The sequence below is a fragment of the Amycolatopsis umgeniensis genome (genome assembly GCF_014205155.1).
Lineage (GTDB): Bacteria > Actinomycetota > Actinomycetes > Mycobacteriales > Pseudonocardiaceae > Amycolatopsis > Amycolatopsis umgeniensis.
The window spans coordinates 3,202,128-3,258,076 of sequence record NZ_JACHMX010000001.1 but is presented as its reverse complement, the minus strand read 5'-3'; the positions used below and the strand labels follow the sequence as shown (position 1 = coordinate 3,258,076).

The window sequence follows — 55,949 nt, the reverse complement described above, 5'->3', positions numbered from 1 at the left end:
GTGCGGGATTCGCCGGTCGCGAGTTCGACGGGCACGTTCTCCACGGTGCTGAACGACATCGCCAGCCAGGTCGAGCACATCCTCGCGCAGCAGTTCGCCGCGCGGGGCTACGACGAGAAGCTGGCCGCGCTGTACGCGCAGGCGCTCGTCGGGATGGTCGCCTTGACCGGGCAATGGTGGCTCGACGCCCGGAAACCGAAGCGCGACGAGGTCGCCGCGCATCTGGTCAACCTGGCCTGGAACGGTCTGTCCAATTTGGAACACAAGCCGAAGCTGCGGCTGCGCTGAGATCTGCGTCGCGTGGCAGTAACGTTTCCCGGCCGGTGAGCGCTAGGTCCCCCATAGAGATCATCAAGCTGGGGGAACACCATGGAAAACTACCCTGCGCCCGCCGTGGAACAGATCGCTCCGCAGAAGAAGAGAACGTGGCTGAAGCCGGTCATCCGGCTGGGCATCTTCGCCGTCGTCGCGGTGATCGCGTTCTTCGTCGCGAATCCGTTCACGGCTTCGAGCACCGAGGTCGGCGCCTGCCTCAAGGGCAACATCGACAACGCGGACAGCGTCAAGAACGCCGACTGCGGGACACCCGACGCGAACTTCAAGGTCGTCGGAAAACAGGAGAACAAGTCAGAAATCGGACTCAAGCTCTCGGGTGGAACCGAATGCGACGACTACCCGACGACCGACGCGTACTTCTTCCAGGGAAAGAAGGGCGCCAATGACGGCACCCTGCTCTGCCTGGAAGACCTGAAGAACCCGGGCGAGCGGGCGCCGGCCGTCGGCGACTGCCTCCCCGACGGCGTGGTCGACGCGAAGAAGCTCACGAAGGAGGACTGCGCGACAGCGCGGTACAAGGTCCTCGCCATCGAAAAGAGCGCGACCTTCCTGGTCGACGGCAGCACGGTGTGCACCCAGGTGCCGTCGACCGACGAGAAGATCCAGTGGCAGCGTTCGGGCGGAACACTCCCGCAGTCGCGGGTGCTGTGCCTGGACGACCTCAAGAAGTAGTCGTCAGCGCAGGAGGCCGGTCTCCCGCAGGTGGTCGAAGATGATCTTGCCAGCCGTGGAGACCCGGTCCCTGTCTACGTGACCGAGCCAGGCGATCTCGTCGATTTCGCTGCTGGCCGTGAGCGTCCCGGTGTACTCGGCGGTGTAGGCGGTCGTCCGGACCAGCACATCCTGCGCGTGCCCGTCGGCCTGCGCTTCGAAGGTCCCGGCGGGCCGGGCGCTCGCCGGGGCGATCTCGACGGCCAGTTCCTCGCGAATTTCGCGGACGAGGGTCTCCGTGTCGGTTTCGCCGGGTTCTCGTTTGCCGCCGGGTAGGTAGAACAGGGACTTGCCGCGCGAGCGGGCGCACAGGACCCGGCCGTCGACCAGGTGGAGCCACGCGATCTTGTCGATCATGGTTCAGCCCAGCGCCGCGGCGGTCTCGGCGGTCGTGAGGACTTCACCCAGCCTCGGGAACACCTTCGTGATCGCCGATTCGTGGGAGATCGCGGCGATCCCGGCCATCGCGTCCGAAACGGCGATGGTCTCGTAGCCGTGGTCGGTCGCGGCACGCAGTGTCGATTCGACGCCGTACTCCGTGGCGATCCCGCCGAGCACCAGCGTCTTCACGCCCAGCCCGCGCAGGAGTTCGTCGAGTCCGGTGGCGTAGAACGCGCCGATCGTGTGCTTGGTGATCAGATGCTCGCCCTCGCGAGGCGTCAGTTCGGCGACCAGTTCACTGCCGGGCGGCTGCTCCTTGACGTACGGCCGGTGTGCCCGCACGTGGATGACCGGCGAGCCGGCCGCGCTGAAGGCGTCACGCAGCAGAACGGCGTTCGAAACGACTTCGGTGCCTTCGAGCGGGACAGTCTCCAACGCGACGATCCGCGTCTGGAGGTCGATCAAGACGAGCGCTGTCGTCGCCGGGTCGATCTTCGTCATGCCGGGAGCTTAGTTGTCCCTATGCTGGAGGCATGGGGACACAGAGAGAAGTCGTGATCACCGGTGGTGGAACGGGAATCGGCTACGCGGTCGCGGCGGCGTTCGCCGCGCTGGGCGAGCGGGTGACGATCACCGGCCGCCGCGAGCAGGTCCTCGGCGAGGCCGCCACGTTGCTCGGCGCGAACCCGGTCCCGTTCGACGCGGCCGACCCGGACGCGGTGGAACGGGCGCTGGCCGAGCTGCCGGAGCGCGTCGACGTCCTGGTCAACAACGCGGGCGGGAACACCGATTTCCGCAACGGGCCCGCCGGAGACCTGAAGGCCTTCGCCGCGAACTGGCAGGCCAATCTGGACGCGAACGTGTTCAGTGCCGTCCTGGTCACCCGCGCCTTGCGGGACAGGCTCGCCGACGGCGCGCGGATCGTCACCATCGGCTCCATCGCCGCGCACTCCGGAGCCGGTTCCTACGGTGCCGCCAAGGCCGCGCTGGAAGCGTGGAACGTCGATGTGGCAAGGGAATTCGGGCCGCGGGGGATCACCGCGAACGTCGTCGCGCCCGGACTGGTCGGGGACACCGAGTTCTTCAACGGCAAGCTCAGCGACGAGCGCAGGGCCTGGCTCGTCGACAACACGCTGACGAAACGCGCCGGTGCACCCGAGGACGTCGCCGAAGTGGTGGCGTTCTTGGCGAGTCCGGCCGCGCGGCACGTCACCGGCCAGGTCGTCCACGTCAACGGCGGCGCGTACTTCGGGAGCTAGGTACCGGGGGTGACGCGCAGCAGTTTGTCGTCCTCGCCTTCCGATGTCGTGACGTAGAGGGCGCCGTCCGGTGCGCTGCGGACGGCGCGCAGCCTGCCGAACTTGTCGTCGAACTCCGGGGGCAGGGTCACTTCGGTGACCTTGCCCGCTTCGTCGAGGCGGAACAGCAGCAACTTCTGCCCCTTCAACGCCGTCACGGCGAGGGAGCCTTCGAGCGCGCCCCACTGCGATCCGGTGAGGAACTCGGCGCCACAGATCGCTTCGGTGATCTCGCCGGTCGTCCACAAAGGACTGACGGCGTCCGGGAACCGTTGCGTGTCGGTCATCGGGACGCCTTCGTCGTACTGGGTTTCGGTACCGCCCTTGGACGGATCCCAGCCGTAGTTGCTTCCGGCGCGTTCCAGGTTGACCTCGTCGTCGATGGTCGGACCGTGCTCGGCGGTGAACACCTGCCCGGTGCCCGGCCGGACCGTGACGCCCTGGACGTTGCGGTGCCCGTAGGTGAACACGCGCTGTTCGTTCGGGTCCGCCGACGAGATGAACGGGTTGTCCGGCAACGGGTTCCCGGTCTTCGCGTCGACGCGCAGCACCTTGCCGCCCAGACTCTTGCGGTCCTGCGGGTGCTGCGGGCGGGCGGTGTCGCCGGTGCCGACGAGCAGCGCGCCGTCCGCGCCGAACGCGGGACGGCATCCTGAGTGCCTGCCGCTGGAGTTGACCGGCAATCCGGTCAGCAGGTCCTTGACCTTCGAGGCGCTCGCGCCGTCCTCGGAAAGCCGCCAGGTGACCAGCCGGATGTCGACGGCCTTGTCGCCTTCTTTGTGGGTCTGGCAGGTGATGAACTCGCGCGAAGTCGCGAAGTCCTTGCTGATCACCATCCCCATCAAGCCGCCCTCGCCGCGCACGTGGACGTCGGAGAAGTCGGCCGTGACGTCGCGTTTCGTGCCGCCCTCGACCAGGGCCAGCTTCCCGGGGCGCTGGGTGACGAGGATCTTCCCGTCCGGCAGGAAGCCGACGTCCCAGCCGTGTTCGAGCCCGGCTGTCACCTGCTCGACCTTCAGTTTCGTCACAGAGGGCTTCGAGGTGACCGGCGGCGCGCTCTGCACCGTTTCGCTCGACGCCCCCGAACAGGCTGTGACCAGCAAGAACAGTGAGGCGAACGCGGCGACGGTGGTAGTGCGCATGGCATCAGCATGCCATCGTCGCCAATCGCCCGCGAGGAACGAACCGGTCATCCGGTGAGGATCGCGGCGGTTTCGGCGTCGGCGGGCAGGAACGTCTCCAGTTTCAGTTCCGACACCGTCACGTCGGCGGCGGTCGCGAACGTCGTGATGGCCGTGATCAACCGCAGTTCGCCCGCCGAAGTGGACAGCCGCATCGGGACGGCGAACCCGAGATGGTCCGGGCCGGGCGGCCCCGGCTCCGGAACGTAACTTTCGAGTTCGGCCAGCAATGCGGTGAGCCGCTCGTCGGGCGCGTGCGCGATCTCCTGCGTCAGCCGTTCCAGGATGTGCCGTGCCCAGTCCGCGAGGTTCCGTACGCGCGGCGCCATCCCCTTCGGATGCAGGGCGAGCCGCAGGGTGTTGACCGGTTCTTCCAGCAGTTCCGGTGCGACGTCCTCGAAGAGCAGGTCGAGCGCGTCGTTGCGGGCGACGAGCACGCCGTAGCGGTCGACCACGATGGCCGGATACGGCCGATGGCCGTCGAGCAACCGCCTCATGCCGTCGAGGACCGGCAGCAGCCGGGGGTCGTCCAGCGCCGTTTCGGGGAAGCCCGGGGCGAACCCGGCCGCCAGCAGCAGGCCGTTGCGTTCCCGCAGGGGGAGTTCGAGCGATTCGGCGACGCGCAGCACCAGACCGCGGCCGGGGATCGACCGGCCGCCTTCCAGGAAACTCACGTGCCGTTGCGTGGTTCCGGCCCGTAATGCCAGTTCCAGCTGGGACAGCCGCCGCCGCTCGCGCCAGCCCCGCAGCGCGGGGCCGAATCCGGAAACCATGGTCGTCATCTTGGCCGAGGCGCCGGTGACACCGCTATTCCCTCGAAGGAATTGAGACGATTCCCCGGCGCGGAGATGCTCGTGGCATGAAATTCGGTCTGGTCGTCCCCACTTATCGGTCCATCCTCGACGCCGGGCGCACCGCGCCGGAAATGGTCGCCGTCGCGGTCGAAGCCGAACGCCTCGGCCTCGATTCGGTCTGGGTCGGCGACACCCTCGCGAAGGCGCCCATCGACCCCTTGACGTTGCTCGGCGCTTTCGCCGCCAGAACCGAACGGGTCACCCTCGGCACCGCCGCGCTGCTCCCGGCACTGCGGGATCCGCTCCTTTCCGCGAACACGATCCTTTCGCTCGACCTGCTCAGCCAGGGCCGGATCACGCTCGGCGTCGGTGCGGGATTCGCGGGCCGCAGCGAACCCGAATTCGCCTTCACCCGTGTCCCCTGGGAACGCCGCCGCGCCCGGCTCGACGACATCGTCGCGCTGTGGCGGCACGTGTGGAGCGGGAAGAGCGGCCCGTTCCACGGCGAAGTGCTGGATTACGACACCCTTCCGGAGTACCCGGAGCCGCACACTCCCGGTGGTCCGCCGGTGTGGCTGGCCGCGTTCACGCCGGGAGCGCTGGAGCGCGCCGGACGGCTTTACGACGGTTGGCTGCCGTATCCGCCCGACGTCTCGGACTACGCCGATGGCCTCGCGAAGATCCGCGAAGCAGCCGTACGCCCTGTGACGCCCGCGTTGTTCGCGACAGTGCTCATCGAGGACGACCCGATCCGGGCACGCGAGCGGCTGGAGGACTACGCGCAGCGCAATTACGGAGTTCCGCTGGACTTCGTCGAGAAGATCCAAGTGCAGATCGCGGGCAGTCGTGAAGAGGTCGCGGCGAGGCTTCGCGAATACGAGGACGCGGGCGCCGAACACGTCCTGATCCGGATCGCGACGCAGGAACCGGCGGAGTTCGACGAGCAGCTTCCGAAGGTGGTCGAAGCCCTGCCCAGGTAATCGCGCGGCGGACTGTCGGTGCCCCCACGTAGGCTGGGACGGTGACAAACGCTCCATTGTCCGGACTCCTTCATTCCATCCTTCCCGATCCGGCCCTTCGCGGGGTCGTCGAGCGGGCCGGTGCCCCGGTGCTCGAACTGCAGGGCGCGATCGCCACCCGCCAGCTGGTCGCCGGTGCCCTCGCCGCAAACGAGGGCGCCGGCCGCCCCGTGCTCGCGGTGACCGCCACCGGCCGCGAGGCCGACGAGCTGACAGCTTCGCTGAAGTCGTTCCTCGGCGAAGACGCCGTCGTCGACTTCCCGTCCTGGGAGACGCTGCCGCACGAGCGGCTGTCGCCTCGGGCGGACACGGTCGGAAGACGGCTGGAGGTGCTGCATCGCCTCAAGACCGGAGCGGACGGCCTGCGCGTCGTCGTCGCGACCGTCCGCAGCCTCATCCAGCCGATGGCTCCGGGGCTCGGTTCGCTCGCGCCGATCGACCTGGTCGTCGGCGAGGAACAGAGCTTCGAAGGGCTGTTGGAGCAGCTGGTCGAGCTCGCGTACACGCGGGTGGACATGGTCGAGAAGCGCGGCGAGTTCGCCGTGCGCGGCGGCATCCTCGACCTGTTCGGCCCGACGGCGCAGCATCCGGTGCGGGTCGAGTTCTGGGGCGACGAGGTCAGCGAGATCCGCGCGTTCGCGGTGTCCGACCAGCGGTCGCTGCCGGGGGAGATCCAGCACGTCAGCGCGCCGCCGTGCCGCGAGCTGCTGCTCACCGAGCCGGTGCGCGCGAAGGCCGCCGAGCTGGCGACGACGTACGAGGCGGACGCGCAGCTCACCGAGATGCTCACCAAGCTCTCCGGCGGGATCCCCGTCGAGGGTATGGAGGCGCTCATCCCCGTGTTGTGCGAGGGCGAGCTGGACCTGCTGACCGACGCGATGCCGCAGGGCACGCACGTGCTGCTGGCCGATCCGGAGAAGATCCGTGCCCGCGCGGCCGACCTGGTCCGCACCGGGCAGGAGTTCCTCGAAGCGTCCTGGACCACGGCCGCCGCGGGCGGTCAGGCGCCGATCGACCTCGGCGCGTCCGCGTACCGAGACCTCGCGGAGATCGCGAAGCACGCTCAGGAGACGAAGCGTCCTTGGTGGACGCTGACGCAGCTGGCCAGCGACGATCCCGACGTCTACCGCGTCTCGGTCGAGGCCGCGCCGAACTATCGCGGTGAGGTCGAGCGCGCGACGACCGATCTGCGCGCGCATACGGCCGCGGGCGGGACGGCCGTGCTCGTCGTCGCCGGGCACGGCACCGCGGCCCGCGCCGTCGAGCAGCTGTCGGCGGGAGACGTGCCCGCGTCACTGGCGGAAGGTCTCACCGGTCCGCTGACGGCAGGCGTCGTCACGGTGACGTGCGGCGGCCTTTCGGACGGTTTCGTCTCGCCGGAGCGCGCGCTCGTCGTGCTGTCCGAGTCGGACCTGACCGGCCGGGGTTCCGGCGCCGGAACGTCCACAAAGGACTTCAGTACCAAGATGCCGTCGCGGCGCCGCAACGCCGTCGACCCGCTCGCCCTCAAGGCGGGTGACTACGTCGTGCACGACCAGCACGGCATCGGGCGGTTCGTCGAGATGGTGCAGCGCACGGTGGCCGGCGCGACCCGCGAGTACCTGCTGCTGGAGTACGCCTCCTCCAAACGCGGGCACCCCGGCGACCGGCTGTTCGTCCCGACCGATCAGCTCGACGAGGTCTCCCGCTATGTCGGCGGCGAGCTGCCGACGCTGAACAAGCTCGGCGGGTCGGACTGGAAGAACACCAAGGCCAAGGCGAAGAAGGCGGTCAAGGAGATCGCCGCCGAACTGGTGCAGCTCTACGCCGCGCGGCAGGCCGCGCCCGGGCACGCGTTCGGGCAGGACACCCCCTGGCAGGGCGAACTCGAAGACGCCTTCCCGTTCACCGAGACCAACGATCAGCTCGCCGCGATCGACGAGGTCAAGTCGGATATGGAACGCGGTGTCCCGATGGACCGCGTCATCTGCGGCGACGTCGGCTACGGCAAGACCGAGATCGCGGTGCGCGCGGCGTTCAAGGCGGTGCAGGACGGCAAGCAGGTCGCGGTGCTGGTGCCCACGACGCTGCTCGCGCAGCAGCACCTCAACACCTTCACCGAACGGATGAGCTCGTTCCCGGTGAAGATCAAGGGCCTCTCACGGTTCACGAACAAGACCGAGTCCGACGCGATCCTCGAACAGCTTTCCTCGGGTGACGTCGACATCGTGATCGGCACGCACCGCTTGCTGCAGACAGGGATCCGGTACAAGGACCTCGGCCTGGTGATCGTCGACGAGGAGCAGCGGTTCGGCGTAGAGCACAAGGAGCACATCAAGGCGCTGCGGACGCACGTCGACGTCCTGACGATGTCGGCGACGCCGATTCCCCGGACGCTGGAGATGTCGCTCGCCGGGATCCGCGAGATGTCGACGATCCTGACCCCGCCCGAGGACAGGCACCCGATCCTGACCTATGTCGGCGCGTACGACGACAAGCAGGTCGGCGCCGCGATCCGGCGCGAACTGCTGCGCGACGGCCAGGTCTTCTACGTGCACAACAGGGTTTCCTCGATCGAGAAGGCCGCGAAGCGCATTCGCGAGATGGTGCCGGAGGCGCGCGTCGTCACCGCGCACGGGCAGATGAACGAGGAGAAGCTCGAAAAGATCATCCAGGGGTTCTGGGAGAACGAGTACGACGTGCTCGTCTGCACGACGATCGTCGAGACCGGTCTGGACATCTCGAACGCCAACACGCTGCTGGTGGAACGCGGCGATCTGCTGGGCCTGGCGCAGCTGCACCAGCTGCGTGGCCGGGTCGGACGCGGTCGTGAGCGCGGGTACGCGTACTTCCTGTACCCGCCGGAAGCTCCGCTCACCGAAACGGCGCACGACCGGTTGGCGACCATCGCGCAGAACACCGAACTGGGCGCGGGTATGGCCGTGGCGATGAAGGACCTGGAGATCCGCGGCGCGGGCAACATCCTCGGCGCGGAACAGTCCGGGCACATCGCCGGTGTCGGTTTCGACCTGTACGTACGGCTCGTCGGCGAAGCTGTCGACGCGTTCCGGCGGCACGCGGGCGCGGACACGGCGGAGGAGGAAGAACTCGCCGACGTCCGGGTCGACCTCCCGGTGGACGCGCATATCCCGCACGACTACGTGCCGGGTGAGCGGCTGCGGCTGGAGGCGTACCGCAAGATCGCGGCCGCGCCCGACCAGACCGGTCTCGACGCCGTGCGCGAGGAACTGATCGACCGCTACGGCCAGCCGCCCGCCCCCGTGCGAAGGCTGCTCGCCGTCGCCGCGTTCCGGCACACGTGCCGGGCGGCGGGCGTCACCGAGGTCGCCGTCCAGGGCTCGTCGATCCGGTTCGCGCCGTTGCCGCTGGCGGATTCGCAGATGGTGCGGCTGAAGCGCTTGTATCCCAAGGCTCTCTACAAGGCGGTGACGAACACGGTTTCCGTGCCGAAGCCGACAGAGGGGCCGGCGGGCGGCCGGATCGGCGCTCCGGTGCTGCGGGACGAGGAACTGCTGGATTGGTGCGCGAAGCTGCTGACGAATCTGATGAAGTCGCCGGCGCCTGTCGCGTGAGCGAATCGCGACTTACGACCTGGTTCTCACGGCAGAGCCGGTGTGAGAGGGTAGGCGCTGTGATGCGGATCATGGGGCGCCGTCGCGCGCTGGTCGGGGTTCTTGCCGGTTCTCTCCTTCTCGCCGGATGCAACGCCGGACCAGGACAGGTCGGTGCGGCGGTGATCGTCGGCGGCAAGTCCGTTTCGGTCGATCGCGTGCAGCAGTTGATCGACAAGGCCGTCCGTGAGCATCCGTACGGGCAGCAGCTCGCGAAGGAGCACAAGCTCGATCTCGTCGGCCGAGAGATCGTGCGCCAGGAGATCCTTCACGACCTCACCGAGCGTGCCGCTCAGCGCGAAGGCGTCCGGGTCGACGAGTCCCTCGTCGTGGCCGCGTTGCAGAACGATCCGCTGGCGACGCCGATGGAGGCCAAGCAGCAGAACGATCCCGCGATCAGCGTGCAGCAGCTCGTCGCGCGCGTGCGGGACCACCGTGAGTCACTGGTCGACGCGGCGCTGCAGACCCAGCTCGCGATGAAGTACCTGGACAAGCTCACCGTCACTTTCGATTTCAGCTCGGTCTCCTCGACCGACGCCACCGGTTCCGACGCGGACAAGCTGCGTGATGAGGCGATCGAGAAGGCCCGGAAGTTCGCCGCCTCGCCGAACGCGGCCGCCGAGCTGATCGCGCAGGACCAGCAGACGTCGGACACACAGGCAGGCACCGGCCAGAAGCTGCCGGCGATGCAGTCGCCCGCGACCGCGGCCACCGTTCTGTTCGGCCTCGAACCCAACACGGTCGCCGCGTTCCAGCCGACGCCGCAGCAGCCGTTGTGGGTCGTCGTCGTGGTGCGTGAGAGGGCCGCCGACAAGCCCGTCGCGTCGGATCAGGCCGCCCAGCCCAGCGCCCAGCAGCTGGCCAACGTCGGCATCCGGCTCCTCCAGCCGTACCTCGACCAGGTCGACCTCAAGGTCAACCCGCGCTACGGCGTGTGGGATGTTGTGGGCATGGACCTCGCGCCCAACGAAGCTTCGAAAAAGGGCATCGTGCTGCCTGTGCACGGCGCCACCCCGCAAAACCCGTGACCGCTGCCGTCGTCGTGATCGCCCGCGGGGCGACACTGCCCGCCGCGGCACTGCCGATCTTGCGAACCAGCGATGCCGTGTACGCGGCTTCGGACGTCGATCCCGGCGTTTTCGGTGTCCCCGCGCTCGGTGACGCACAGGTGCGCGCTCTCGTGCTCATCGCGGGTTCGCGCCGGGAACCGAAGGCCGCGGCGCTGATCAGGTCGGGTGCGCGGGTGTTCGAAGCGCCCGTTCCGCCGCTGGTCGAGGCCGCCGAGGTGATGGACCGCCTCCGCTCGCCGGGCGGATGCCCGTGGGACGCCGTCCAGACCCACGAGTCGCTGCGCCAGTACCTGGTCGAGGAGACCTACGAGCTGCTCGACGCGATCGAGGAAGGCGACCGGGAAGCCCTGCGCGAGGAGCTCGGTGACGTCCTGCTCCAGGTGCTGTTCCACGCGCGTGTCACCGTCGAGGACGAGGCCGATCCGTTCGGGATCGACGAGGTCGCGTCCGATCTGGTCACGAAGCTCGTCGGGCGGCACCCCCACGTCTTCACCGACGCTCCGCGCGTCGAGACCGTCGACCACCAGAACCTCAAGTGGGAAGAACTGAAACAGGCCGAGAAGAGTCGCCAGTCCATTGTGGATGGCGTCGCGCTCGGCCAGCCCGCCGTGGCGCTGGCCGGGAAGCTCGGACAGCGCAGCGGCCGGGCCGGGATCCCGCTCGACCTGTTCCCGGAAGGTTCCGAAGCGGCGGCTCAGTTGTTCCGGGTCGCCGCGACCGCTCGCCGGGCCGGAGTCGACCCCGAAGGTGAGCTCCGTGCCGTCGCGAAGCAGTTCGCGCGAGACATCCGCGATGCCGAACAGGCCGCCCGAGACGCCGGCCTCGAGCCGAGGACACTCGAGGCCGACGGCTGGCGCAAGTTCTGGCCGAACTAGATCGTCAGCACGAGCTTGCCCTGGACGCGTCCTGATTCGCTCAGTTCGTGCGCCTTCGCCGCCTGTTCGAGCGGGAGGACTTCGGCGATCGAGACCCGCAGTGAACCGGCGTCGGCCAAAGTCGCGATTTCCGCCAGGTCCGTTCCGGACGGGGCGACGTAGAACTCGGCGAATCGGAGACCGAGTTCTTCGGCCTTCCGCCGGACCTCCGTCCGGTCCGGGCCGTGCCCGACGATGTCGATCAGGGAACCGCCCGGTTTGAGCGTGTCCAGTGACCGAGGGCCGTACTCGCCGGAGACCGGGTCCAGTACGACGTCGATGACCTGCGATTTCGCGAAATCGCAGGTCGTGTAGTCGATGAGTTCGTCAGCGCCGAGGTCCCGGAGGAAGTCGTGCTTGGCCTCGCGCGCGGTGCCGATGACGTACGCGCCCTTGGCCTTGGCGATCTGCACGGCGAGATGTCCGACCCCGCCCGCCGCGGCGTGGACGAGCACCCGGTGGCCGGGGCCGACCGGGAACACCTCGGTGAACGGTTGCCACGCTGTCAGCGCCGCGATCGGGAGCGCGGCGGCGTGGACGTGATCGAGACTTTTCGGTTTCAGCGCGAGCGCGCCCTCGCTGACCGCGACGTACTCGGCGTACGAGCCGTTCGGCGGGAACGTGACGCCGTAGATCTCGTCTCCAGGCTGGAACCGCGTTCCGGCCGAGTCGACCACGCCCGAGAAATCGAGTCCCACGGTCAGCGGCAGGTCGCCGCCGACCAGCCCGTTCCGGATCTTCCAATCCGCCGGATTCACCCCGGCGGCGTGGACGCGCACGAGGACCTGACCCTCGCCCGGAACGGGCTTTTCCGATTCGGCGAGGTGGAGAACGTCGGGTCCGCCGAAGAAGACTTGCTGGATCTTTCGCATGGAAACGAGCATGTCGGTGCTCGGTACCCGTTGTGAAGTAGGCACTGCACTGGTATCTAGGTACCTCATGGGTACCTTCGATGAGCGGCGGATATTCGAGGAATGGGTGGCGGTCCACGGCCGCGACTGCCCGTCCAGGACGGTCATCGAGGTGCTCGCGAACAAGTGGGCCCTCTACGTCCTCGGTGCGATCCGGCGCTACGAGCGGCCGATGCGGTTCAGCGAACTTCGCCGTTTGCTCGACGGGATCACGCAGAAGATGCTGACCCAGACACTCCGCGCCCTGGAACGGGACGGGTTGATCCGGAGGGACGTCTATCCGACCGTCCCGCCGCGGGTCGAGTACGGGCTCACGCCGCTCGGTGTCGACGTCGGCAAGCTGACGAACGCCGTCGCCGAATGGGCCGTCGAAAACGTCGACCAGATCTTCGCCGCGCGCTCCGCGTTCGACGACAAAGCGGCCGAGGCCGCGCAGCCGCTGTGACGCGGGACACAATCGGGTGAGAACCGTTTCCGTGATCTCGACGTCTTGCCGGGTGTGAAGGGAACGGAACCGGACGAAGAGCAGCTCGTCCGCCGCACGGCCAAAGGTGACCGCGCGGCGTTCGAGGAGCTCTACCGCCGCACGTCGCCGTGGCTGGCCGTACGCCTGCGCCGTCGCTGCGCCGACGAGCAGATCGTCGCCGAGGTGATGCAGGAGACCTATCTCGCGGTTTGGCGCGCGGCCGGGGCGTTCGCCGGTTCGGCCGTCGGTGGGAGCGCCGTCGGCTGGCTGTGGACGATCGCCGCGAGGCGGCTCGTCGACGCTTTCCGCCGCCGGGCGAAGCACGCGCTGCCACTGCCGGTCGCGGAGGCGGCCGTCGCGCCCGCCGCCGAAGACGAGGCGCTGGCCGGTGCGGTCGGCGACCACGTCGGCGACGCGCTGCGACGGCTCGCTCCCGAACTACGTCAGGTCTTGCAGGCCATGGTGCTCGACGGGCTGACCGTCCGGGAGACCGCGGTCCTGCTCGGCGTGCCGGAAGGAACCGTCAAAACCCGCGCCAGGCGGGCTCGGATCGCGATGCGGGAGGCGCTGTCGTGAACAAGGAACACGTGTCCGGACAGCTTCTCGCCGGTTACGTCCGCGGGGACGGATTGGCAGGCGACGAGGTCTGGGCGATCGAAGCCCATCTCGAGTCCTGCGCGGAATGCCGGGGGAGGCTGTCCGCGATCAGCCTGCCGACGGTGTCGGCGCTGGTGGACGACGTCTGGGCGGGGCTGGGCCCGAAACTGGCCGAAGCGGGGCCGGGGCGGTCGCGAAGCCGGTGGGCCGGGCGGCTGCACACCTGGGTGACACCGGTGATGCTGCCTTGGCTGGTGATGATCATCCTGATCCCGGCGATCGGCTTCCTGCTGGACGGGGTCGGCTTCGTCTGGAGCGGGCGCTACTCGTTCGTCCAGCTCTTCTCACCGGTCCTGCCGGTGCTCGGGGTCGCGGTGTCCTGGTCCAAGGGCCTCGATCCCGCTTACGAACTCGTCACTTCCGCGCCGAGGGGCGGGTTCTACCTGGTGCTGCGCCGCACGACGGCGGTCCTCGCCGTCGTGCTGCCGATACAGGCTCTCGCGAGCTGGGCCGCGAGCGGCGGATTCGGGCTCGCTCTCTTGCCGAGCCTGGCTTTCACCACCGGGACGCTCGCGCTCGGCGGGCTGATCGGCGTGACCCGGGCGGCGTATGTCCTGGCAGGCGTCTGGATGGCGGTGGTCCTGGCGCCCGCGGTGGCTTCGCAAGGGCAGGCCACCGCACTCGATCCCCACTTGCTTCCGGTGTGGGGCGTGATCTTCGCGCTGACCGCGGTCGTGGTGGTGCTCCGGCGGAGCTCCTTCGGCCTGCTCAGCGGAACCGAACGATAGAACGAAGGGGAGAACATGATGCGAGCTGTCGGGGCCGCGGAGGTCGCGCCGACGACCTACGCGTGGCAGATCAAAGCGGAGGGCCTGAAAGTCCGGGTCGGCAAACGCAAGTTCGCCGTGAACGGGCTGGATCTGGAACTCGGCACGGGGGTGCACGGTCTGCTCGGCCCGAACGGGGCGGGGAAGACCACGTTGATCCGGGCACTGGCGACGGTGCTCCGGCCAGCGGAGGGGAGGCTGGCGCTGCTCGGTGAGTCCGTCGGAGGGCTCACCGATCAGCGCCGCCTGCGCCGCCGTATCGGCTATCTGCCGCAGAACTTCGGCTACTACAAGCGTTTCACCGTCCGCGAATTCGTCGAGTACATCGCGTGGCTCAAGGAAATGTCCAAAGAGGACATCCCGGGAGCGGTGCAGCGCTCGATCGAACGGGTCGGCCTCGCCGACCGCGCGGACGACAAGATGAAGACGCTCTCCGGTGGGATGGTGCGGCGGGTCGGGATCGCGCAGGCGATCGTGAACGATCCGGACGTCCTCCTGCTGGACGAGCCGACCGCCGGACTCGACCCGGCGCAGCGCGTGCGTTTCCGGGAGCTCATGCAGGAAATGGGGCGTGACGCCTGCGTCGTCGTCTCGACGCACCTCGTCGAGGACGTCGCCACCGCGTGCACTGACGTCGTCCTTTTCGAAAGCGGCAAACTCGTCTTCCAAGGGACCCCGGATGAAATGGCCGCCGCCGGGACCGCGGAGTACGTCGGCGACAGCCCGATCGAGCGCGGCTATTCGGCGCTGCTCGGGCACGAGCCGGGGAAGGGGAACTGGTGAACACGCGGATTCTGCGGATCGAACTCCGCCGTTCCATCGCCCCTTGGGCCATGCTCGCAATCCTGGTCGTCGCGTTCGGCTTCCTGTACTCGTTCAGTGGTCCGTGGACACGGACACCGCTCGCCTGGGACGAGCACTGGGGGCTCGCCGCGCAGTGGAGCCGGTTCCTGCTCGTGTTCCTGTGGCCGATCGCGGTCGGAGCCGGTGTCATCCAGGGCATGCGGGACAGCCGGTCCGGTACGGCCGAACTCATGACCACCATGCCGCGCCCCGGATGGCAGCGGGCGGCGAAACTGGCCGGCGCGCTGGGCGGCCTGCTGGTGCTGGGCTATCTGCTGGTTTTCGCCGCCGGTGCCGTCCAGGCCGTCTTCAACGACGGGTTCTTCAGCTTCGGCTGGCTGCCGATCGTCGTGGTCGGCGTGCTCGCGATGCTCGCGGGTGCCTGGCTCGGGCTCGGCATCGGCCGGTTGCTGCCGCATCCGCTGACGGCGCCCGCGGTGGCCGTTGCCGCCCTCGTGGTCATGATCGTGGCCCAGATCAGCGGGTCGGAGGGCAGCGTGATCTCCGGGGTCGTCCCGTTCCGGGCCACCTTGCTCGCTCCCGCGATGGACGTCGTCGACGATCCGTTCAGGACAACCTCGGGCTGGATGGATCTCGGCCAAGGGGTCTGGCTCGCCGGACTGGCGGCGACCGGCTTCCTCCTGCTGGCGGTGCGGTCCGCGCGGGCGAAGGCACTCGCCGTCGTCCCCGCGCTGGTGGCGATCGCGATCGCCTTGCCTGTTCTTCCCGGCAGCACAGCCGAAGCCAAGGTCGCCGACCCGAGCGCGACGGCGATGGTCTGCGACGGCCCGGTCTGTGTCCCCCGTGCGATGGAGTACGAACTTCCCCGGTTCGCCGGGCCCGGTAAGGAAGCTTTGCGGCTGCTGGGAACGTTGCCGGACGCGCCGGTCAAGGTCGCGGTGCAGGACCGGCGGCTGGGCTACGACGAGGTGCCGCCGCGTGCCGCCGACACCGTCTCCGTGGATCTGCTGGATTGGTCGGTCCGTTCGCTCTTGAACCCGGACGATCGGACGCGAGCACTGGTCGCCGGCGCCGGGACGCCGACCTGCTACTCCCTCCACGGCGTCGACAAGTCCTTTATGGACGAACTCACCGCGCGATCGATCACGTCGAGCTGGTTCCTCGGTGAGTGGAAGGTGCTCAACGGTTACTGGCTCGACGAGGTGAAGAACGAGGTTTTCCGGAAACAGGAGGTATTCCGCGCCCTTCCGGCCGAAGTGCAGCGAGAGCGGATCATCGCGGTGCGGCAGGCGGGCCTGACCTGCCGGGGTAACCAGCTGGACATCCTGCTCGGCGGTGCGCGATGAGATGGGCGGTGCTGTACGCCCGCTCGCGTGCCTTGCCCGCGTCGTCCGCGGCGCTGGCGGTGAGCATGGCGGTGATCTGGTTCCTGGCACGGGACCGCTGGTCGATGATCCCGGTCTCCCTGGCGCTTCTGGTGGCGATCGCGGTGACCGCCATCGGCCTCAGCGGGCAGGACGTCGATCTCGACCGGACCGCCGCGATCCGCTGGGTGCCTCGTCGCGGCCTGCATCTCCTGCTGATCGGCGGCCTCGCCGTCGGTGCCGTGCTGCTGCCGCGGCTGTGGGAGGCGGATCGGGTCCCGGTGGAGATCATCCTGCGGAACGCGGGCGGCCTGCTCGGTCTCGTCGGGATCGCCGCGGTCCTGTTCGGCGGGGCCTTCGGGTGGACGTTGCCGCTGTTCGTGTTCGTCTTCTCGTTCGTGGTGTGGGCCACCACGTCGGGCACGGACACCACGCACCTGGTGATCACCTGGCTCTTCCAGCCCACCGACGTGGCCGCGGCCACGTGGACCGCCGTGGTGCTCGGCGTGGCGGGCCTCGGGACCTACGCGGTCTTCGGTAACCGTCGCTGACCGTGTCGCGACGAAAGGGGCGTTCCCGGGAATCGGGAACGCCCCTTTCACCGTCAGACGTTCCGGTTGTGCGGAACGAGATCGAGCGGGTCGTGGTCCGGGTCGTCGACGCCGAGGCTGATGATCCGCGAAGGGTGGATCCGGATCACCGCGCCGTCGAGATGGCCGTCCGGCGTGCGGGCGCCGGTCAGCGCCTCGGCCCGGCCCCGGATCTCGAGGCAGCGGATCCTCGGCGGGTCGTACGACGGCATGTCGTCCACCACGAACGCGGCCTGCCCGTTGGCGGCCACGTTCCGGAACTTCTTGCTCTTCGCCAGTTCGTAGCCGGTGATGTCGATCGTCTTGGTCTCGGTGTTGTAGGCGTAGCCGACCGGGCTGACCTGTAGCGTCCCGTCCGGCTGAGCCGTCGCGAGCCGCCCGAGTCCTTGGGTGGCGAGGTAGTCGAGTTCCGCTTCACTGAACATGGGACCAGTCTGCGACCTCGACTTAACTAGAGGTCAAGAGTCTGGAAAACCGTTGGGGGTCAACGTTGTGCCGGCGTGTGTTTCTTGAGTGAGGTCTTCGTCCGGTGTCGGATCGGGCGGCCCGACGGTTCCCTGCGTTGCGAAAGCCACTTTCGCAACGGTGAAGGTTGTGAAAGTGGCTTTCGCAACGTCTGCCTGTGGCTTCGCGTGTCGGGTCGAGGTGGTCGTGAGTGGTAAGTCGCGTCCCGCTTCACCATCACCCCGGTGTCGCGAAAGCCACTTTCGCGACATCAGACGTCCCGAAAGTGGCTTTCGCGACACCGACACCGACGTCCCGACACCGACACCGAGTGTCGAGCCCGCTCCCACCTTCGCGTGACTGGAGGTCAAGCGAACAGGCCCTCGCCCCAGAATCCGCCTTCGCGTACGCCCGGTGGCACGGCGAAATGGGCGGATCCGGTGTGCTGCAGGTACTCCATCATCGCGTCCTTCGACGACAGCGCCTGCTGCATCGGCACGAACTGCTTGCGCGTGTCCCGGTTGAACGCGAGGAAGAACAGCCCCGCGTCGAGGTGCCCGACACCGTCGGAACCGTCGACGAAGTTGTAGCCGCGCCGCAGGATCCGCGCCCCGTTCAGGTTCTCGTGCGAGGCGAGCCGGACGTGCGAGTCCTCCGGGATCAGCTTCTCGCCGCCGGCGCCGCCGACGTGGAAATCGGGTTCGTCGAACTCGGCGGCCTGGCCGAGCGGCGCGCCCGCGCCCTTCGACCGGCCGACGATGCCTTCCTGACCCTGCAACGATTCCCTGTCCCAGGTCTCGATGTGCATCCGGATCCGGCGGGCCACCAGGAACGATCCGCCCGCCATCCACGGCTGCCCGTCTTCGGCCGTCGCCCACACCTGATCGCGCAGGACGTCGGCCTCCTCGGCCTTGACGTTGCGCGTCCCGTCCTTGAACCCGAACAGGTTCCGCGGCGTGGACTGCGCCCGCGACGTCGACGAACTGCGGCCGAACCCGAGTTGCGACCAGCGCACCGCGGTGACACCGAAGCCCAGCCGCACCAGGTTCCGGATCGCGTGCACCGCGACCTGCGGATCGTCGGCGCAAGCCTGGATACAGATGTCGCCGCCGCCGCGCGCCGGGTCGAGTTTGTCCGCCGGGAACAGGGGGAGATCGATCAGCGCGGCCGGGCGTTTCGAGGCGAGCCCGAACCGGTCGTCGAACAGCGAGGGACCGAAACCGATGGTCAGCGTCAGCGACGACGCCGCCAGGTCGAGCGCCTCGCCGGTGTCGCTCGGCGGGGCGGCGGCGGCGCCACCGACGGCGCCGCCCGTGCCGACCTCCTGGCCCGCGGTCATCCGCCGGGCCGCGTCCGTCCACGTGCGCAGCAGCTTGACCAGTTTTTCGCGATCCTTCGTCGTGACGTCCAGCGAGACGAAGTGCAGGTTCTCCTGCACCGGTGTCACGATCCCGGCCTGGTGCTCGCCGTGGAACTCGACGACGTTTTGCGCGGCCTGCGCCGGGCTGTCCCCGCCGAGCAGCCGGTTCGCGCCGATCCCGGCCGCGGCGCCGGTTCCTACGAGAGCGGCACCCGCTCCCGCCATGCCGAACAGCTTCCGGCGGGAGACTGGGGTGTGCTCCGTCCCGGTCATTGCGACGCGACCTCCGCGACCTTGCTCAGCGGTTCGCTCAGCGCGTCCACCGCCGACGCGAATTCCTTGATCTGGTCCTGGCTCAGCGTGGTGTACAGCTTGAAGCCGTCGCCTTCGCGCTGCTTGTCCAGCAGTGCCTGAACGTTGCCGAACTCCTTGTCCAAAGTGGACACCAGCGCTGGGTCCTTCGCCTGCAGCAGCGGGCGCAGCGAGGCGATCGCTGCCTTCGAACCGTCGAGGTTGCCCTGGAAGTCCGAGAGGTCGGTGTGCGAGAACGCCTCTTCCTCGCCGGTGATCTTGCCGGTGGCGATCTCGTCGAGCAGTTCCTTGGCGCCGTTGGCCAGATCGAGTGCGTTCAGCTCGATCGCGGCCGACTTGGTGACCAGTTCCTTGACGTCGGCGAGCAGCTGGTCGGCGATCTGGGGCGCGTCGGGCTGGAGCCCGGTCACCCAGAGGTCCTTCTCCAGCCGGTGGAACCCGGTGAACTTCTGGCCGGGTTCGAGATCGGCCTCGCGCGCGTCGATCTTCGGGTCGAGGTCGCCGAACTTCTCGGCCACCGGCTCGATCCGCTCGAAGTAGACGCGAGTGCGGGCGTACGCGGCCTTCGCCTCGTCGACCTTGTTCGCCTTCACCAGCGCGACGAACTTGGTGGTCTCCTCGTCGAGCGCCTTGGTGTTGTTCGCGACGTACTCCGCGTAGCTCTTGACCGCCTGGGCCTTCTGCGAGTTCGGGTCGGTCTGCTTCGCTCCGCCGCCGGTGACGGTGAAGTCGCCCCGGATGCCCGCGCCGGTCATCCCCGGCTTGCACGCCGTCTGATACTTGCCCGCTTCGGCGACCTCGACGATGAGACGCCGGTTCAGCCCGGGCGCGATGTTCTCGACCTCGCCCATGATCCGGTCGCCCTCGGCGTAGAGGTAGAACTCGGTGACCTTGCTGCCCTTGTTGGTGATCTCGAAGGTCACGTTGCCCGCGTTCGCGTTGGTCACCGAAACGGCGCACGCGCTGTCCGAGGCTTCGACCTTGATCGGGCCGCCTGCCGCGGCGGGGGTTTCTTCGCCACCACCGCAGGCGGTGAGCACCAGGGCGCCGACGCCGGCGAGAGCGGCGAGCGGGAATCGACGGGACACGGTGGTCACTCCTTGATCGCGGCCGCGACGGGAGCCGTCACGACCTTCTTCTTGGGCCTGAGGAACAGCGGCAGCACGATCGCCACGTACGCGACCCACGCGACGGCCTGCAGGACCGTCGTCTGCTGCGAATAGTTGAAGATCCCCTTGAGCAGCGCGCCGTACCAGCTGGTCTCGGGCAGCACGGCCGACGCGTCGAACGCGAGCGTGGTCAAACCGGGCAGGAAGGCGGCTTCCTGCAGGTCGTGCAGGCCGTAGCCGAGTACGCCCGCCGCGACGAACACCAGCAGGACACCGGTGATCGTGAAGAACTTGCCGAGGTCGAACCGGACGGCGCCGCGGTAGATCAGGTACGCCAGCACGATCGCGGTGAGAATGCCCGCGGTGAAACCGATCAGCGGTTCGGTCGTGCCGCCCTGGGCGGTCTGCACGGTGGAGTAGAAGAACACCGCCGTCTCCAGGCCTTCGCGGCCGACGGCGAAGAAAGACAGGACGAGGACGGCGACAGGGCCCACGTCGAGCGCTTCGTCCAGCTTCCCGCGCAGCTCGGCAGCGATCGTCCTCGACGCCTTGCGCATCCAGAAGATCATCGCCGTCACGAATCCGACCGCGACGATCGACAGGGTGCCGCCGAGCAGTTCCTGCTGCTCGAAGGACAACTGGGCGGTGGAGTAGGTGAGGATCGCGCCGACCCCGACCGACAGCAGGACCGCGACACCGACACCGAGCCACACCCAGCGCAGCGCGTGCCGTCGTTCGGTCTTGACCAGGAACGCGACGAGGATGCTGACGACGAGTGCCGCTTCGAGGCCTTCACGCAGGCCGATGAGCGCACTCGCGAACCACACGTCGTTCTCCCTGGTCGTCCTGACTGAACCTCATGGTTTTAGGTAAGCCTTGCCTGAAAGTCCAGCTCAGCGGGGTGGCGGCGAATGCGGACGAAACACTTGAACAGACCTTGATCGGACGGGCGCCCGGAGAGCATCCGCAGGTCAGCGCGCACTACGCAGATCACATAACGAATCAGCGCCACGCTCGCCGATTTACCGTCTGCTGGCCTGCTCATCCGAATGGGTCATCCCCCGACAGCGTGGCGAAGTAACCTGACCGGGTGGCCGAAACCACCCAGTCGAGCATCGACGCCCCGGAGCATCCAGCGCGCCCTCTGCCGCCGTACGTCCCCAGGCTCGCTTTCGCGGGCGGGCTCGTGCTCACCGGCGTGGTGCTGATCATGACCGTCGGTGTGCACCGGCCGGGCGGGGAGGAGCCGCCACCGCCCGCGGAACCGCAGGCCGCGCTCCCGGTTCCCGATCAGAAGCCGCAGCCGGGGGTGGCGACGCCGCGAGCGGGGCTTGCCGCGCCGCCCGACCGGCCCACCGTTTCCGACGCGGCCGAACTCGAGACCTGGGCGCACCGGGTGGCCGGGAAGACCCGGCTCGCCGCCACCGATCTGTCCGCCTACGGCCGGGCCGAGATGTGGCTCCGGCGGCAGAAGCCGGGCTGTCACCTCTCGTGGGCGACGCTCGCCGGCATCGCCCATGTCGAAGCGGCGCAGGGCAGGCCCGGCCCGATCACGCTCCCGCCCGACGTGTGGGCCAAGCAGGCCGTCCGGGCCAGAAGCGACGGGAAGCAGCCGGATCCGAAGGACCTCGACGACGCCGCTTTCGCCACCGCGCGTTACCTGTGCGCCGCTGGTGACGACGTCGCCACCCCGGCGGGCTGGTGGAAGTCGATCCGGACGTTCGACCCCGCCGTTCCCTACGCCCAGGAAGTCTTCAGCGCGGCCGACGCCTACGCGGACGCCAGCGTCGCGCCCTGATCCTCGAGCACCAGATCGAAGTTGAGCGCCGACGCCATCCGGTAGGCGTCGCCGGCCGCGACGACCAGTTGCGCCATCGGATCGACGACGTTGCCCGCCGCCCATACCCCGTCCACGTCCGTCCTGCCCTGCGCATCCACCGCGACGAAACCGTCTTCGGTGCGCGAACAGCCGATCTGGGTGAGAAGCCTGTCGTGCGGGACGAACTTCGGGCCGACGAACACGACGTCGCGTTCGACGAGTTCGCCGTCCACGAGCCGGACCCCGGTCAGACGGTCGTCTTCGACGGCGAGTTCGGACACCTTCCCGTCGACGATCCGGATGCCCAGCCCGGTCAGCTTCTCCCGGTCCTCGGCCGAGATCTGCTGTGTGTGCGTGAAGAACGTCAGGTCCTTGCTCCACTGCCAGACGATCAGCGCCTGGTGGACCGACTTCTCGGAGGTGGCGAGCACGCCGAAGCGCTGATCGCGCACTTCCCAGCCGTGGCAGTACGGGCAGTGCAGCACGTCGGCGCCGAAACGCTCCGCGACGCCGGGGACGTCGGGCAGTTCGTCGGCCAGCCCGGTGGTCATCACGATCCGGCGCCCGCTGACGACCCGGCCGCTCGCCAGTTCCACCGCTTTGTCGTGCCGCAGCCGGTGGACGACGTCCTCGATGATCTCCACGCCGTATCCGCGCACCTCGTCACGGCCTATCGCCAAGAGTTCTCGGGGCGGGATGCCGTCCCTGGTCAGGAAACCCTGCGCGTGCGCGGCCGGGGCGTTGCGCGGCGTGCCACCGTCGATCACAGCGACCTTGCGCCGCGCCCTGCCCAGTACCAACGCCGCGCTCAGGCCCGCGACACCACCGCCGATGATCACCACGTCGAATTCGCTGTTCATACGGCCGAGCATCCGTCTCCGGCCGAGATCTGGCAAAGTTCATTGCCGGTTTGGCAAACTGGAGACATGGAGGACATCGAACGGCGGCTCGCCGAGGTCGGCCCGAGGCTCAAGCAGCTCCGCAAGGAACGCGGCACCACCCTCTCCGCGCTCTCGGAGGCGACGGGGATCTCCGCCAGTACGCTCTCGCGGCTCGAATCGGGCACCCGGAAGGCCACGCTGGAGCTGCTGCTGACGCTGTCGGAGGCACACAAGGTCCCGCTCGACGAACTGGTCGGCGAACCCGAGCCGTCCGATCCCCGGATCCGGATGAAACCGCGGAAGTTCGGCAGGTTCACCGCCTGGTCGCTGAGCGCGCAGCCGGGTCAGCCGCAGGCGTTCAAACTGCTGATCCCCGTCGAGAACATCGAACCGGTGCAACGGACGCACGAGGGCTACGAGTGGATGTACGTCCTCAGTGGACGGTTGCGGGCGGTGCTCGGCGATCGCGACTTCACGATGGGGCCCGGCGAGGCGGCCGAGTTCGACACGCGGGTGCCGCATTGGTTCGGGAGCGCGGGGCCGGGGCCGGTGGAGCTGCTGGTGCTGTTCGGCAAACAGGGCGAGCGGGCCCACCTGCGGGCCAAGTCCACCTGAGGCCCCGGGGTCAGTCGCGCAACGCGATCCGCGCGCTGACCTCGCTGATCGCTTCCAGGTATTCCGGGATCGGATGCATCGCCGACGCGATCCGCATCTGCGCGAGCGCCTCGGTCAGCCGTCCGAGGCGCTGGAGGGTGCGCCCGAGTACGAACCGCGCGTAATGATCGGTGGGGTCCAGTTCCAGCACCCGGGTGAAGGCCCGCTCGGCCCGCCGCAACTGTGCGGAGTGGAAGTACGCGCGGCCCGCCAGCAACTGCACGCTCGGCTTGTCGGTTTCCTCCTCCAGCAACGGCTGGAGGGCCTTGAGGGCGTCGAGCGGCCTGCGGCTTTCGACCAGGGCCTCCGCCTGTCGGAAGGCACGGAACCGCGATTCGCCGGACGAGTCCGGACCGGGTTCTGGGGCGGGTTCGGCATCCATCATGGTCCGCTCCACGATACCCCTGGGCAGGGCCGTCCACGAGGAGCTGAAACGGTCATGGTGGACTGTCTTGCCATGAGCAGTGCCGAAGAGGACAGGCCCGAATACCTCGGTCTCGCGCCGTACCTCTACTACGCCGACGCGACCGAAGCGGTCGCGTGGCTGGTCAGAGTGTTCGGGTTCACCGAGGAGGTACGGTTCGCCGACGCCTCCGGCGAGGTGTTCCAGGCCACGTTGTGCGCGGGCCCGGCGAAGATCCAGCTGGCCGGGGTCGGTCCCGAATACTGGGCGGCCAAGGGCGTCGACGGCCCTGTCGGCCAGCTGAACATCGTTTACGTCCCCGACGCCGACGCGCAGTACGAGCGGGTGCGCGCCGCCCTGGGCGAAGACGCCGACCTCGACGCGCCGCAGGATCAGCCCTACGGCGCCCGCGTGTTCACCGTCTCCGACATCGGCGGCAACAGCTGGACTTTCTGGCAGCAGTTCTCCGACACCGTCGAGCTCCCGTCGGGCTGGCGGGAAGTCCGCGCAGGTGAACCACCCACCGAATAGGTACTGGCGCCGTGCGATGTGGCGCGTGCCTCCAACGGGTGAACGACGCCGACGGCTAGGCTGGGCCCGGTCACCGCAGGCACAACCCACATGAGGAGCATGGCGTGGCGCTCATCGAGCAGGTAGGCGCTCGCGAGATTCTGGACTCGCGAGGCAACCCGACGGTCGAAGTGGAGGTGGCTCTCGACGACGGCACGCTGGCGCGGGCCGCGGTCCCCTCGGGTGCGTCCACCGGCGAACACGAAGCCGTCGAGCTGCGTGACGGCGACACCGGCCGGTACAACGGCAAGGGTGTCGAGCGCGCGGTCGCGGCCGTCCTGGACGAGATCGGCCCGGATCTGGTCGGCACCGACGCCGTCGACCAGCGCATCGTCGACCAGAAGCTGGTCGACCTCGACGGCACCCCGGACAAGGGCCGCCTCGGCGCGAACGCCATCCTCGGCGTTTCGCTCGCCGTCGCGAAGGCGGCCGCCGACTCCGCCGAACTGGAGCTGTTCCGCTACCTCGGCGGGCCGAACGCGCACGTGCTGCCGGTGCCGATGCTGAACATCCTCAACGGTGGCGCGCACGCCGACACCGATGTGGACATCCAGGAATTCATGATCGCGCCGATCGGCGCCGAGTCGTTCCGCGAGGCCCTGCGCTGGGGCACCGAGGTCTACCACTCGCTGAAGTCGGTCCTGAAGGGCCGCGGCCTGGCGACCGGCCTCGGCGACGAAGGCGGCTTCGCGCCCAGCCTGAAGAACAACCGCGAGGCACTCGACCTGATCCTTCAGGCGATCGAGAAGGCCGGATACGCCCCGGGCCGCGACGTCGCGCTCGCGCTCGACGTCGCCGCGACGGAGTTCTACTCCGACGGCGCGTACACCTTCGAAGGCGCGAAGAAGAGCGCGGAGCAGATGTCGGCCTACTACGCCGAGCTGCTGCGCGACTACCCGCTCGTGTCCATCGAGGACCCGCTGAGCGAGGACGACTGGGACGGCTGGGTCCAGCTGACCGCCGAGGTCGGCGAGAAGGTCCAGATCGTCGGCGACGACCTGTTCGTCACGAACCCGGATCGCCTCGAGGAGGGCATCACCCGCCGCGCCGCCAACGCGCTGCTGGTGAAGGTCAACCAGATCGGCACGCTGTCGGAGACCCTCGACGCGATCTCGCTGGCCACCTCGTACGGCTACAAGTCGATGATGAGCCACCGGTCCGGCGAGACCGAGGACACCTTCATCGCCGACCTGGCCGTCGCGACCGGCGTCGGCCAGATCAAGACCGGCGCCCCGGCGCGCGGCGAGCGGATCGCCAAGTACAACCAGCTGCTCCGGATCGAGGAGACCCTCGCCGACGCGGCACGCTACGCCGGCGACCTGGCATTTCCCCGGTTCAGCGCCGAGGGATAACCAGCGATGGCGGACCGGGGGAGGGCGCGGACCCGTCGTAACGGGCGCGCGGACGGAGGTGGCTCCGGCAGGGGCCGCCGTCCCGAGCGCGCCCGTCGCACGACGACGACGGAGGTCCGCGCCCGAACCCGGCTGCGCCGCAGCCTGGCGGCGAAACGGGCATCGGGTGCCGCGAAGGTGCTCGGCATGTCCACCACCCGCCGGGCCGCTGTGGTGGCGATCGTGGTGTGCGCGCTCGCGTTCACCATCGCCGTCCCGCTGCGCACGTACCTCAGCCAGAAGTCCGAGGTGACCGAGCAGCAGCAGTTGCAGTCCGAGCTGCAGCGGGGCGTCGCCCAGCTGGAAGGCCGCAAGGCCGAGCTGAGCGACCCCGCGCAGATCGAGGCGGAGGCGCGTAAACGCTTCGGTTTCGTCAAGCCCGGCGAGACGCCGTACATCGTGCAGCTGCCCGAGGACAAGGCGCCCGAGCAGGGAGAGCCGCAAGGTCAGCAGCCGGTGCCCGCGGGCTCCTGGTACGAGAAGCTGTGGGATCAGGTCGCGGGCGGCTGAAGGGGACCATCGCCGCATGCGACGCGGTGAAGGGAGCTTTCACCACGTCCTATGCGAGGAAAGCTCCCTTCGGCCCCCCGTTAACCTTGTGGGCGTGAACAGCACGGAAAAGTCTTCATACGAGCCTGTGACCGACGCCGACCGCGAGATCATCGCGGAACAGCTCGGCCGGGCACCCCGTGCGCTGCGCGCCGTCGCCGCGCGCTGCCCGAGCGGCCACCCGTCGGTCGTGCAGACCAGCCCCCGCCTCGACGACGGCACCCCCTTCCCGACGCTCTACTACTTGACCTGCCCGAAGCTGACCTCGATGGTCGGCACGCTCGAGGCGTCCGGGCTGATGAAGGAGATGACCGACCGGCTCGCGGAGGACCCCGAGCTGGCGGCCACCTACCAGCGGACCCACGAGAGCTACCTCGCCGAACGCGACGCCATCGACTCGCTCGGCCACGAGGTCAGCGCGGGCGGGATGCCCGGACGCGTCAAATGCCTGCACGTCCACTTGGCGCATACGCTCGCCGTCGGCCCCGGGGTGAACCCGTTCGGGGACGAGACCCTCGCGCTGCTCAAGTCGAACGGGTGGCCCTCGGGCGACTGCCAGGGGTAACACCCGCCCCCGGTGTACAGATAGTTCCTCCAGGTGGGTTAATTCACCCGTTGTCGACCAACTGGTCCTCCCCTATGGGGTGAAACCGGTCACCGCATGCGGCAGGCTGGGCACCAGTTGTGGTCGTCGGGGTGGGCAAGTACCGGATCGCCGGATCGCGATCCGCCGGGGAGGGTTCTGAGGTATGCGCGTGAGGCACGTGCCAGGCGCGGTGACCGGTCATGTCCGGAGACTCTGTCTCCGGCACCGCACGATCGCCGCGGTGACCGGAGGTGTCCTCGCCATCGTTCCGGCCGGTGCCGCGGTCGTCGGTGCCGGCAGCTGGGCCGCGACGGCGAGCACGATCCATTCCGACAACGTCGCCCTCGTCGGCGGGTATGACCCGAAGAACCCCCTGGTCCGGCAGATCGGCGTCGACGGCAGCCTGCCGGACGCGCCGACCCCGCTCCCGCTCCCCGCGGACGAACTCCCCAACGGACCGCTCGGCATCCCGGTCACCGCGCTCGCCGCGTACCGCAACGCCGCCGACATCCTCATCGCCGAACAGCCCGGCTGTCACATCGACTGGGCGCTGATCGCGAGCATCGGCCGCATCGAGTCCAACCACGCGCGCGGCGGCTACGTCGACGCCAAGGGCAACACGCTCGAACCGATCCTCGGCCCGCAGCTCAACGGCGCCGGCCCGTTCGCGGCCATCCCGGACACCGACGGCGGCAAGTACGACGGCGACACGGTGTGGGACCGCGCCGTCGGCCCGACGCAGTTCATCCCGTCGACCTGGGCGGGCTACGCCTCCGACGGAAACGGCGACGGCGAGTCCAATCCGAACAACATCTTCGACGCGGCGCTGGGTACCGGCCGGTACCTGTGCTCCGGCGGGCTCGATCTGTCCAAACCGGACCAGTTGCGCGCGGCCGTCTTCCGCTACAACAACTCCGACACGTACGTGAACACCGTGCTGATCTGGGCCGAGGCCTACCGCACGGGGGTGCTGCCGACACCGGACAGCAGGGTGCCCATCGGCGCGCCGAACGCCGGGGCCGCCCCGCCGCCCGCCTCGGTGCCGCCGCCTCCGGTGCCGTCGACGCCGCCCGGTTCGGTGACGCCGCCTTCGACGCCTTTGCCGGGGACGAGCACTTCGTCGTCTTCGTCGACGCCGCCGACGAGCACGCCGTTGCCGCGCTGTCCGACGGTCACCGTGACGGAGACGACCCCGAGTCCGACAACGAGCCCGACGACCACGACTCCGACTCCGTCGCCGCCGACGACCTGTTCCTCACCGACGACGACCACGACGACCACGACGGTGTCATCGACGAGCAACAGCACTAAACCCACCTGATCGGCATTGTCTATCCATCCATGCCCCCGCCACCGCCCTCAACGGAGAAGCTTCGCTCCGCTGTAATCTCCGGGGTATGCCTCGTGTTGCCGCGATCGACTGTGGGACCAACTCCATCCGTCTGCTCGTCGCCGAGCTGACCCCCCGCCACGACGGGACGGTCGACCTGCGCGACCTGCACCGCGAGATGCGGATCGTCCGGCTCGGCCAGGGTGTGGACGCCACCGGCAAGCTCGCCCCCGAGGCGCTCGAGCGCACCCGCAAGGCGCTGGCCGACTACACGATCGCCGCGCGGCGCAAGGGTGTGGAGAAGGTCCGCATGGTCGCGACTTCGGCGACCCGCGACGCGAGCAACCGCGACGAGTTCTTCGCGATGACGCGCGAGGTGCTCGGGACAGAGGCCGAAGTGATCAGCGGTGACGAAGAGGCCCGGCTCTCCTTCACCGGCGCCGTCGGCGAGCAGGATCCCGAAGACGGCCCCTTCGTGGTGGTCGACGTCGGCGGCGGCTCGACCGAACTCGTGGTCGGCACCTGGGACGGCCGCAAGGCCGAGGTCATCGCGGCCAAGTCGGTCGACATCGGCTGCGTGCGGATCACCGAACGCGCGCTGAAATCCGACCCGCCGACAGCCGACGAGATCGCCGAAGCCCGTGAGCTGGCCGCCAAGGTGCTCACCGAGGCCTTCGACGTCGTGGACGTGTCCACCGCCAAGACCTGGATCGGTGTCGCGGGGACGGTCACGACCCTGACGGCCGTGGCGCAGGGGCTTTCGGAGTACGACTCGGAGCGCACCCACCTCTCCAAGCTCTCCCGCGCGGACATCGACAGCGTCGCGCAGTCGCTCCTCACGGCCGACCACGCGACCCGCGCCGCGAACCCGGTGATCCACCCCGGCCGGGTCGACGTGATCGGCGGCGGCTCGGTGATCGTGCAGGTGCTGGCCGAGCAGTTCGCCACGCGCTGTGGTCCCGGCGAACTGGTGATCTCCGAGCACGACATCCTCGACGGGATTGCCCTGTCTCTCGCCTGATCGCCGGGTTTTCTCTTACGTGAAGCCATTTCTTTCGGTGATCAAGTGGTGACCTCCAGTCCGGATTAGACCATTCGGCCCAGGGCCGTTCCTACCAAGGTTGTGCTCTAACCGGGTGGTCCGGGAGACCGTCACACATTTGCAACACCAACGCACTGTGATCGGCTTCACCTGTCCCATAGCGTCGTCTCACCTTCTGGGCGGTGGGGCGCGACCAGCGCTCGCCGGACTATCCGACGACGAGAGTTGGAGGGGACATGCGGGCTTCACGCGGGTTCTGGGGAGCGACGGCGGTGGTGGCCACGGCGGCCCTGCTGCTGACGGCCTGTGGAGGTGGTGGGTCCAAGGAAGACAAGGGATCCGGCGCCGCCGACGCCAACGCGGCGGTTTCGGTCTACGGCACCGAGCCGGAGAACACGCTGATTCCCGCCAACACCAACGAACTCGGTGGGTCCAAGGCTCTGAAGCCGGTTTTCTCGGCGCTGATCGGCTACAAATCCGACACCGCCGAGCCGTACAACCTGATGGCCGAATCGATCACCACGACCGATTCGAAGGTCTTCGACATCAAGATCAAAAAGGGCTGGAAGTTCCACGACGGGACCGAGGTCAAGGCCAAGAACTTCGTCGACGCGTGGAACTACAGCGCGAACGGCAAGAACGGCATGCAGAACGCGTCCTTCTTCGAGCAGATCCAGGGCTACGACGAGATCAGCGTGAAGGAACCGGCCGTCAAGGAGATGTCCGGGCTCAAGGTCGTGGGCGACCACGAGTTCCAGGTGACCCTGAAGGGCCCGTTCTCGGTGTTCGCCACCAAGATCGGCTACCTCGCCTTCGCGCCGCTGCCGGACAAGTTCTTCGCCGACCCGGAGGCCTTCGCCAAGGCCCCGATCGGAAACGGACCGCTGAAGTTCGTTTCGCGCACGCCGAACCAGAACATGAAGCTCACGCGGTACGACGAGTACCAGGGCGAGGACAAGGTCAAGTTCAAGGACCTGGAAGTCCGCATCTACACCAGCCAGGAAACCGCGTACCAGGACCTGTTGAGCAACCGCCTCGACTTCATGGAGGCGCTCCCGCCCGCGGCGAAGGCCGGCGGGAAGTACAAGACCGACCTCGGTGAGCGTCTGGTCGAAGGGAACCTGCTCGGCATCAGCGCGCTCGCCATCCCGTACTACGTCCCGGGTTACAACAACCTGGACCTGCGCAAGGCGATCTCGCTGGCCATCGACCGCGAGCAGATCGTCAAGACGGTCATGAACGACACCTACTCGCCCGCCGACGGCTACGTGTCGCGCGGGATCGAGGGCTACCGGCCCGGCGTCTGCGAGTTCTGCAAGTTCGATCCGGTGAAGGCCAAGGAGTTCTGGGCGAAGTCCGGCTACACCGGCAAGCTGACCATCGCGTCGAACGCCGACGGCGGCCGTAAGGAACCGCTGGTCGCGGCGTGCAACAGTATCAAGAACGCGCTCGGCGTCGAATGCGACTTCGTGCCGGCGACCGACTTCGGCCAGTGGCGCAGCATCGTCAACGGCAGGCAGCTGACCGGGATGGGCCGCTCCGACTGGTCGGCCGACTACCCGTCGATCGAGAACTACCTGAACCCGCGCTACAAGAGCACCGGTTCGTCGAACGACTCGACGTACAACAGCCCCGCCGTCGACGCGCTCCTGCAGCAGGCGGACCAGACCGCCGACAAGGCGGCCGCGATCAAGCTGTACCAGCAGGCGGAGGACCTGATCGCGAAGGATCTGCCGCAGATCCCCGTGTGGGAAGAGAAGGGTGTCGGTGGCAAGTCGAACCGGCTGAAGGTCGCGAAGCTCGACTTCGGCCGTCTCGCGGACTACTCGTCCATCGAGGTCGCCGCGAAGTAACCGCGTGGTCGTGCCTGCCGGGAGTGGCGGATCACCACTCCCGGCGGGCCGAATCCCCAGCTCCCACCACGCGATCCCCAGGACGGCACGCCCATGTCCCAGTACATCCTCCGACGACTGCTCCAGCTCATCCCGGTCTTCTTCGGCACCACTTTCCTCATCTACGCCCTCGTGTGGGCGGTGCCCGGCGACCCGTTCGCGGGCAAATGCGGTCAGGTCGCCTGCCCGCCCGCCTACGTCGAGATGATGACCGCGAAGTTCAACCTCGACGATTCGATCTTCGTCCAGTACTTCAAATACCTCGGGAACCTGTTCACCGGCGACTGGGGCGAGACCTTCAACGGTGTCTCGGTCGGCGAGCTGATCGGGAACGCCTATCCGGTGACCGTCCGGCTCGCGCTCATCGCGGTGGCCATCGAGGCGATCATCGGGTTGTCCGCCGGCATCCTGACCGGCCTGCGCGGCAAGGGTTTCCTCGACAACCTCGTGCTGATGTCCACCACGTTCCTGATCTCGGTCCCGGTGTTCGTCACCGCGATCGTGCTGCAGATCATCCTGGGTTCGGAACTGGGCATCATCGACGCGAGCGTCTCCGAGGACGCCACGGTCGGCGAACTCATCGTGCCCGGAATCGCGCTGGGAAGCCTGTCCATGGCGTACATCGCCCGGCTGACCAGGACGAGTATCGCGGAGAACCGGCACGCCGACTACGTCCGCACGGCCGTCGCGAAAGGACAGCCACGCAGCCGCGTCGTCGGCGTCCACCTGCTCCGGAACTCGGTGATCCCGGTGCTGACCTTCATCGGCACCGACATCGGCGCGCTCATGGGCGGGGCCATCGTCACCGAAGGCGTGTTCAACATCAACGGCATCGGCGGGCTCATCTTCCGCGGTATCCAGAACCGGGAGGGCGCCACCGTCACCGGCGTCGTCGTCCTGCTGGTGATGGTCTACCTGCTGGTGAGTCTCACCGTCGACCTGCTCTATGCCGTTCTCGACCCGAGGATCCGTTATGACTGACCCGAACGTGGCCGGTGGTGTGTCCTCTGTGGACGTCGCGGCCGCAGGCGTCGCCGATGATTCCGCGGTGGCGCACAAGCCGCGCAGTCTCGGCGGCGACGCCTGGCGGACGTTGCGCCGCAGGCCATCCTTCCTCATTTCCGCCGTCATCATCGTGTTCGTGGTGCTCGTCGCGATCGCGCCCGACCTGTTCAGCTCCCGTCCGGCCGGGTTCAGCGATCTGACCCACGCCAACGAAGGACCGTCCGCGGACGCCTGGTTCGGTTACGACAACCAGGGTTACGACGTCTACGCGCGGACCATCCACGGCGCGCGGGCGTCGCTGCTCGTCGGTGTCTTCGCGACGGTGCTGACGATCCTGATCGGCTCGATCGTCGGGATCATCGCCGGGTACTACGGCCGCCTCGTCGACAGCCTGTTCTCCCGGATCGGCGACATCTTCGCGGCACTGCCGTTCGTGCTCGGCGCCATCGTCATCCTGACGACGTTCAACGCCCCCGGTACGAACCCCGGCGCGGTCACCATCATCGTGCAGGTGGTCGTTTCGATCGCGGCGCTGAGCTGGCCGGTGGCGATGCGCATCATGCGGTCGGCGACGCTGGTGGCCAAGCAGCTCGACTACGTCAAGGCCGCGCGCGGGCTCGGCGCCAGCACCCCGCGCATCGTGTTCCGGCACCTGCTGCCCAACACGGTCGCCCCGGTGCTGGTCTACGGGACCATCGCGCTCGGCGCGTTCATCGGCGCGGAGGCGACGTTGGCCTACCTCGGCGTCGGCGTGCGGCCACCGGTCGTTTCGTGGGGCGTGATGATCAGCGACGCACGGGACTACTTCCGGGTGAATCCGCACATGCTGTTGTTCCCGGCCGGGTTCGTCACCATCACCGTGCTCGCGTTCGTCATGCTCGGTGACGGGATCCGCGACGCCCTCGACCCGAAGGCCCGGTGATCGCCGTGACCGACGAACTACTGCTGGAAGTGGAAGACCTCCACGTCGAGTTCCGGACCTCGGACGGTGTCGCGACCGTGCTCAACGGGGTCGACTACTCCGTGCACGCCGGGGAAACCCTTGCCGTGCTGGGAGAATCGGGCTCGGGCAAGAGCGTGACCGCCCAGACGGTGATGGGAATCCTCGACAGTCCGCCCGCCGTCGTCACCGGTGGCGCCGTCCGCTACCGCGGCGAGGATCTGCTCACCGCCACCGAGGAACGGCGGCGGGAGGTGCGGGGCGGGGAGATCGCGATGATCTTCCAGGACGCGCTCTCCGCGCTGAATCCCGTTTTCACCGTGGGGTTCCAGATCGAGGAGCAGCTGCGGGTCCGGCTCGGTATGTCCAAAAAGGATGCTCGTAAACGGGCGATCGAACTGCTCGACATCGTGCGTATCCCGGCCGCCGCCCGGCGGATCCGCGAGTACCCGCACCAGTTCTCCGGCGGGATGCGGCAGCGCGCGATGATCGCCATGTCGCTCGCGCTCGACCCGGATCTGCTGATCGCCGACGAGCCGACGACCGCGCTCGACGTCACCGTGCAGGCCCAGATCATGGACCTGCTGGCGGAGATCCAGGCCGAGCGGCGGATGGGGCTGATCCTGATCACCCATGATCTCGCGGTGGTCGCCGAGGTCGCCGACCGGATCGCGGTGATGTACGCGGGCCGGATCGTCGAACAGGCCGACGTCGCCGAGTTGTTCCGCTCGCCGGGGCATCCCTACACCGAGGCGCTGATGGCCTCGCTGCCGCGGCTCGACCTCAAGGGGCAGACGCTGGAGACCATCAAGGGCCTGCCGCCGAGCCTGTTGAACGTCCCGTCCGGTTGTCCGTTCCATCCGCGCTGTCCCCGGGCGGAGAGCCGGTGCGAGTCCGAACGGCCCGCCCTGCGCGCCCTCGGTTTCGGCAGGGTCAGCGCCTGTCACTTCGCCGACGAGGTGGTGAGCGATCGTGTCTGAGCCCATTCTGCGGGTCGAGAACCTGGTGAAGTACTTCCCGGTGCGGGCCGGGATCCTGTTCAAGCGCACGATCGGCCACGTGAAGGCCGTCGACGGGGTTTCCTTCGACCTCATGCCGGGGGAAACACTCGGCGTGGTGGGGGAATCCGGCTGCGGCAAGTCCACTTTGGCCCAGGTGCTGATGCGGCTGGAGGAACCGACGGGCGGGCTCGCGACCTTCGAAGGCCGCGACATCTTCTCGTTGCGGGGAGCCGAACTCAGGAAGCTGCGGCGTGAGATCCAGATCGTGTTGCAGGATCCGTACACCTCGCTGAACCCGAGGATGACCGTCGGCGACATCATCGGCGAACCCTTCGAGATCCACACCGAAGTGGCGCCGAAGGGGTCTCGGGCGGCGAAGGTGCGGGAGCTGCTCGACGTCGTCGGGCTGAACCCCGAGCACATCAACCGCTATCCGCACCAATTCTCCGGTGGACAGCGCCAGCGTATCGGGATCGCGCGGGCGCTGGCACTGCGGCCGAAGGTCATCATCTGCGACGAACCGGTTTCCGCGCTGGACGTTTCGATTCAGGCGCAGGTGATGAACCTGCTCGGGGAACTGCAGAACGAATTCGGCCTTTCCTATGTGTTCATCGCACACGACCTGTCCGTTGTCCGTCACCTTTCCACGCGGGTCGCGGTGATGTATCTCGGCAAGATCGTGGAAATGGGGACGGAGGAGGAGATCTACAAACACCCTTCGCATCCCTATACCCAGGCGCTGCTGTCCGCGGTGCCCGTCGCGGATCCGGCGTTACGTGGCCAGCGACAGGTGATCCGCCTGGAAGGCGACGTGCCCAGCCCGCTGGATCCACCGTCCGGCTGCCGGTTCCGCACCCGGTGCTGGAAGGCGCGGGACCTGTGCGCCGATCAGGAGCCCGAATTGATCACGCGGGCCGACGGGCATTTGTCCGCCTGTCATTTCGCGGAGGAGAAAACTGTCGTCCCCTGACTTTCGTAGGGACTTCATTGATCGTGTGGGATCACTGACGTAGTTTTCATGAATCGTTTTCTTCAGGAGGCAGGAAATGAAAAGATCCAGATCTCTTGTCGTCGCGCTGGCGGTACCGCTGTTCGGGGCAATAGTCGCCGCGCCGGTGGCTTCCGCGCAACCGCAGCTTTCCGGTGCGGCGACCGAATTCTCCGTTCTGGCCCGTGAAGGCCAAAGTGTCGCTTCCGTGGAGAAGGCGGTTCGCGCCGCCGGGGGCACCGTCGTGACCAGCAATGCCGCGGTCGGCCTGATCACCGCGACCGCGCCCGCCAACGGTTTCGCCGAGCGGGTCTCCGCGGACCGCGCCGTTTTCGGGGCGGCCAAAGCGAAGCCGATCGGGACGGCGCCGAAGAACGGCAAGGCGAAGGTCAAGCCGAACGTCGTCGAGAAGGAGAGCCGCGGCGCCGCGTCGGCCAAGAAGCCCGCGCAGCCGAAGAGCGTCGGCATGGACCCGCTCGACGATCAGCTCTGGGGCCTCAAGTCGGTCCGTTCGGACCTTTCGCGGACCAAGCAGCCCGGTGACAAGCGGGTGAAGGTCGGCATCATCGACACCGGTGTCGACGCGAGCCACCCGGACATCGCGCCGAACTTCGACCGCGCCGCGTCGCGGAACTTCACGAAGGACATCGTCTCGGACGTCAACGGCGCCGTCGTCGACGGTCCGTGTGAATTCCGTGGTTGCGTGGACCCGGTGGACCACGACGACAACGGGCACGGCACGCACGTCGCCGGCACCATCGGTGCCGCCGCGAACGGCTTCGGTGTCTCGGGCGTCGCGCCGAACGTGACGCTGGTGAACATCCGCGCCGGGCAGGACTCCGGTTTCTTCTTCCTGCAGTCGACCGTGGACGCGATCACCTACGCGGGCGACGCCGGTGTCGACGTCGTCAACATGAGCTTCTACACGGACCCGTGGCTGTACAACTGCGCCGCGAACCCCGCGGACACCCCCGCGCAGCAGGCCGAGCAGCGCACCATCATCGAGGCGACGACCCGCGCGCTGAACTACGCGCACCGCAAGGGCGTCACCCAGGTCGTCTCGCTGGGCAACCAGCACAGCGACCTCGCCGCCCCGCAGCCGGACGCGTCGAGCCCGGGCTACCCGTCGAACAGCACGCACCCGCGGCAGATCGACAACAGCTGCCTCTCGCTGCCCATCGAAGGTCCGCACACGATCGGCGTCTCGTCCTTCGGCCCGTCGCAGGCGAAGGCGGACTACTCGAACTACGGCGTCGAGCAGATCTCGGTCTCCGCGCCCGGCGGGTACTTCCGTGACTACTTCGGCACCCCGTGGTACCGCACGGTCGAGAACCAGATCCTCTCGACGTACCCGCGCAACGTCGGTGTCGCGGAAGGCAACATCGACGCGGCCGGGAACGTCACGCCCGCCGGTGTCACCGCCGGTGTCCAGAAGGCGACCGCCGCGGACGGCCGCGTCGGCTACTACCAGTGGCTGCAGGGGACGTCGATGGCGTCGCCGCACGCGACCGGTGTCGCGGCGCTCATCGTTTCGCAGTACGGCAAGGGCTCGCGCGACTTCGGGATGGACCCGGACGCGGTGCAGCGGGTGCTCGAGGGCACGGCTTCGGACATCGCCTGCCCGGTGCCGCGGACCGTCGACTACCTGAAGGAGGGCCGGGACGCGTCGTTCACCGCGACCTGCACCGGTGACGCCTCGTTCAACGGCTTCTACGGTCACGGCGCCGTGGACGCCTGGTCGGCTGTCACGCACGGTTCCCGGTACCTCCGGGGCTGACCGGCCGCCTGCAGTTGACCCACCTCTGAACTGACGAATCCGCACGTTTCCGCCAGGGAGCGTGCGGATTCGTCAGTTTCAGGTCGCGCTGCCCGTCCCCCAAGGTTCAGTTGATCTTTATCCCCCGATCGGGTGACATCGCGCAGAGTCATCGGGTAGCTTGGCCGCCGGGGGATAGGGGTTCCGACATCTGGGGGTATTCATGAGTATCGACAACTCCGCGGTCAGTGGTCACCTAAGACTCGAAAAGGTCGCCCGTCTCATCGCCGACCGATCGTGCGCCGCGGTTTCCTTCGACATTTTCGACACCATTCTCTGGCGTCGGACCCCTCGTCCCGCCGACCTGTTCGGCCTGGTGGCGGCCCGGCTGCGGGAAGCGGGCAAATGTCCCGCCTGGATTTCGGATGCCGCCTTCCGGCGAATGCGCATCGCCGCCGAAAGGGATTCCCGAAGCGGGCAGGACGCGCTCGGCAGCGAAGTCTCGCTCTTCGGTATCTGGCGGGCGATGCCGCTCTCGTTGTTCCCCGATGCCACTCTCGACGAGCTCGTCCGCGCCGAGGTCGACACCGAGCGTGAGCTGACCGAGGTCGACCTCGACATCGCCGAGATCATCCGGCTGGCGAAGGACCACGATCTCCCGATCGTCCTCGTCTCCGACACCTACTTCACCGAAGAGCAGCTCGGGTATCTGCTGGACCGGCCCGAACTCGAGGCACTCAAGAGCGCCCGCGTCTTCCGGTCCCACGAGCACGGCGTGGACAAGGCTTCCGGGCTGTGGGACGTCGTCCTGTCCGACCTCGGACGCCGCCCGGAACAGATCCTCCACGTCGGGGACAACCCGGTCGCCGACGTCGAGGTGCCGGGCGAGCTCGGCATCAGGACGGTGCACTACGAGAGGGCCGACGAGGGCCTCCAGCAGATCCTGGAGCGGGAGGGTGAGCCGGAAGACCCGTTCGGGCCGTACGCCCCCGACCTCGATCCGGAACACGGCGATTTCGGCATCACCAGCCTCCGCGCGAAGACGCTGCAGGCTTCCCGCCCGGACGGTGCCTCTTCGGCCCGTTTCGCCTGGCGGTACGGCGCGGCGGTGACCGGTCCGGTGCTGGCCGGTTTCGCCGAATGGGTCGCGAAGAAGGCGCACGACGACGGCATCAAGGTGCTGTGGTGCCCGATGCGCGAGGGCGAACTGCTGTCGGAGCTGATCGGCAACGCCGCGGCGGCACGCGGCTGGGACGTCACGGCCAAACCCGTCTGGCTGTCGCGGCAGGTCACCTCGATCGCCGCGCTGGACAGCGCCGACAGGGACTCGATCCGCGAGTTCGTCCGCAAACGCCATCAGCTGACCGTCCGGCAACTGCTGGGGATGCTGCACCTGCGCGCGGGGGAGGTCCCGCATCTCGCGGAGGATCTCGACATGGTCTTGGACACCGATGAGATGGTCGGGCGTCTCGCGGTCGCGCTGACCGAAACCCCGCATCTGGTGAACCGGCTCGCCGTCACCGCGACGGCCGCGCGGGAGAGGTTGATCCGTTCGCTGCGCGAGGCCGGAGCCCTCGACGGGCCGGACCTCACCCTCGTGGATCTCGGCTGGGGCGGCACCATCCAGCTCCAGCTCGCCAGGGTGTTGCGGCTGGCCCGGATCGACATCGAGCCGGCGGGCCTCTACCTGGCCACCGACGACCGCTCGGAGAAGGTGCTGCTCGCGGGCCTGCGCGCCGAAGGCTTCCTCGGCCAGGCCGGGCATCCGCGGGAGATCGTCGGGGCGATCGTGCGCAGCCCGGAGGTCCTCGAGCAGTCGGTGAACGCGCTGTGCGGCTCGCTCATCGACTTCACCGAAGACGGCAAGCCGGTACTCGGCGTCGCCGCGGGCAGCGACGCGCAGAACGCCGAGCGTTCGGCCGTCCAGGACGGCATCCGCGCTTTCCAGCGGCAGTGGAACCGGTACGTGTCCGCTTCGGACGGTGCCTGGCCGACACTGGCGGGCACGGCGCGCGACAGGCTGGCGAACATCCTGGTCTCCGCGCTGAAGCTGCCGACGGCCGAAGAGGCTTCGGTGTTCGGGAACTGGGAGCACGAGGACAACTTCGGCTCCGACATGGTCACCCGGGTCCTGCCGGAAGACCTCGTCCCCGCGGTGCCGTACCTGTCGCCGAGTGATCTCGACGATCTGCGGATGCGGGATTCGTTCTGGCCCGCGCTCCTCGCCGCGTCCGATCCGCATCTCGGCGCGGCGGCGCGGGCGGTGCGCACCGGTGCCATCGACCCGGCGATGTTCGAACCGGCGGGAGAGCCGTCCGCGACGTCGGTGCGGTTCCGCACCACCGAGGGCGAATGGTTCGACGGGGCCGACCGCCGGGTGCGGATCAACCACAACGGTCTTTCGTTCGCGCGGATGGACGTCGAAGCGGCCGACATCGAGGAGATCGCGCTGGCCGTCCCGGGCAGGCCCGCGCTCGCGCGGGTCGACTGGATCGAGACGAGGGTCATCGCGGGCGGGCGTCCCCAAGTGCTGCGCTGGAACACTTCCGAAGACTTCGCCCGGCTGCACTACGAAGACTGCACCTGGCTGGGCGCGAACATGGTCGAGTTCCACTCGCCGCTGGCCGCGATCTGGCTGCCGCTGGCGGCCAGGGCGGGCGCACCGGTCAGCTCCTTCCAGCTGACCGTCGCCTTCGCCATGCTGCCGCGTTCGCGTTCCGGGCTCGGCCACCGCATGCCCGCCGCCGGACGCTCACAACGCCTTTCGGCGAAGGTGCGCAACGAGTTGCGTGAGCACGGTCCCGGCGGGCTCGCCGCCGGAGCCGCCCGGATCGCGGTGCGGCGGTTGAGGTCCCGGTGACGGAAGCGATGGCCGGGAGCAGGGAAGACCCGCACGCGCAGGCCAGGTCGGCCAGGTCCGCGCCGGTGCTGCTGCATTCGATGTCGATCTTCCGTGAGATCTTCGAGATCGTCTTCGCGCGGCGCGGGATCCGGACGGTGGTGGAGATCGGCGTCGAATCCGGTCAGGTCAGCGGGATCTACGCGGAGCTCGGGGCGTCGGACGTGTACTGCGTCGACCCCGAGCCCACCGAACGCGTCCGCTCGGCGGTTGAGGCGAACGACGCGCTGCATTTGGTCACCGAACCGTCGCCCGAGGTCCTGCCGCGGTTGCCGGTCGCGGATCTCTACGTGCTCGACGGCGATCACAACTACGCCGTCGTCCGCCGCGAGGTGGCGTGGATCCTCGAGCACGCCCCGGACGCGGTCGTGGCGATGCACGACCTGCTCTGGCCTTGGGGCAGGCGAGACCTCTATTACGAACCGTCGCCGCTGAAGGCGGGAGACCGGCATCCGATCAGCGAGGACGGTCCGACGGTCTGGCACGACGAACTCACTCCGGCGGGATTCGTCGGACTGGGGGCGTTCACCGTCGCGCGGCACGCGGGTGGCGAGCGAAACGGTGTCCTGACAGCCGTCGAAGACGCGCTGGCCGAGCACCCGGAATGGCGGTTCGAGCTCGTGCCCGCCGTCTTCGGGATGGGAATCCTGTACCGGGCGGAAACGGATCCCGACGAAGCGCTCCAGCGGGCGCTGCGGCCGTACACGACGTCGAACCTGCTGGCCGCGATGGAGAACAACAGGATCGCGCTCTACACGCGCGTGCTGCAGATGCAGTTCGAGGCGGCCGCGCAGGCGGACGATCGGGACAGGCTGGCCGACACCGTCGCCGCCCAGCGGCACGAGATCGACAGGCTCACCGCCGAGCTGCACCGGGCGTGGGCCGTCCTGCGCTCCGGTTGAGCATCAGGTGCGGGAAACAGGGACTTCGACTGTCCCTGTTTCCCGCACCGGAAGTTACTTCCCTGAAGCGTTCTTGATGAACTTCGCCAGATCCTTGGACTGCTGCACCCGCGACTCTTCGTGCACGTACATCATGTGCCCGGCCGGGTAGTACGCCGAGTCGATGTTCTCCCGCAGCTCCTCGGGGATCTGAAGGCGCGCGAGGACGTGCTCCGAAGCGAAGTACGGTGTCGCGCCGTCATAGTGACCGAAGGCGACGTGCACTCGCAGGTGCGGGTTCGCCCGCATGGCCGTGGCGAGTGAGTCCACAGAGGACACCGAACGGCCTTCGAAGTCGGAGTACGACCAGGCCTTGAAGACGTCCGTCGAGAGGACCTCGTACGGCAGGTCGTTCTCGTAGCCGAGTTCGGCGCGCACGTAGTGGTTGAGGCCGGCCGCGTAGGCGCCGATGATCCGCGAGATCGACGGGTCGTCGCTCATGTGCTCGCGACCGCCGTCCGGTTCCCAGGTGGTGAACCGGCCGTCCATCCTGCCGACGACGAGACCCTTGTTCCGCAGGAGTTCCGTGAAGTACCGGACGTGCTCGATCCTGAGGTTGACGCGGTCCACATAGGACTCGCTGAGCCCGGTGAGCGAGGCGAGGGTCGCCACCGCTTCGGCACGGTCCTGTGTGGACAGACGAGCGCCGCGCGCGAGCGCCCAGGGGAGCTCCTTGGCCGCGAAGTCCTCGGCGTCCGCGAGGACGTCGTCGAGCGGCCTTTCGCCGTGGAGCCCGTGGTAGTGCGCGATCGCCGCGTACGTCGGCACGTAGAGCGAGTACGGCAGGTCGTTGCCCTCGGTGAACCGCAGGGTGCCCAGATCCAGCACGGACGAGATCAGCAGGAGCCCGTTCAGGTACATGCCGTGGCGTTCCTGCAGATGCGCGGCGAGCCCGGCCGCGCGGAGCGTGCCGTACGACTCGCCCGCGAGGAACTTCGGCGAAAGCCAGCGCTGCTCGCGCGAAACCCACAGCCGGATGACCTCGCCGATGGACTCGATGTCGGCGGTGAACCCGTGGTAGTCCTTGGCCTGCTCGCCGTCCACGGCACGCGAGTAGCCGGTCGACACCGGGTCGATGAACACCAGGTCGCTGTGCGCCAGCAGGGTTTCCTGGTTGTCGGTCAGCCCGTAGGGCGGCGCGACCGGGCTGTCGACATCGCCGGACAGCACCCGGCGCGGGCCGAGGAGGCCCAGGTGCAGCCAGATGCTCGCCGAGCCGGGCCCGCCGTTGAACGCGAAGGTCACCGGGCGCGTGCCGGGTTCCGCGTCGTCGAGTGTGTAGGCGGTCAAGAACACCTCGGCCTTGGCCTTGTGGCCTTCGGACTTCCCGTCGGTGACGACCTCCTTCCGCAGCACGATCCGCCCTGTCCGGGCCGTGTAGGCGAGTTTGCGCCGCTTGAGGGTCAGCGTGTGCTTCGTGGTGACCAGGTCGTCGGTCGGCTCGACCTTCGTGTCCACCGACGGGGTGTCCTTCTCGTCGGTGGCCTTCTCATCGGGATTGTTGTCCGGCATGGTCCCAACCTACTGGCAGTCTGTACGGGTGGACATCGTCACGGCGCATGATCGCCCGAACACGCCTCGCGAGGCGATCGAAATCCAGGAGACCCTGCGCGGCCTGGTCGATCTCGAGGATCGCTGTCCACAAGAGATCCTCACGGTCACCGGGCTGGACGTCGCTTACGACGAGCCCAGCGGCCTCATCGCCGCGGCCGCGGTCACCCTCGACACCTCGGGATTCCGTGTCGTGGAAGAGCGAACCGTCGTTTCCCGGGTCTCGTTCCCGTACGAACCGGGACTTTTCGCCTTCCGCGAGCTGCCGCCGCTGCTCGACGCCCTCCGCGCGCTCGACCACCCGCCGGATCTCCTGGTCTGCGACGGGCACGGGCTGGCCCACCCCCGCCGGTTCGGGCTGGCGTGCCACGTCGGCGTCGTGACCGGTTTGCCGTCCATCGGGGTCGGCAAGACCCGGTTCATCGGCGAGCACGACGAGCCGGGCCGGGAGCGCGGCTCACGGGCGCCCTTGCTGGACGATGGCGAGGTCGTCGGCGCCGTCCTGCGCACCCGGGACGAGGTGAAGCCCGTTTACGTCTCCGTCGGCCACAAGATCTCGCTGGACCGCGCGTGCCGTGAGGTGCTGCGGCTGTGTCCCGCGTTCCGGCAGCCGGAGACGACCCGGCACGCCGATCGCCTCGCTCGCGACGCGTTGAAGGAAGTCCTGTGAAGTTCCGTTCCCTCGCCGAACTCGACGCCGCGGTCGTCGGCTGCCGCGCCTGCCCGAGGCTGGTCGCGTGGCGTGAGGAGATCGCCGTGGTCAAACGCGCGGCCTTCGCGGACGAGACCTATTGGGCGCGGCCGGTACCCGGCTTCGGCCCGCCCGACGCGTCGCTCGCGATCGTCGGCCTCGCCCCTTCGGCACACGGTGCGAACCGGACCGGCCGGATGTTCACCGGCGATCCCTCCGGCGACGTCTTGTTCAAGGCCCTTCACCGGGTCGGTGTCGCCTCGCAGCCGACGTCGACCCATCCGGGTGACGGCCTCGAGCTACGAGGGACTCGGATGGTCGCGCCGGTGAGATGCGCGCCACCCGCGAACAAGCCGACACCTGAGGAACGCGATACCTGCCGATCCTGGCTCGCCGAAGAGCTCACCCTGCTCAAACCGACGCTCAAGGCCGTCTTCGTGCTTGGCGCGTTCGGTTGGCAGGCGCTTCTGCCGGTGCTCGCCGAGGCGGGCTGGCCGGTGCCGACGCCACGCCCGAAATTCGGCCACGGAGCCGAGGCGCGGCTCGGCGACCTGCGCCTCTTCGGCTGTTATCACGTGTCGCAGAGGAATGTCCAGACCGGTCGCCTGACGCTGGACATGGTGTGCGACGTCCTGGCCTCCGCGACCTCGGCGGCCGGCCTGAACTGAATCGGTGCGGAAACCGTGGCGACGCTGGTCACAGCGGGATGGGGTACACGAGCGATCTCAGCTCATGGGTGCGACTATAGAAATATGGCTGGTGTTAAGTCGGAACCGACACGGATCCTCGTCCTCGGTGGTGGGTACGTCGGGCTCTACACGGCGTACGGGCTCCAGAAGATGCTCCGGGCCAACGAAGCGTCCGTGACGGTCGTTGACCCGCAGCCGCACATGACCTATGCCCCCTTCTTGCCCGAGGCGGCGGCCGGTGCGATCGAACCGCGGCACGTGGTCGTGCCGCTGAGGCGCGTGCTCAAGCGCTGCCACGTGCTCACCGCGCGCGTGACGAAGATCGAGCACGAGCGCAAGGCCGTGACGGTCGAGGCCGCCGACGGGCATGTCGAGCAGCTGAACTACGACGTCCTCGTGGTCGCGCTCGGCGCCGTGGCGCGCATCCTGCCGATCCCCGGCCTGGTCGAAGAAGGCATCGCCTTCAAGACCATCGGCGAGGCGATCTACCTGCGCAACCACGTCATGACGAAGCTGGACGAGGCCGCCAGCACGCTCGACCCCGAGCAGCGCAAGCGTCTGCTGACGTTCACCGTCGTCGGCGGCGGGTTCGCCGGTATCGAGGCGCTCGCCGAACTCGAGGACATGACCCGCTTCGCGGTGGAGAACTACTACCCGAACCTCAAGGTCGAGGACATCCGCTGGGTGCTCGTCGAGGCGGCCGGGCGGATCCTCCCCGAGGTGCGCGAGACGCTCGGTGTGTACACCGTCGAGCAGCTTGAGAAGCGCGGCATCGAGGTCTATTTGTCGACAGCGGCGAAGTCGTTCGAAAACGGCCACGTCGTCCTTTCGGACGGCACCGAATTCGACACCGACACGATCATCTGGACCGCCGGCGTGAAGGCGAACCCGGTGCTCGCGAGCTCGGACCTGCCGCTGGACAAGCGCGGCCGCGTCGAAGCCACCGCCGCGATGCAGGTCGTCGGGCACCCCGACGTCTGGACCGCCGGTGACAACGCCGCCGTGCCGGACCTCTCGCGGACCGAGCAGGACCCGACAGCGACCTGCCCGCCGAACGCGCAGCACGCCGTTCGCCAGGCACGCCTGCTGTCGAAGAACATCATCAAGGTGATCCGCGGCGGCAAGCCGAAGGACTACTACCACAAGAACCTGGGTGCGGTGGCCAGCCTCGGTCTGCACAAGGGTGTCGCCGACGCGCTGAACCTGAAGATCAAGGGCTTCCCGGCCTGGCTCTTCCACCGCGCGTACCACCTCAAGGCGATGCCGACCTGGAACCGCAAGATCCGCATCCTGTTCGACTGGATGCTGGGTGGCCTGTTCCGGCGCGAGGTCATCTCGCTCGGCCAGATCAACAACCCGCGCGAGGAGTTCGACAGGCTGTCGAAGTCCTGAGTCCGTAGGTCCGTGAAGGCCTCCTTCCCTACTTTGAGCGTAGGGAAGGAGGCCTTCACGGCGTTTAGGGTGTGCCGGTGCAGGCATTCCGGAAGTCCGTACCCGCCGTTCCGCTCGCCGCCGGCCTGGCTCCGGCCGAACTGGCGAAACACGTCTTGGAGCGGATCGAGCGCGACAACGCGCACGCCCGCCAGCGAAAGCGGCGCTTCCGCTGGCGCGCCGTGTCGATCAGGCTCCTGCTGCTCGCCCTGTCCGCGGCGTCCACGATCATCCTCGGGTTGCAGAACCTCAACGGCTGGACGGGTGTGGCGTTCGCACTCGTGGCCGTGACGACCGTGGTCGGCGCGCTGGAGCCCTTCTTCGCCTGGCGTTCCCTGTGGGTCCTGATGGAAGAGGTCCAATTCCGGCTCTATCGGCTACGCGACGAGCTCAGTTTCTACATCGCGTCGACGCCGCCCGAGCGGATCGACCCCCACCTGATCAACGAGAAGTTCGAGGAGTACCAGGCGGTCTGGAACCAGGTCGGCCTCCGATGGCTCGAATATCGGCGTACTGACGCGGCGAACTGAGCGGCATCGCCTAGGCTGTCGGTGCCCCGGTAGCCCAACTGGCAGAGGCAGTCGACTTAAAATCGACCCAGTGCGGGTTCGATCCCCGTCCGGGGCACGTACAGCATCCACACAGCGCTCAGGCGCTCGTGAGCTGCTGCTCTCCGCGACTGTCACGATCGCTCGACGTCGTCGTAGGACTGTTGATGCTGCGGCCAACACCTTGCTGGTTGAAGGTGCGCGGCCTGCCCGGCCAGGCGGTGGCAAATGATGCCGGTGAAGACCTTGCTCCCTAGTCATGCGACGTTCGTAGCGTCTTGGGTTGTCATGCCTGGTCCGATGCTGGCCGCGGGGTGGCTGGCGTGAGGACGGGCGACCGCCGCGATCCGGTTGTGTCGGCTGTGAGCACGATGGTGGGCGTCGTGGTCGGCCTGACGTTCCTGTTCGGGTTCGGCAACGTGTTCACCCTCGCTCTTCGGCTCGATGTTCCCCTCTGGGTTGCGCCGCTCGTCGCACCTGCGGTGGATCTGACGGTCGTGGCCTTGCTCGTCGCGATCCGCCGCTTATCAGAGCACGGCGCGACTCCTGAGATTGTCAGATCGGCGTGGCGCCTGCTGGTCGGCGCGAGCACGGTGACGCTGGCTCTCAATGTGGCCGAGCCTCTGATTGCTGGGGAGATCGGCAAGGCGCTGTTCGATGCCGTCGGGCCGCTGTTGCTGATCGGTTGGTCCGAGGTCGGACCCGGCTTGCTGCAGGCGCTCGTTGATCTACGGACGGGCGCTCAGGACGCTGTTGCCAGCACACCCTTGAGTACCGCGTGTGCGATCTCGGCGGCGGATGGACCGAACACAGCCACGACGGGGCTTGACCGCGGTCTGGTTGAGCGTGCGAAGCAGTTGGATGCCCGGCATCGTGAACCACATCAGCGGCCCATCTCAGCAGAAGGGCTTCGCAAAGCACTGGGCGTAGGAGCGGAGCGCTCTCGCATGCTGACACGCGCGGTCCGCTCGGAATGGTGCGGAGTGTCGCAGCCAGTTGAGAGACCTACGTCGTTGCCAGCGGCAGTGTGAACGAAGTTGTCGGAGCCGAGCACTACTGTCTGAGCATGGCTGGTTCTGTATCGCCCCTGTGCTCGTGCCGGTGCACGTAGGGACATGGCTCCCGATGCCTTCGAACCGCCGTCGATGCCGGTGATCCTTGGTGGAGGCGGTGGTAGTTCGTGGTACGGAAGGCGCGGCGCGAAGGTCCGGCAGTCAGTTCTCACGGCTGCTGAGATCGACTGGACTGGCGCCTCGCCCCGCGAGCGGAGGCCCTGGCCGTCCTCGTGCAACGCAGCGAACTCGCCGGGCGGACCTGGCCGGACGTCGTGACGGCCGCCGAACACGCACTCCTGGACCACCCCCTTGCTGGGGCGGCGCCCTGACACGCGCTGTTCAAGCGTGACCGGGACCCGGCGAGCGGGAGCACCTCCGAGGAGGTGCGGCACACCCGCCCGCCGGGCATCCAACACCGCTCGCCAGTGAATGGCACTCGGAAACCGCGGCGTAACGCACGGTGCGCGGACCCGCTGCCGCGACATGAACGGGCGGTATCCACGCACGATCACGAGGTCGATGTCGGTGGTTCCGTCGATCTTCTGGACTGCTGGGCCGCAGTCACTGAAGGATTCGTCGGCGACTCGGAGTGTGAGTTCGAAATCTGCCCTGCGAGTGGAAAATCTCGTCCCATTCTTCGTATTCAGGGTATCGCACTGAGTTGCTGACTCTCGGTGTGTGAATAGCGTATCGGGTGGGTACGGGCTGTTCGGATCACCCGGTTGGCGGTGATCGTTACCTGTACGGGTGGCTAGCGTCGTCCTTGGACTGATGGGGAGGTCAGCCCGAATCACCATTCGGTATTTCCGTGGATCCTCATCGAGTCTTCGCCTTGTCGATACCATGCGATCTGAATGAGGGGTACAATGTTTGTGTTGAGACGAAGACGACCTGTTCTTTGCGGTATCGCCGTAGTTGCCTGCGCTCTTCTTGTATCGACGTCCAACGTGGCTTCGGCTTCGCAAGCGACGTTGGTGGATGAAGTCGCGAGTGCTGCGAAAGCCGGCCCGTCGGGCGATAAGCGTGAACTGGTCCTTGGCGGGAAGGATGCCCGGATGACGGCACAGGAGCCGGCGCTCGATCTGATCGAAGCGGTGCAGGGGTTCGCGCAATCGCGCAAGTTGTCCGGGTACGTTCAAGCTCGAATCGAGCCGGAAACGAACGCGGTGACTATATATTGGCATCGTGAACCTCCTGCGGAGATCAGGCAGTACGCGGAATCGGAGCGTGGCGGGGTTGCGCTTCATTTTTCCGTAGTGCCATACTCGTATGACGAGCTTGTCAAAGAGGCGCGTCGCATTGTTTCGGAGAACTCTCCCAAGGTTGTCAGTGCGTCACCGAACGCTGATTTCACTGGCATCACGGTCGGGGTCGACACGAGCAAGGTGGACTTGCAGTCCATGTCGGTATCGTCGACAGTGCCTGTGCAGTTGACGCACGGGGGGGAAGTACTCGGCATCATCCCGGGAGGCTGATACGTCCCCTTTTTGGGGTGGATCGTTGATCGTGGACAACATCGGGACGGAGGGGTGTAGTACGGGGTGGACGGTGCAGAAATCCAATGGTGCGCGAGCGCTGCTGACGTCGGGGCATTGCCAGCACAGGACCTCCTCTCCCTGGCGTGCCGGGCTCAGTGATCGGGTTGTCGGGAATGAAGGGCCGCGCAGCACCGCAACGGACTCCATGACCTTGGAAGGGCAGTCGTACAATCCGACTGTCTATGTCGACGGATGGACTTCAACGCTGGGTTTGCCAGTACATTCGTGGTCTGATCCGGTTCTTGGGGAAGTCATCTGCGAAGATGGGGCTTTTTCCGGTCAGGTGTGCGGGCCTGTGGTCGATGAGGTCGGTATGACCGTTGATTACGGATTCGGCGCAGTCGGACCAGGCTTTACGGCGACGCTTCCGACCACCAGTCATGCATCCGCCGGTGAGGGCGACAGTGGTGGTCCGGCCTATAATCAGGCTGGACGAGGCAGTGGGCAAGTCAAGCTTCGCGGGATGATCGCGGCAAGAAATTACAACTCGCAGTACGTGGCCCCTTGCGTCGGGGTCACCGGGCGGGAATGTTCTCGGAAGAACTACCACGTCAATGTCAACGCCATCAACTCGGCGCTGGGCGTGACGCCGGTTACCTAGCCGGAAGGTTTGCCAGGCGTCTCATGACGCCTTATCGAAGCAGCATGATAGAGCGACGACCCGAGGCCGCACCGCACTCTGAGCAACGGGCGGTGTGGTCTCGGTTGCCGGTGTGCCAGGTTGCGCACTCTAGCCTCACCGAATAATTGACAAAATCAATACATCGAGATGTGAATGTGGTCGTAGTGGCAGCCAGTGAGGTTGTTCGGATTCGGGCAGCCGTAGGCACTGGATTGGTATGTGCTCCAGGTCTGGTTGTCGGCTGACCAGTACTTGCCCTGCCAGATGAGGTAGCGAACGCCGAGATCCGCCTGATGGGCGATGAGCCAGTTCGCGACTTGCCAGCCTCTGGCCACTGACGTCTCGTCGTGCGGATTGAACATGACGTCGCAGGCGCGGCCTTGGGGGCGGAGTCCGGGTTGGCTGGCCGGTGTGCGAAGCAGCCGAGCCCGTTGCCGGTCATTCCGTTGGCACGCAGTGTTTGCACGAGGTTCAGAGTGCGTGGGGTGATTCGCCCACCGCTGGTGGGGTCGGGCAGGTCGGCCTGTTCGGAGGGCCACTCGGTGCGTAGCTGCCCCGACGTCCCGGTCGGACATACGGCGCCTTGAACGGCGGCCACGATCTGCCGTGCGACGTCTTCGAACCGCGCGTACCGATCGGGAAAACCTGAACGTGGCACGGTTTGGGCGGCTTCGGCGACTGGGACGCTCTGCCGGTTCGGTACAGCCAGGAGATGTCGGTAGAACTGTTCGCACTGTAGCCGGGATCCATGATCTGGCTTGCGGTTCCCCATCCCATGGAAGGGCGTTGCTGGAACAGGCCGAGGCTGTCGCGGTCGCCGTGGTCGAGGTTCTGAAGGCGTGACTCGGTGAGCGCGGTGGTGACGGCGACGATCCAGCCGTGTTCGGGGACGCGCAGTCGCTGACCGACGGCCACGATCGTTGCCGCGTGAGCGATTTTCTGAGGCTCGTGTTCCTGAGCGTCGGTAGAGGTGCCCGCGGGAGAGCAGTTCGGGCGATCGCCAGTGGCGCCGAACACGGCTTGGGCGGGACTGGATCGCCCGGGAACAGGAACGCCGACGCCGTCGATCGCGGGATTGGCGTGGCGAATCGCATCCGTTGAACCTGTTCGACACGATGATCACGGATCCGGCGGGCGGCGATGGTCCCGAGCCTGAAGGCGATTACGCACATGAACCTGCGTGACGGCACATGAGGCCGGGTGTCGCGAGCGGACGAGGGGGCCGCTCGCGACACCTTTCGCGCTGAGTTCCGCTCGGGGGCGGCGAACCGTGATCTGTCACCCATGATCGTCATCCGGGCAAAGCCGGGATGTCAGGATACGAGCCGTGACTCCGACCTACGTTTTCGTCCACGGCTCCAACAGCAACTCGTTCACCTGGAACCCGCTGCAACGCGAGCTCGCCCTGCTCGGGCACCGCACGCTGGCCGTCGACCTTCCCGGACACGGCTTCGGCGCCGGTTTCCAGGCGGCTTACCAGGCGCCGCAAGACCTCGCGGCGCTGGCCGCGGCGCCCTCGAACCAGGCCGACGTCACCGCGGCCGAAGCCGTCGAGCAGGTGGTGGACGTCGTCCGCAAGGTCGCCGAGAACGGTCCGGTCATCCTGGTCGGACACAGTCGCGGCGGGGTCACGCTCACCGGGGTCGGCAACGCCGTCCCGGAGCTGATCGACCGGATCGTCTACATCTCCGCCTGGTGCTGCGTCGACGCGACAGTGGGCGAGTACATGCAGGGCCCCGAGAACGCGAGCAGCGCGCTCAACGATGTCGGCGGTGTCGTCATCGCCGACCCGGCCGCGCTCGGCGCACTCCGGATGAACTGGCGTACCGCCGATCCCACGCTGCTGGCCGCGTTGAAGACCGCGATGCTCGAAGACGGCACCGATCAGGAGTTCTTCGCCTACCTCAACACGCTCGAGCCGGACGAGAGCCTCGACGCGGGTACCGAGAAGGCCGACGCCGCCACCTGGGGCCGGATCCCGCGCACCTACATCCGGCTCACCGAAGACCGCTCCATGCCGCTCGCGCTGCAGGACCGCTTCATCAAGGAGGCGGACGCGCTCACACCGGACAACCCGACCGACGTGCGTTCGCTCGAGAGCAGCCACGTCCGCTTCCTCCTCCATCCGCGGGAGGCCGCGACCATCCTTGCCGGGCTCGCGTAAGCCTCGAGGTACTGTTCCGCCGGGGGGAGGAGGAGACCCGAGAGCGATGACGGACGGACAATTCACCAAGGGGCACCTGATCACGCTGCTGATCAGTTCCGCGATCGGAGTGGGATTCGGGGCCGGGTGGTGGTTCTTCGGGGCCTCCTCCGTCTCCAGTGGATCGACGCCGCTGATCATCCTGGGTGTCGTCGCGGTGCTGGGACTGGCCGGTTGGCTCGTCCTGACAGCCCGCCGCGGTGCCGGGCTGCCCGCGGGCGGCGGACGGGAGGACAGCCCGTTCGGCAAGCTGTACGGGATCGCCGTGCTGCTCATGCTCGTGGGGATCTTCGCCGGGTCGAGGGTGCTCTCGGCGGTTTTCGAACTTCCCGAAGCCGTGCCCGCCTGGGTGCTCTTCGTGGTCGGCTTGCACTTCCTGCCGTTCTCGAAGTTGTTCGGCTCCCGGCGTTTCCTGGTGCTGAGCGCGTTGCTGTGCGTCGTCGCCGTGCTGAGCGCCGTGCTCGCGATCGCGGGCTGGACGGCGGCCTGGCAGCTCGTGCCGGGCTTCGGCGGTGCCGTGGTCCTCTGGGCGACAGTCGTCGCGGGGTTGCTCGGTACGGACCGTCAGGGAGCGACGAGCCCGGCTTCGTAGGCGAAGATCGTCAGCTGGACCCGGTTGGTCGCGTCGAGTTTCGCGAAGATCCGGGTGATGTGGGTCTTCACCGTCGCTTCGCTCAGATGCAGTTCCGCGCCGATCCCGGCGTTGGTCCCGCCCTGCGCGACGGCGGTGACGATCTCCCGTTCGCGTTCGGTCAGCGTGCTCAGCCCGGCTTGCGCCCGATGACGGCGAGGGCTCATCCGGGTCGCGACGAAATGCCCGATGAGCTTTCGCGTCGTCCGCGGCGACAACATCGCCTCACCCGCCGCGACCACGCGCACCGCGTCGATGATCTCCTGCGGAGAACCCTCTTTCAGCAGGAACCCGCTGGCGCCCGCGCCGAGCGCGTCGAAAACGTACTCGTCGAGGTCGTAGGTGGTCAGCACGAGGACCTTCGGCGGATTGGGCAGCGCAGTGACGGCGGCTGTCGCGATGAGACCGTTCATCCGGCGCATCCTGATGTCCATCAGCACGACGTCGGGAGCGTGCATGGTCACCTTCGGCACGGCCTCGTCACCGTCGCCCGCTTCGGCGATGACCCGGATGTCCTCCGTGCTCGACAGGATCATCGACAAACCGGTTCGCACGAGGGGGTCGTCGTCGACGAGCAGCACTCGCAGTGGGCGCTGGTTCACCTGACCAGGTTAGTGGTGTCCCCACGGTAGCCATGCCCGGACGGCGAACGTGCGCTCTTCGGTGGGCTCGGCGCTGACGGTCCCGCCGATCAGGGTGACGCGTTCGCCGATCCCGGTCAGCCCGGTGCCCGCGCCCGGCGGCTTCCCCGCGGCGGGCGTCGTGGGCAGCGGATTGACGACTTCGACGATGAGCCCGTTCCCCGGTCCTCCGCGAACCGAGACCTCGGCCGTCGCGCCCGGCGCGTGCTTCAAGATGTTGGTCATCGATTCCTGGACGATCCGGTACGCCGTCGTGCCGAGCAGCGCCGGCGCGCCGCCCGCTTCGGCGAGCAAAATCGTCACGTTGACCCCCAGCCCCGCCCGGCGGGCGTTGGCGACCAGTTCGGGGATGTCCGCCAGCGTCGGCTGCGGAGGTTCGGGATGGAGCCCGTTCTCGCCGAAACCCTGGCCATCACGGAGCACGCCGATGACCTGCCGCAGATCTTCGAGAGACTGGCGTGCGGTCGTGCGGACGGTCTTCGCCGCTTCCGACGTCGCGGGTCCTTTGCTGACTTCGAGCGCGCCCGCTTGCAAGGACAGCAGGGAAAGCCGGTGCCCGAGGACGTCGTGCATTTCGCGCGCGATCCTCGTACGTTCCGCGCGACGGGTCATTTCGGCCCGGAGCTCCTCTTCCTTGGCCTCCCGGATCGCGAGCGTGTCCTGCATGCCGCGGACGACCCCGACGGTGAGCGGAATGGCCGTCATCACGACGGCGACCGTCAACGTCCCCATCACCTGCACGGCGGACAACTGTTTGCCGACGATCTGGCCGGCGACGGTCACGTCGGGATGGCGGTTCGCGTCGCCGAACAACGCCCACGCCGTGGCGAAGTAGACCAGTACGGATCCGATCCACATGAGACGGTCTCGGCGTCTCGCGGCCAAGGCGGCGAGGGCGATCAACGCGGCCAGCGCGTCGGACCGGAAGCAAAGCGGTGGCACCAAAGCGATGCCGAGGACGAGCTCCGGCCATTTGTGCCGCCAGCAGAGCATCACCGCCGCCGCGATTCCGGTGAAGAACCCGAGTGCGGACCACCACGTCGGAGCGAACGATTTGGTCGCCGGGAGATAGCCCTGGGCGCTGAAGACGAAAATGCTGCTGATCACGCACGCCGCGACCGCCACCACGGTGAGCACCACGCCCAGGACACGCCTCGCCATGCGCTGAGCGTACGCAAGTCCGCCGGGCCGCCCGCATCAGCGGAACCGATCCTTCCGGGAGCGCGAAATACGACTTTCGTCGTAACGGGTTCACGCGCCGAGGACGACGCGGCCGCCTCGCGATCGCTGGTTGTATGCCGCGTCGTTCATTCCGTCGGAAAGGAAAATCCGTGACCCAGCAAACCCCCTACACGCCGGCCCCGCAAGCCCCCGCCGCCCCGCAGCCACCCCGCAACGGCATCGGCGTCACGGGCTTCGTGCTCGGCCTGGTGGGGCTGGTCTTCTCCCCGATCCCGTTCGTCGGCGTCATCGCGTGGCCGCTGGTGGTGCTCGGCCTGATCTTCTCGATCATCGGGCTGATCCGCGTCAAGAACGGGAAGGCCTCGAACAAGGGCCTCTCCATCACCGGTATCGCCTTGTCCGCACTCGGGCTCGTGGTGTGCGTGGTGTGGATCTTCGTGTTCAACGCGGCGGTCAACGAGGTCAACAACGAGCTCAACCGCACCGCGAAGGTGTCCTACGAGATCACCGGCGACGCCACGAACGTCGAGGTCATCTATGGCGAGGTGCTCAACCCCCTCACGGAAACGGTCCCGGCGCTGCCGTGGAACAAGGAAGTCGAGAACAAGGGCGTCTACAAGGGCGGGACGCTCACGGTCACGACGGGCGAGACCGGCGGATCGGTCAGCTGCAAGATCACCGTCGACGGCGCGGTGGTTTCGACCAAGACCGCTTCCGGCGAATTCGCCACGGCCGCCTGCACCGGAGTGTGACGGTCGGAGCGTGAAAGGCCTCCTTCGCCATTCTCGGGGTGGCGAGGAGGCCTTCGCGATTCCGGCATGATGCGGTCATGACCGAGCCCGCCCATCCGTTCGCCCCTCCCGCTCACGAACGTCGCTGGATCGAAACCGTCACCGAACTCGCGAAGGATTTCGCCGCGAGCGCCGCCGAGTTCGACGAAACGGCCGAGTTGCCCATCGCCAACCTCCGCGCGTTGCGCGCGACAGGACTCGACAGGGCGACGTTGCCCGCGGAGTTCGGCGGCGAGGACCTCAGCTACCGGGCCTACGGCGAGATCGTCCGGATCCTCAGCGCCGCCTGTTCCTCGACGGCGTGCGTCTGGGTGATGCACATCGGCGCCGCGGTCGGACTGGTCCAGCTGTCCGCACCCGAAGCGGGCCACTTCTACGCCGAGGAACTCATCGGCGGCAAGCGTTTCGCCAACGCGCTGTCGGAACCGAGCAGCGGCAACATGTTCCTGATGCCGCAGCAGATCGCCGAGCCCGTCGACGGCGGGTTCCGGCTCACCGGCGCCAAACGGTTCGTTTCCGGCTGCGAGGCCGCCGACCACTTCCTGGTCAACGCGCTCGTCGATGGCGCGCCCACCTTCTTCGGCGTCTCGCCGGACGACACGATGACCTTCGTGCCGATCTGGGACACGATGGGACTGCGCGCCAGCCGCAGCCAGCTCGTCTCCTTCGAAGGGACCGTTCTGCGGGAGGACCGCAGGTGCCCGCCCCCGACCGAGCGGCGCCCGAACCACATCGGCGCCGGACTCGCCTTCTTGTCACTGGGGATAGCCGACGCGGCGGAGGACGCGCTGATCGCGCATTCCCGGAGCCGCGTCATTCCCGCGACAGGGCAGCCGCTCGCCGAAATGCCCTGGCTGCAGTTCGAAGTCGCGGACGTCCACACCCGCCTCGAAGCCGCGCACATGTACTCCCGGAACATGGCCTGGCTGGCGGATCAGAACTCGCCGGAGTTCCTGCCCGCGACGATGACGGCGAAGGTGCTCGCGAACGACATCGCCCGCGACGTCGCCCAGTTGGCGCTGAAAGCGGGCGGTGGCTCGGGCTTCCTGCGCACTTCGCCGATCCAACGGCTGTTCCGGGACGCGCAGGCGGGCGGGCTGATGGCCTATTCGGCCGAAGTCTGCAAGGACCGGATCGGGAAGACCGTGCTCCTGCCTCAGGACTGACATCGGATGGCCGGCCGGGTGACGTCAAGCCCGGCCGGTCCCGCCGAAGCGGGTCAGCAGCAGCCGGTGCCGCCGCAGTCACAGTCGCACCAGTCGTCGTTCCGCATGATCATCCACCTCCTTCTCCGGGTTGGCGGTCAGGCGGACACCACGCGCCGGGAAGGGGATCGGCGCAGTTCTCGCCGGGCATCCCGGACAGCGTGGAAGCGAGTTCGGCTCGAAGTGCGCCGAGCCGGGCCATCTCCGCGTCGATCTCGGCGAGATGGCGTTCCAGCATGGTTTCGGCCGGTTCGCACGGGCACACCCCGGTGTCGCGCACGCTCAGCAGGTCACCGATCTCCGTCAGCGTCAGCCCGAGCCGCTGGGTGCCGCGGATGAACCGCAGCCTCTCGATGACACCCTCGTCGTAGCGACGGTGCGCCCCGGTCGTCCGCGCGGGGGCGGGCAGGAGGCCGATGCGCTCG

At 67.8% G+C, this 55,949-nt stretch carries 56 protein-coding genes and 1 tRNA gene (2 of these 57 cut by a window edge); 41 read left to right on the top strand and 16 right to left on the bottom strand.

Translation table 11 applies throughout. The annotated features are described in order from the left end of the window. Both HDA45_RS14885 and HDA45_RS14880 read left to right on the top strand, forming a co-directional pair. On the top strand, positions 1-288 hold the end of the coding sequence (locus HDA45_RS14885; protein WP_184905664.1) for a TetR/AcrR family transcriptional regulator. Its footprint begins 306 nt before the window's first position; only the last 288 of its 594 coding nucleotides appear in the window; its start codon lies beyond the left edge, outside the window; its stop codon occupies positions 286-288. An 81-nt stretch (positions 289-369) separates the two neighbouring features. Further along, positions 370-1,008 (top strand): LppU/SCO3897 family protein, encoded by a 639-nt coding sequence (locus HDA45_RS14880; RefSeq protein WP_184895667.1) that lies wholly within the window; start codon positions 370-372, stop codon positions 1,006-1,008. 3 nt (positions 1,009-1,011) lie between these two features. On the opposite strand, the gene HDA45_RS14875 is transcribed toward HDA45_RS14880, so the two are convergent. Both HDA45_RS14875 and HDA45_RS14870 read right to left on the bottom strand, forming a co-directional pair. Continuing rightward, entirely contained in the window at positions 1,012-1,404 is a 393-nt protein-coding gene (locus HDA45_RS14875) for an NUDIX hydrolase (RefSeq protein WP_184895665.1), read from the bottom strand. Positions 1,405-1,407: 3 nt separating this feature from the next. Then, positions 1,408-1,929, bottom strand: coding sequence for an isochorismatase family protein (locus HDA45_RS14870; RefSeq protein ID WP_184895663.1), 522 nt, complete (start codon positions 1,927-1,929; stop codon positions 1,408-1,410). 32 nt (positions 1,930-1,961) lie between these two features. Here HDA45_RS14870 and HDA45_RS14865 point away from each other — a divergent pair, with 32 nt between their 5' ends. After that, the gene (locus HDA45_RS14865) at positions 1,962-2,687 is read left to right on the top strand and encodes an SDR family NAD(P)-dependent oxidoreductase (protein WP_184895661.1); all 726 of its coding nucleotides are present in this window, start codon (positions 1,962-1,964) and stop codon (positions 2,685-2,687) included. Here HDA45_RS14865 and HDA45_RS14860 read toward each other — a convergent pair. Next, complete coding sequence (locus HDA45_RS14860) at positions 2,684-3,868, bottom strand: PQQ-dependent sugar dehydrogenase (protein ID WP_184895659.1); 1,185 nt, start codon at positions 3,866-3,868, stop codon at positions 2,684-2,686. The two genes, HDA45_RS14865 and HDA45_RS14860, sit on opposite strands and share 4 nt — an antisense overlap. Positions 3,869-3,915: 47 nt before the next feature. Further along, the gene (locus HDA45_RS14855) at positions 3,916-4,680 is read right to left on the bottom strand and encodes a helix-turn-helix transcriptional regulator (RefSeq protein WP_184895657.1); all 765 of its coding nucleotides are present in this window, start codon (positions 4,678-4,680) and stop codon (positions 3,916-3,918) included. Between the two features lie 86 nt (positions 4,681-4,766). Here HDA45_RS14855 and HDA45_RS14850 point away from each other — a divergent pair, with 86 nt between their 5' ends. The 4 genes from HDA45_RS14850 (at position 4,767) to HDA45_RS14835 (ending at position 11,276) form a co-directional block, all read left to right on the top strand. Further along, a complete protein-coding gene (locus tag HDA45_RS14850; RefSeq protein ID WP_184895655.1) occupies positions 4,767-5,681 on the top strand; it encodes an LLM class flavin-dependent oxidoreductase in 915 nt (304 codons plus the stop codon). Positions 5,682-5,737: 56 nt separating this feature from the next. Beyond that, the gene (gene mfd, locus HDA45_RS14845; protein ID WP_184905662.1) at positions 5,738-9,292 is read left to right on the top strand and encodes a transcription-repair coupling factor; all 3,555 of its coding nucleotides are present in this window, start codon (positions 5,738-5,740) and stop codon (positions 9,290-9,292) included. 62 nt (positions 9,293-9,354) lie between these two features. After that, positions 9,355-10,359 (top strand): hypothetical protein, encoded by a 1,005-nt coding sequence (locus tag HDA45_RS14840; RefSeq protein WP_184895653.1) that lies wholly within the window; start codon positions 9,355-9,357, stop codon positions 10,357-10,359. Further along, positions 10,356-11,276 (top strand): MazG nucleotide pyrophosphohydrolase domain-containing protein, encoded by a 921-nt coding sequence (locus HDA45_RS14835; protein WP_184895651.1) that lies wholly within the window; start codon positions 10,356-10,358, stop codon positions 11,274-11,276. The genes HDA45_RS14840 and HDA45_RS14835 overlap by 4 nt, the downstream gene beginning before the upstream one ends. Here HDA45_RS14835 and HDA45_RS14830 read toward each other — a convergent pair. Then, the gene (locus HDA45_RS14830; protein ID WP_246480715.1) at positions 11,273-12,187 is read right to left on the bottom strand and encodes an NADP-dependent oxidoreductase; all 915 of its coding nucleotides are present in this window, start codon (positions 12,185-12,187) and stop codon (positions 11,273-11,275) included. The genes HDA45_RS14835 and HDA45_RS14830 overlap by 4 nt on opposite strands. Positions 12,188-12,254: 67 nt before the next feature. Between HDA45_RS14830 and HDA45_RS14825 the strand changes: the two genes are divergently transcribed. The 6 genes from HDA45_RS14825 to HDA45_RS14800 are packed head-to-tail and all read left to right on the top strand — an operon-like array spanning position 12,255 to position 16,835. Further along, on the top strand, positions 12,255-12,671 hold the full coding sequence (locus HDA45_RS14825) for a winged helix-turn-helix transcriptional regulator (RefSeq protein WP_184895648.1): 417 nt from the start codon (positions 12,255-12,257) through the stop codon (positions 12,669-12,671). A gap of 54 nt (positions 12,672-12,725) precedes the next feature. Then, on the top strand, positions 12,726-13,268 hold the full coding sequence (locus HDA45_RS14820) for a sigma-70 family RNA polymerase sigma factor (RefSeq protein ID WP_184895647.1): 543 nt from the start codon (positions 12,726-12,728) through the stop codon (positions 13,266-13,268). After that, complete coding sequence (locus HDA45_RS14815) at positions 13,265-14,077, top strand: zf-HC2 domain-containing protein (RefSeq protein WP_184895645.1); 813 nt, start codon at positions 13,265-13,267, stop codon at positions 14,075-14,077. Before HDA45_RS14820 ends, HDA45_RS14815 begins: the two co-directional genes overlap by 4 nt. 18 nt (positions 14,078-14,095) lie before the next feature. Then, the gene (locus tag HDA45_RS14810; protein ID WP_184895643.1) at positions 14,096-14,899 is read left to right on the top strand and encodes an ABC transporter ATP-binding protein; all 804 of its coding nucleotides are present in this window, start codon (positions 14,096-14,098) and stop codon (positions 14,897-14,899) included. Next, positions 14,896-16,266, top strand: coding sequence for a hypothetical protein (locus HDA45_RS14805; RefSeq protein WP_184895641.1), 1,371 nt, complete (start codon positions 14,896-14,898; stop codon positions 16,264-16,266). Before HDA45_RS14810 ends, HDA45_RS14805 begins: the two co-directional genes overlap by 4 nt. Beyond that, entirely contained in the window at positions 16,263-16,835 is a 573-nt protein-coding gene (locus HDA45_RS14800; protein ID WP_221471121.1) for a hypothetical protein, read from the top strand. Before HDA45_RS14805 ends, HDA45_RS14800 begins: the two co-directional genes overlap by 4 nt. Before the next feature lie 53 nt (positions 16,836-16,888). On the opposite strand, the gene HDA45_RS14795 is transcribed toward HDA45_RS14800, so the two are convergent. From HDA45_RS14795 to efeU, 4 genes are all read right to left on the bottom strand, one after another. After that, positions 16,889-17,299 carry a PPOX class F420-dependent oxidoreductase gene (locus HDA45_RS14795; RefSeq protein WP_184895639.1) on the bottom strand — a complete coding sequence of 137 codons (411 nt, stop codon included), beginning with the start codon at positions 17,297-17,299 and terminating at the stop codon, positions 16,889-16,891. 386 nt (positions 17,300-17,685) lie between these two features. Further along, positions 17,686-18,951, bottom strand: a complete 1,266-nt coding sequence (gene efeB, locus HDA45_RS14790) for an iron uptake transporter deferrochelatase/peroxidase subunit (RefSeq protein ID WP_184895636.1) — start codon at positions 18,949-18,951, stop codon at positions 17,686-17,688. Continuing rightward, complete coding sequence (gene efeO / locus HDA45_RS14785) at positions 18,948-20,078, bottom strand: iron uptake system protein EfeO (RefSeq protein ID WP_184895634.1); 1,131 nt, start codon at positions 20,076-20,078, stop codon at positions 18,948-18,950. The genes efeB and efeO overlap by 4 nt, the downstream gene beginning before the upstream one ends. A gap of 5 nt (positions 20,079-20,083) precedes the next feature. Next, a complete protein-coding gene (gene efeU, locus HDA45_RS14780) occupies positions 20,084-20,926 on the bottom strand; it encodes an iron uptake transporter permease EfeU (protein ID WP_184895632.1) in 843 nt (280 codons plus the stop codon). Between the two features lie 263 nt (positions 20,927-21,189). Between efeU and HDA45_RS14775 the strand changes: the two genes are divergently transcribed. Then, positions 21,190-21,897 (top strand): lysozyme family protein, encoded by a 708-nt coding sequence (locus HDA45_RS14775; protein ID WP_184895630.1) that lies wholly within the window; start codon positions 21,190-21,192, stop codon positions 21,895-21,897. Here HDA45_RS14775 and HDA45_RS14770 read toward each other — a convergent pair. Continuing rightward, on the bottom strand, positions 21,870-22,790 hold the full coding sequence (locus HDA45_RS14770) for an FAD-dependent oxidoreductase (protein WP_184895628.1): 921 nt from the start codon (positions 22,788-22,790) through the stop codon (positions 21,870-21,872). The two genes, HDA45_RS14775 and HDA45_RS14770, sit on opposite strands and share 28 nt — an antisense overlap. Before the next feature lie 54 nt (positions 22,791-22,844). Between HDA45_RS14770 and HDA45_RS14765 the strand changes: the two genes are divergently transcribed. Next, on the top strand, positions 22,845-23,414 hold the full coding sequence (locus tag HDA45_RS14765) for a helix-turn-helix domain-containing protein (RefSeq protein ID WP_184895627.1): 570 nt from the start codon (positions 22,845-22,847) through the stop codon (positions 23,412-23,414). A gap of 10 nt (positions 23,415-23,424) precedes the next feature. On the opposite strand, the gene HDA45_RS14760 is transcribed toward HDA45_RS14765, so the two are convergent. Beyond that, positions 23,425-23,838: a tetratricopeptide repeat protein gene (locus HDA45_RS14760; protein ID WP_184895625.1), complete on the bottom strand. Its 414-nt coding sequence runs from the start codon at positions 23,836-23,838 to the stop codon at positions 23,425-23,427. A 72-nt stretch (positions 23,839-23,910) separates the two neighbouring features. Between HDA45_RS14760 and HDA45_RS14755 the strand changes: the two genes are divergently transcribed. The 14 genes from HDA45_RS14755 to HDA45_RS14690 all read left to right on the top strand — a co-directional run bounded on the left by HDA45_RS14755 (position 23,911) and on the right by HDA45_RS14690 (position 40,707). Then, a complete protein-coding gene (locus tag HDA45_RS14755; protein WP_184895623.1) occupies positions 23,911-24,387 on the top strand; it encodes a VOC family protein in 477 nt (158 codons plus the stop codon). A 104-nt stretch (positions 24,388-24,491) separates the two neighbouring features. Further along, on the top strand, positions 24,492-25,778 hold the full coding sequence (eno, locus tag HDA45_RS14750) for a phosphopyruvate hydratase (protein WP_184895621.1): 1,287 nt from the start codon (positions 24,492-24,494) through the stop codon (positions 25,776-25,778). A 186-nt stretch (positions 25,779-25,964) separates the two neighbouring features. Then, positions 25,965-26,327, top strand: a complete 363-nt coding sequence (locus tag HDA45_RS14745) for an FtsB family cell division protein (protein WP_221471973.1) — start codon at positions 25,965-25,967, stop codon at positions 26,325-26,327. Between the two features lie 127 nt (positions 26,328-26,454). Beyond that, positions 26,455-26,931 carry a DUF501 domain-containing protein gene (locus tag HDA45_RS14740; protein ID WP_378316478.1) on the top strand — a complete coding sequence of 159 codons (477 nt, stop codon included), beginning with the start codon at positions 26,455-26,457 and terminating at the stop codon, positions 26,929-26,931. Positions 26,932-27,115: 184 nt separating this feature from the next. After that, complete coding sequence (locus HDA45_RS14735; protein WP_184895617.1) at positions 27,116-28,273, top strand: lytic transglycosylase domain-containing protein; 1,158 nt, start codon at positions 27,116-27,118, stop codon at positions 28,271-28,273. 76 nt (positions 28,274-28,349) lie between these two features. After that, a complete protein-coding gene (locus HDA45_RS14730) occupies positions 28,350-29,303 on the top strand; it encodes a Ppx/GppA phosphatase family protein (protein WP_184895616.1) in 954 nt (317 codons plus the stop codon). A gap of 257 nt (positions 29,304-29,560) precedes the next feature. After that, positions 29,561-31,177 (top strand): peptide ABC transporter substrate-binding protein, encoded by a 1,617-nt coding sequence (locus HDA45_RS14725; RefSeq protein ID WP_184895614.1) that lies wholly within the window; start codon positions 29,561-29,563, stop codon positions 31,175-31,177. Positions 31,178-31,270: 93 nt separating this feature from the next. Further along, the gene (locus HDA45_RS14720; protein WP_184895612.1) at positions 31,271-32,197 is read left to right on the top strand and encodes an ABC transporter permease; all 927 of its coding nucleotides are present in this window, start codon (positions 31,271-31,273) and stop codon (positions 32,195-32,197) included. After that, positions 32,190-33,143, top strand: coding sequence for an ABC transporter permease (locus tag HDA45_RS14715; protein WP_184895610.1), 954 nt, complete (start codon positions 32,190-32,192; stop codon positions 33,141-33,143). The genes HDA45_RS14720 and HDA45_RS14715 overlap by 8 nt, the downstream gene beginning before the upstream one ends. A gap of 5 nt (positions 33,144-33,148) precedes the next feature. Continuing rightward, complete coding sequence (locus tag HDA45_RS14710) at positions 33,149-34,141, top strand: oligopeptide/dipeptide ABC transporter ATP-binding protein (RefSeq protein WP_184895608.1); 993 nt, start codon at positions 33,149-33,151, stop codon at positions 34,139-34,141. Further along, positions 34,134-35,132, top strand: coding sequence for a dipeptide ABC transporter ATP-binding protein (locus HDA45_RS14705; RefSeq protein WP_184895606.1), 999 nt, complete (start codon positions 34,134-34,136; stop codon positions 35,130-35,132). The genes HDA45_RS14710 and HDA45_RS14705 overlap by 8 nt, the downstream gene beginning before the upstream one ends. Positions 35,133-35,208: 76 nt before the next feature. Next, on the top strand, positions 35,209-36,927 hold the full coding sequence (locus HDA45_RS14700) for a S8 family serine peptidase (RefSeq protein WP_184895604.1): 1,719 nt from the start codon (positions 35,209-35,211) through the stop codon (positions 36,925-36,927). 202 nt (positions 36,928-37,129) lie between these two features. Beyond that, positions 37,130-39,766 (top strand): HAD family hydrolase, encoded by a 2,637-nt coding sequence (locus HDA45_RS14695; RefSeq protein WP_246480712.1) that lies wholly within the window; start codon positions 37,130-37,132, stop codon positions 39,764-39,766. A gap of 8 nt (positions 39,767-39,774) precedes the next feature. Beyond that, complete coding sequence (locus HDA45_RS14690; RefSeq protein WP_184905654.1) at positions 39,775-40,707, top strand: class I SAM-dependent methyltransferase; 933 nt, start codon at positions 39,775-39,777, stop codon at positions 40,705-40,707. A 54-nt stretch (positions 40,708-40,761) separates the two neighbouring features. Here the strand turns inward: HDA45_RS14690 and HDA45_RS14685 are convergent, their stop codons facing one another. After that, a complete protein-coding gene (locus HDA45_RS14685) occupies positions 40,762-42,258 on the bottom strand; it encodes a S10 family peptidase (protein ID WP_184895602.1) in 1,497 nt (498 codons plus the stop codon). A gap of 28 nt (positions 42,259-42,286) precedes the next feature. Between HDA45_RS14685 and HDA45_RS14680 the strand changes: the two genes are divergently transcribed. The 8 genes from HDA45_RS14680 (at position 42,287) to HDA45_RS14645 (ending at position 48,850) form a co-directional block, all read left to right on the top strand. After that, a complete protein-coding gene (locus HDA45_RS14680; protein ID WP_184895600.1) occupies positions 42,287-42,967 on the top strand; it encodes an endonuclease V in 681 nt (226 codons plus the stop codon). After that, on the top strand, positions 42,964-43,656 hold the full coding sequence (locus HDA45_RS14675; RefSeq protein WP_184895597.1) for a uracil-DNA glycosylase family protein: 693 nt from the start codon (positions 42,964-42,966) through the stop codon (positions 43,654-43,656). The genes HDA45_RS14680 and HDA45_RS14675 overlap by 4 nt, the downstream gene beginning before the upstream one ends. 84 nt (positions 43,657-43,740) lie before the next feature. Then, a complete protein-coding gene (locus tag HDA45_RS14670; RefSeq protein ID WP_005155795.1) occupies positions 43,741-45,069 on the top strand; it encodes an NAD(P)/FAD-dependent oxidoreductase in 1,329 nt (442 codons plus the stop codon). A 77-nt stretch (positions 45,070-45,146) separates the two neighbouring features. Continuing rightward, positions 45,147-45,638, top strand: coding sequence for an SLATT domain-containing protein (locus HDA45_RS14665; RefSeq protein WP_184895595.1), 492 nt, complete (start codon positions 45,147-45,149; stop codon positions 45,636-45,638). Between the two features lie 23 nt (positions 45,639-45,661). Next, positions 45,662-45,735, top strand: a tRNA-Leu gene (locus HDA45_RS14660). Between the two features lie 292 nt (positions 45,736-46,027). Further along, entirely contained in the window at positions 46,028-46,687 is a 660-nt protein-coding gene (locus HDA45_RS14655; protein WP_221471967.1) for a hypothetical protein, read from the top strand. Between the two features lie 971 nt (positions 46,688-47,658). Then, positions 47,659-48,186: a hypothetical protein gene (locus HDA45_RS14650; RefSeq protein ID WP_184895594.1), complete on the top strand. Its 528-nt coding sequence runs from the start codon at positions 47,659-47,661 to the stop codon at positions 48,184-48,186. 73 nt (positions 48,187-48,259) lie between these two features. Next, a complete protein-coding gene (locus tag HDA45_RS14645; RefSeq protein WP_184895592.1) occupies positions 48,260-48,850 on the top strand; it encodes a chymotrypsin family serine protease in 591 nt (196 codons plus the stop codon). A gap of 155 nt (positions 48,851-49,005) precedes the next feature. Here the strand turns inward: HDA45_RS14645 and HDA45_RS43305 are convergent, their stop codons facing one another. Next, positions 49,006-49,446 carry a VldE C-terminal domain-containing protein gene (locus HDA45_RS43305; protein WP_484477140.1) on the bottom strand — a complete coding sequence of 147 codons (441 nt, stop codon included), beginning with the start codon at positions 49,444-49,446 and terminating at the stop codon, positions 49,006-49,008. A gap of 752 nt (positions 49,447-50,198) precedes the next feature. On the opposite strand from HDA45_RS43305, the gene HDA45_RS14635 reads away from it, so the two are divergent. Together HDA45_RS14635 and HDA45_RS14630 are read left to right on the top strand one after the other, a co-directional pair. Continuing rightward, positions 50,199-51,035 carry an alpha/beta fold hydrolase gene (locus HDA45_RS14635; RefSeq protein ID WP_184895588.1) on the top strand — a complete coding sequence of 279 codons (837 nt, stop codon included), beginning with the start codon at positions 50,199-50,201 and terminating at the stop codon, positions 51,033-51,035. A gap of 46 nt (positions 51,036-51,081) precedes the next feature. Next, positions 51,082-51,666 carry a DUF7010 family protein gene (locus HDA45_RS14630; protein WP_184895586.1) on the top strand — a complete coding sequence of 195 codons (585 nt, stop codon included), beginning with the start codon at positions 51,082-51,084 and terminating at the stop codon, positions 51,664-51,666. Here HDA45_RS14630 and HDA45_RS14625 read toward each other — a convergent pair. Both HDA45_RS14625 and HDA45_RS14620 read right to left on the bottom strand, forming a co-directional pair. Continuing rightward, on the bottom strand, positions 51,639-52,286 hold the full coding sequence (locus HDA45_RS14625; protein WP_184905651.1) for a response regulator: 648 nt from the start codon (positions 52,284-52,286) through the stop codon (positions 51,639-51,641). The genes HDA45_RS14630 and HDA45_RS14625 overlap by 28 nt on opposite strands. 30 nt (positions 52,287-52,316) lie before the next feature. Then, on the bottom strand, positions 52,317-53,507 hold the full coding sequence (locus tag HDA45_RS14620; protein WP_184895585.1) for a sensor histidine kinase: 1,191 nt from the start codon (positions 53,505-53,507) through the stop codon (positions 52,317-52,319). A 170-nt stretch (positions 53,508-53,677) separates the two neighbouring features. On the opposite strand from HDA45_RS14620, the gene HDA45_RS14615 reads away from it, so the two are divergent. Then, positions 53,678-54,280, top strand: coding sequence for a DUF4190 domain-containing protein (locus HDA45_RS14615; RefSeq protein ID WP_184895583.1), 603 nt, complete (start codon positions 53,678-53,680; stop codon positions 54,278-54,280). 77 nt (positions 54,281-54,357) lie between these two features. Next, complete coding sequence (locus HDA45_RS14610) at positions 54,358-55,485, top strand: acyl-CoA dehydrogenase family protein (protein ID WP_184895581.1); 1,128 nt, start codon at positions 54,358-54,360, stop codon at positions 55,483-55,485. Between the two features lie 109 nt (positions 55,486-55,594). Here HDA45_RS14610 and HDA45_RS14605 read toward each other — a convergent pair whose 3' ends face one another. Beyond that, a protein-coding gene (locus HDA45_RS14605; protein WP_184895579.1) for a MerR family DNA-binding protein crosses the window boundary here: on the bottom strand, positions 55,595-55,949 show its 3' portion. Its footprint extends 92 nt past the window's final position; only the last 355 of its 447 coding nucleotides appear in the window; its start codon lies beyond the right edge, outside the window; the stop codon is at positions 55,595-55,597.

What these genes read in the sequence shown, in the direction of transcription:
- HDA45_RS14685 (WP_184895602.1), bottom strand. Translation starts at nt 42,258, where the DNA reads ATGCCGGACAACAATCCCGATGAGAAGGCCACCGACGAGAAGGACACC.
- HDA45_RS14700 (WP_184895604.1), top strand. Translation starts at nt 35,209, where the DNA reads ATGAAAAGATCCAGATCTCTTGTCGTCGCGCTGGCGGTACCGCTGTTC.
- HDA45_RS14770 (WP_184895628.1), bottom strand. Translation starts at nt 22,790, where the DNA reads ATGCTCGGCCGTATGAACAGCGAATTCGACGTGGTGATCATCGGCGGT.
- HDA45_RS14670 (WP_005155795.1), top strand. Translation starts at nt 43,741, where the DNA reads ATGGCTGGTGTTAAGTCGGAACCGACACGGATCCTCGTCCTCGGTGGT.
- HDA45_RS14830 (WP_246480715.1), bottom strand. Translation starts at nt 12,187, where the DNA reads ATGCGAAAGATCCAGCAAGTCTTCTTCGGCGGACCCGACGTTCTCCAC.
- HDA45_RS14880 (WP_184895667.1), top strand. Translation starts at nt 370, where the DNA reads ATGGAAAACTACCCTGCGCCCGCCGTGGAACAGATCGCTCCGCAGAAG.
- HDA45_RS14760 (WP_184895625.1), bottom strand. Translation starts at nt 23,838, where the DNA reads ATGATGGATGCCGAACCCGCCCCAGAACCCGGTCCGGACTCGTCCGGC.
- HDA45_RS14755 (WP_184895623.1), top strand. Translation starts at nt 23,911, where the DNA reads ATGAGCAGTGCCGAAGAGGACAGGCCCGAATACCTCGGTCTCGCGCCG.
- HDA45_RS14730 (WP_184895616.1), top strand. Translation starts at nt 28,350, where the DNA reads ATGCCTCGTGTTGCCGCGATCGACTGTGGGACCAACTCCATCCGTCTG.
- HDA45_RS14695 (WP_246480712.1), top strand. Translation starts at nt 37,130, where the DNA reads ATGAGTATCGACAACTCCGCGGTCAGTGGTCACCTAAGACTCGAAAAG.
- HDA45_RS14720 (WP_184895612.1), top strand. Translation starts at nt 31,271, where the DNA reads ATGTCCCAGTACATCCTCCGACGACTGCTCCAGCTCATCCCGGTCTTC.
- HDA45_RS14765 (WP_184895627.1), top strand. Translation starts at nt 22,845, where the DNA reads ATGGAGGACATCGAACGGCGGCTCGCCGAGGTCGGCCCGAGGCTCAAG.
- HDA45_RS14795 (WP_184895639.1), bottom strand. Translation starts at nt 17,299, where the DNA reads ATGTTCAGTGAAGCGGAACTCGACTACCTCGCCACCCAAGGACTCGGG.
- HDA45_RS14855 (WP_184895657.1), bottom strand. Translation starts at nt 4,680, where the DNA reads ATGGTTTCCGGATTCGGCCCCGCGCTGCGGGGCTGGCGCGAGCGGCGG.
- HDA45_RS14690 (WP_184905654.1), top strand. Translation starts at nt 39,775, where the DNA reads ATGGCCGGGAGCAGGGAAGACCCGCACGCGCAGGCCAGGTCGGCCAGG.
- HDA45_RS14745 (WP_221471973.1), top strand. Translation starts at nt 25,965, where the DNA reads ATGTCCACCACCCGCCGGGCCGCTGTGGTGGCGATCGTGGTGTGCGCG.
- HDA45_RS14620 (WP_184895585.1), bottom strand. Translation starts at nt 53,507, where the DNA reads ATGGCGAGGCGTGTCCTGGGCGTGGTGCTCACCGTGGTGGCGGTCGCG.
- HDA45_RS14870 (WP_184895663.1), bottom strand. Translation starts at nt 1,929, where the DNA reads ATGACGAAGATCGACCCGGCGACGACAGCGCTCGTCTTGATCGACCTC.
- HDA45_RS14875 (WP_184895665.1), bottom strand. Translation starts at nt 1,404, where the DNA reads ATGATCGACAAGATCGCGTGGCTCCACCTGGTCGACGGCCGGGTCCTG.
- HDA45_RS43305 (WP_484477140.1), bottom strand. Translation starts at nt 49,446, where the DNA reads ATGTCCGACCGGGACGTCGGGGCAGCTACGCACCGAGTGGCCCTCCGA.
- HDA45_RS14630 (WP_184895586.1), top strand. Translation starts at nt 51,082, where the DNA reads ATGACGGACGGACAATTCACCAAGGGGCACCTGATCACGCTGCTGATC.
- HDA45_RS14715 (WP_184895610.1), top strand. Translation starts at nt 32,190, where the DNA reads ATGACTGACCCGAACGTGGCCGGTGGTGTGTCCTCTGTGGACGTCGCG.
- HDA45_RS14865 (WP_184895661.1), top strand. Translation starts at nt 1,962, where the DNA reads ATGGGGACACAGAGAGAAGTCGTGATCACCGGTGGTGGAACGGGAATC.
- efeB (WP_184895636.1), bottom strand. Translation starts at nt 18,951, where the DNA reads ATGACCGGGACGGAGCACACCCCAGTCTCCCGCCGGAAGCTGTTCGGC.
- HDA45_RS14610 (WP_184895581.1), top strand. Translation starts at nt 54,358, where the DNA reads ATGACCGAGCCCGCCCATCCGTTCGCCCCTCCCGCTCACGAACGTCGC.
- HDA45_RS14735 (WP_184895617.1), top strand. Translation starts at nt 27,116, where the DNA reads ATGCGCGTGAGGCACGTGCCAGGCGCGGTGACCGGTCATGTCCGGAGA.
- HDA45_RS14840 (WP_184895653.1), top strand. Translation starts at nt 9,355, where the DNA reads ATGCGGATCATGGGGCGCCGTCGCGCGCTGGTCGGGGTTCTTGCCGGT.
- HDA45_RS14810 (WP_184895643.1), top strand. Translation starts at nt 14,096, where the DNA reads ATGCGAGCTGTCGGGGCCGCGGAGGTCGCGCCGACGACCTACGCGTGG.
- HDA45_RS14850 (WP_184895655.1), top strand. Translation starts at nt 4,767, where the DNA reads ATGAAATTCGGTCTGGTCGTCCCCACTTATCGGTCCATCCTCGACGCC.
- HDA45_RS14725 (WP_184895614.1), top strand. Translation starts at nt 29,561, where the DNA reads ATGCGGGCTTCACGCGGGTTCTGGGGAGCGACGGCGGTGGTGGCCACG.
- HDA45_RS14800 (WP_221471121.1), top strand. Translation starts at nt 16,263, where the DNA reads ATGAGATGGGCGGTGCTGTACGCCCGCTCGCGTGCCTTGCCCGCGTCG.
- HDA45_RS14655 (WP_221471967.1), top strand. Translation starts at nt 46,028, where the DNA reads ATGGTGGGCGTCGTGGTCGGCCTGACGTTCCTGTTCGGGTTCGGCAAC.
- HDA45_RS14825 (WP_184895648.1), top strand. Translation starts at nt 12,255, where the DNA reads ATGGGTACCTTCGATGAGCGGCGGATATTCGAGGAATGGGTGGCGGTC.
- HDA45_RS14860 (WP_184895659.1), bottom strand. Translation starts at nt 3,868, where the DNA reads ATGCGCACTACCACCGTCGCCGCGTTCGCCTCACTGTTCTTGCTGGTC.